Origin of the sequence: Bacillus infantis, from assembly GCF_050107595.1 — a bacterium.
Classification (GTDB): Bacteria; Bacillota; Bacilli; order Bacillales; family Cytobacillaceae; genus Bacillus_AB; species Bacillus_AB infantis_C.
The window spans coordinates 398,165-455,835 of the sequence record NZ_JBNILH010000004.1 but is presented as its reverse complement, the minus strand read 5'-3'; the positions used below and the strand labels follow the sequence as shown (position 1 = coordinate 455,835).

At 43.8% G+C, this 57,671-nt stretch carries 57 protein-coding genes and 1 pseudogene (2 of these 58 running past the window's edge); 46 read left to right on the top strand and 12 right to left on the bottom strand.

Annotated features, from left to right (window positions below; genetic code table 11):
* A protein-coding gene (locus ACQCVH_RS11435; RefSeq protein ID WP_426835784.1) for a glutaredoxin family protein crosses the window boundary here: on the top strand, positions 1 to 112 show its 3' portion. The gene continues 140 nt to the left of window position 1, outside the view; the window shows 112 of its 252 coding nt (coding positions 141-252); the start codon falls outside the window, past its left edge; its stop codon occupies positions 110 to 112.
* A gap of 34 nt (positions 113 to 146) precedes the next feature.
* Here ACQCVH_RS11435 and ACQCVH_RS11430 read toward each other — a convergent pair whose 3' ends face one another.
* The gene (locus tag ACQCVH_RS11430) at positions 147 to 395 is read right to left on the bottom strand and encodes a glutaredoxin family protein (protein WP_426835783.1); all 249 of its coding nucleotides are present in this window, start codon (positions 393 to 395) and stop codon (positions 147 to 149) included.
* A gap of 1 nt (position 396) precedes the next feature.
* On the bottom strand, positions 397 to 579 hold the full coding sequence (locus ACQCVH_RS11425) for a YvrJ family protein (protein WP_426835782.1): 183 nt from the start codon (positions 577 to 579) through the stop codon (positions 397 to 399).
* Positions 580 to 754: 175 nt separating this feature from the next.
* On the opposite strand from ACQCVH_RS11425, the gene ACQCVH_RS11420 reads away from it, so the two are divergent.
* Both ACQCVH_RS11420 and ACQCVH_RS11415 read left to right on the top strand, forming a co-directional pair.
* The gene (locus tag ACQCVH_RS11420) at positions 755 to 1,381 is read left to right on the top strand and encodes a sigma-70 family RNA polymerase sigma factor (protein ID WP_426835781.1); all 627 of its coding nucleotides are present in this window, start codon (positions 755 to 757) and stop codon (positions 1,379 to 1,381) included.
* Entirely contained in the window at positions 1,381 to 1,626 is a 246-nt protein-coding gene (locus ACQCVH_RS11415; protein WP_094769724.1) for a hypothetical protein, read from the top strand. The genes ACQCVH_RS11420 and ACQCVH_RS11415 overlap by 1 nt, the downstream gene beginning before the upstream one ends.
* A 187-nt stretch (positions 1,627 to 1,813) precedes the next feature.
* Here the strand turns inward: ACQCVH_RS11415 and ACQCVH_RS11410 are convergent, their stop codons facing one another.
* Positions 1,814 to 2,743, bottom strand: a complete 930-nt coding sequence (locus tag ACQCVH_RS11410) for a S8 family peptidase (protein WP_426835780.1) — start codon at positions 2,741 to 2,743, stop codon at positions 1,814 to 1,816.
* A gap of 379 nt (positions 2,744 to 3,122) precedes the next feature.
* Here ACQCVH_RS11410 and ACQCVH_RS11405 point away from each other — a divergent pair, with 379 nt between their 5' ends.
* The 11 genes and pseudogenes from ACQCVH_RS11405 to ACQCVH_RS11355 all read left to right on the top strand — a co-directional run bounded on the left by ACQCVH_RS11405 (position 3,123) and on the right by ACQCVH_RS11355 (position 15,613).
* Complete coding sequence (locus ACQCVH_RS11405) at positions 3,123 to 5,669, top strand: bifunctional 2',3'-cyclic-nucleotide 2'-phosphodiesterase/3'-nucleotidase (RefSeq protein WP_426835779.1); 2,547 nt, start codon at positions 3,123 to 3,125, stop codon at positions 5,667 to 5,669.
* 234 nt (positions 5,670 to 5,903) lie between these two features.
* A complete protein-coding gene (locus ACQCVH_RS11400; protein WP_426835778.1) occupies positions 5,904 to 7,952 on the top strand; it encodes a S8 family serine peptidase in 2,049 nt (682 codons plus the stop codon).
* A 152-nt stretch (positions 7,953 to 8,104) separates the two neighbouring features.
* On the top strand, positions 8,105 to 8,905 hold the full coding sequence (locus ACQCVH_RS11395) for a hypothetical protein (RefSeq protein WP_426835777.1): 801 nt from the start codon (positions 8,105 to 8,107) through the stop codon (positions 8,903 to 8,905).
* Between the two features lie 177 nt (positions 8,906 to 9,082).
* Positions 9,083 to 9,382 carry a hypothetical protein gene (locus ACQCVH_RS11390; RefSeq protein WP_426835776.1) on the top strand — a complete coding sequence of 100 codons (300 nt, stop codon included), beginning with the start codon at positions 9,083 to 9,085 and terminating at the stop codon, positions 9,380 to 9,382.
* A 199-nt stretch (positions 9,383 to 9,581) separates the two neighbouring features.
* Complete coding sequence (locus tag ACQCVH_RS11385) at positions 9,582 to 9,968, top strand: hypothetical protein (protein ID WP_426835775.1); 387 nt, start codon at positions 9,582 to 9,584, stop codon at positions 9,966 to 9,968.
* Positions 9,969 to 10,139: 171 nt separating this feature from the next.
* Positions 10,140 to 11,513: a VWA domain-containing protein gene (locus tag ACQCVH_RS11380; protein ID WP_426835774.1), complete on the top strand. Its 1,374-nt coding sequence runs from the start codon at positions 10,140 to 10,142 to the stop codon at positions 11,511 to 11,513.
* Between the two features lie 14 nt (positions 11,514 to 11,527).
* Positions 11,528 to 11,949, top strand: a pseudogene (locus ACQCVH_RS11375) (immunity 70 family protein).
* A 35-nt stretch (positions 11,950 to 11,984) separates the two neighbouring features.
* Entirely contained in the window at positions 11,985 to 12,167 is a 183-nt protein-coding gene (locus ACQCVH_RS11370; RefSeq protein ID WP_426835773.1) for an Imm70 family immunity protein, read from the top strand.
* A gap of 99 nt (positions 12,168 to 12,266) precedes the next feature.
* Positions 12,267 to 12,752, top strand: coding sequence for a YxiF family protein (locus ACQCVH_RS11365; protein WP_426835772.1), 486 nt, complete (start codon positions 12,267 to 12,269; stop codon positions 12,750 to 12,752).
* Positions 12,753 to 12,976: 224 nt separating this feature from the next.
* Complete coding sequence (locus ACQCVH_RS11360) at positions 12,977 to 13,819, top strand: hypothetical protein (RefSeq protein WP_426835771.1); 843 nt, start codon at positions 12,977 to 12,979, stop codon at positions 13,817 to 13,819.
* Between the two features lie 102 nt (positions 13,820 to 13,921).
* Positions 13,922 to 15,613 carry a hypothetical protein gene (locus ACQCVH_RS11355; protein ID WP_426835770.1) on the top strand — a complete coding sequence of 564 codons (1,692 nt, stop codon included), beginning with the start codon at positions 13,922 to 13,924 and terminating at the stop codon, positions 15,611 to 15,613.
* 252 nt (positions 15,614 to 15,865) lie between these two features.
* Here ACQCVH_RS11355 and ACQCVH_RS11350 read toward each other — a convergent pair whose 3' ends face one another.
* Positions 15,866 to 16,165, bottom strand: coding sequence for a hypothetical protein (locus tag ACQCVH_RS11350; protein WP_426835769.1), 300 nt, complete (start codon positions 16,163 to 16,165; stop codon positions 15,866 to 15,868).
* Between the two features lie 466 nt (positions 16,166 to 16,631).
* Between ACQCVH_RS11350 and ACQCVH_RS11345 the strand changes: the two genes are divergently transcribed.
* The 11 genes from ACQCVH_RS11345 to ACQCVH_RS11295 all read left to right on the top strand — a co-directional run bounded on the left by ACQCVH_RS11345 (position 16,632) and on the right by ACQCVH_RS11295 (position 32,786).
* The gene (locus ACQCVH_RS11345; RefSeq protein ID WP_426835768.1) at positions 16,632 to 20,279 is read left to right on the top strand and encodes a chitobiase/beta-hexosaminidase C-terminal domain-containing protein; all 3,648 of its coding nucleotides are present in this window, start codon (positions 16,632 to 16,634) and stop codon (positions 20,277 to 20,279) included.
* Positions 20,280 to 20,656: 377 nt separating this feature from the next.
* Positions 20,657 to 21,193 carry a transposase gene (locus ACQCVH_RS11340; protein WP_426835767.1) on the top strand — a complete coding sequence of 179 codons (537 nt, stop codon included), beginning with the start codon at positions 20,657 to 20,659 and terminating at the stop codon, positions 21,191 to 21,193.
* A 203-nt stretch (positions 21,194 to 21,396) separates the two neighbouring features.
* On the top strand, positions 21,397 to 21,939 hold the full coding sequence (locus ACQCVH_RS11335) for a sigma-70 family RNA polymerase sigma factor (protein ID WP_426835766.1): 543 nt from the start codon (positions 21,397 to 21,399) through the stop codon (positions 21,937 to 21,939).
* On the top strand, positions 21,899 to 23,164 hold the full coding sequence (locus ACQCVH_RS11330) for a hypothetical protein (RefSeq protein ID WP_426835765.1): 1,266 nt from the start codon (positions 21,899 to 21,901) through the stop codon (positions 23,162 to 23,164). Before ACQCVH_RS11335 ends, ACQCVH_RS11330 begins: the two co-directional genes overlap by 41 nt.
* Before the next feature lie 662 nt (positions 23,165 to 23,826).
* Positions 23,827 to 26,049: a 5'-nucleotidase C-terminal domain-containing protein gene (locus ACQCVH_RS11325; RefSeq protein WP_426835764.1), complete on the top strand. Its 2,223-nt coding sequence runs from the start codon at positions 23,827 to 23,829 to the stop codon at positions 26,047 to 26,049.
* Positions 26,050 to 26,397: 348 nt separating this feature from the next.
* Positions 26,398 to 27,819, top strand: a complete 1,422-nt coding sequence (locus tag ACQCVH_RS11320; RefSeq protein WP_426835763.1) for an S-layer homology domain-containing protein — start codon at positions 26,398 to 26,400, stop codon at positions 27,817 to 27,819.
* A gap of 130 nt (positions 27,820 to 27,949) precedes the next feature.
* Positions 27,950 to 29,371, top strand: a complete 1,422-nt coding sequence (locus ACQCVH_RS11315; protein ID WP_426835762.1) for an S-layer homology domain-containing protein — start codon at positions 27,950 to 27,952, stop codon at positions 29,369 to 29,371.
* Between the two features lie 271 nt (positions 29,372 to 29,642).
* A complete protein-coding gene (locus ACQCVH_RS11310; RefSeq protein WP_426835761.1) occupies positions 29,643 to 30,860 on the top strand; it encodes a multidrug effflux MFS transporter in 1,218 nt (405 codons plus the stop codon).
* A gap of 416 nt (positions 30,861 to 31,276) precedes the next feature.
* Entirely contained in the window at positions 31,277 to 31,426 is a 150-nt protein-coding gene (locus tag ACQCVH_RS11305) for a DUF3221 domain-containing protein (RefSeq protein WP_426835760.1), read from the top strand.
* 164 nt (positions 31,427 to 31,590) lie between these two features.
* Entirely contained in the window at positions 31,591 to 32,091 is a 501-nt protein-coding gene (locus tag ACQCVH_RS11300; protein WP_426835759.1) for a hypothetical protein, read from the top strand.
* A gap of 152 nt (positions 32,092 to 32,243) precedes the next feature.
* Positions 32,244 to 32,786 carry a hypothetical protein gene (locus ACQCVH_RS11295; protein ID WP_426835758.1) on the top strand — a complete coding sequence of 181 codons (543 nt, stop codon included), beginning with the start codon at positions 32,244 to 32,246 and terminating at the stop codon, positions 32,784 to 32,786.
* A gap of 121 nt (positions 32,787 to 32,907) precedes the next feature.
* On the opposite strand, the gene ACQCVH_RS11290 is transcribed toward ACQCVH_RS11295, so the two are convergent.
* Positions 32,908 to 33,294: a hypothetical protein gene (locus ACQCVH_RS11290; RefSeq protein WP_426835757.1), complete on the bottom strand. Its 387-nt coding sequence runs from the start codon at positions 33,292 to 33,294 to the stop codon at positions 32,908 to 32,910.
* 453 nt (positions 33,295 to 33,747) lie between these two features.
* Between ACQCVH_RS11290 and ACQCVH_RS11285 the strand changes: the two genes are divergently transcribed.
* Entirely contained in the window at positions 33,748 to 34,524 is a 777-nt protein-coding gene (locus ACQCVH_RS11285; RefSeq protein ID WP_426835756.1) for a hypothetical protein, read from the top strand.
* Between the two features lie 113 nt (positions 34,525 to 34,637).
* Here the strand turns inward: ACQCVH_RS11285 and ACQCVH_RS11280 are convergent, their stop codons facing one another.
* Entirely contained in the window at positions 34,638 to 35,672 is a 1,035-nt protein-coding gene (locus ACQCVH_RS11280) for a hypothetical protein (protein ID WP_426835755.1), read from the bottom strand.
* A gap of 459 nt (positions 35,673 to 36,131) precedes the next feature.
* Here ACQCVH_RS11280 and ACQCVH_RS11275 point away from each other — a divergent pair, with 459 nt between their 5' ends.
* Entirely contained in the window at positions 36,132 to 36,452 is a 321-nt protein-coding gene (locus ACQCVH_RS11275; protein ID WP_426835754.1) for a PadR family transcriptional regulator, read from the top strand.
* Positions 36,445 to 37,635, top strand: coding sequence for a DUF2812 domain-containing protein (locus ACQCVH_RS11270; RefSeq protein ID WP_426835753.1), 1,191 nt, complete (start codon positions 36,445 to 36,447; stop codon positions 37,633 to 37,635). The genes ACQCVH_RS11275 and ACQCVH_RS11270 overlap by 8 nt, the downstream gene beginning before the upstream one ends.
* Before the next feature lie 132 nt (positions 37,636 to 37,767).
* On the opposite strand, the gene ACQCVH_RS11265 is transcribed toward ACQCVH_RS11270, so the two are convergent.
* The 5 genes from ACQCVH_RS11265 to mntA all read right to left on the bottom strand — a co-directional run bounded on the left by ACQCVH_RS11265 (position 37,768) and on the right by mntA (position 40,511).
* Positions 37,768 to 38,664: a GAF domain-containing protein gene (locus ACQCVH_RS11265; protein ID WP_426835752.1), complete on the bottom strand. Its 897-nt coding sequence runs from the start codon at positions 38,662 to 38,664 to the stop codon at positions 37,768 to 37,770.
* Positions 38,665 to 38,840: 176 nt separating this feature from the next.
* The gene (locus ACQCVH_RS11260) at positions 38,841 to 39,032 is read right to left on the bottom strand and encodes an HRDC domain-containing protein (protein ID WP_426835838.1); all 192 of its coding nucleotides are present in this window, start codon (positions 39,030 to 39,032) and stop codon (positions 38,841 to 38,843) included.
* A gap of 53 nt (positions 39,033 to 39,085) precedes the next feature.
* On the bottom strand, positions 39,086 to 39,307 hold the full coding sequence (locus tag ACQCVH_RS11255) for a hypothetical protein (RefSeq protein ID WP_426835751.1): 222 nt from the start codon (positions 39,305 to 39,307) through the stop codon (positions 39,086 to 39,088).
* Between the two features lie 396 nt (positions 39,308 to 39,703).
* Positions 39,704 to 40,108, bottom strand: coding sequence for a type VII toxin-antitoxin system HepT family RNase toxin (gene hepT / locus ACQCVH_RS11250; protein WP_426835750.1), 405 nt, complete (start codon positions 40,106 to 40,108; stop codon positions 39,704 to 39,706).
* The gene (gene mntA, locus ACQCVH_RS11245) at positions 40,098 to 40,511 is read right to left on the bottom strand and encodes a type VII toxin-antitoxin system MntA family adenylyltransferase antitoxin (protein ID WP_426835749.1); all 414 of its coding nucleotides are present in this window, start codon (positions 40,509 to 40,511) and stop codon (positions 40,098 to 40,100) included. The genes hepT and mntA overlap by 11 nt, the downstream gene beginning before the upstream one ends.
* Before the next feature lie 439 nt (positions 40,512 to 40,950).
* Here mntA and ACQCVH_RS11240 point away from each other — a divergent pair, with 439 nt between their 5' ends.
* The 12 genes from ACQCVH_RS11240 to ACQCVH_RS11185 all read left to right on the top strand — a co-directional run bounded on the left by ACQCVH_RS11240 (position 40,951) and on the right by ACQCVH_RS11185 (position 51,310).
* Positions 40,951 to 41,751, top strand: coding sequence for an SDR family oxidoreductase (locus tag ACQCVH_RS11240; RefSeq protein ID WP_426835748.1), 801 nt, complete (start codon positions 40,951 to 40,953; stop codon positions 41,749 to 41,751).
* An 87-nt stretch (positions 41,752 to 41,838) separates the two neighbouring features.
* Positions 41,839 to 43,770: a BglG family transcription antiterminator gene (locus ACQCVH_RS11235; RefSeq protein ID WP_426835747.1), complete on the top strand. Its 1,932-nt coding sequence runs from the start codon at positions 41,839 to 41,841 to the stop codon at positions 43,768 to 43,770.
* A gap of 4 nt (positions 43,771 to 43,774) precedes the next feature.
* Complete coding sequence (locus ACQCVH_RS11230; RefSeq protein ID WP_426835746.1) at positions 43,775 to 44,215, top strand: transcriptional regulator GutM; 441 nt, start codon at positions 43,775 to 43,777, stop codon at positions 44,213 to 44,215.
* Positions 44,216 to 44,219: 4 nt separating this feature from the next.
* Complete coding sequence (gene srlA / locus ACQCVH_RS11225; RefSeq protein ID WP_426835745.1) at positions 44,220 to 44,765, top strand: PTS glucitol/sorbitol transporter subunit IIC; 546 nt, start codon at positions 44,220 to 44,222, stop codon at positions 44,763 to 44,765.
* A gap of 20 nt (positions 44,766 to 44,785) precedes the next feature.
* Positions 44,786 to 45,799: a PTS glucitol/sorbitol transporter subunit IIB gene (gene srlE, locus ACQCVH_RS11220; RefSeq protein WP_426835744.1), complete on the top strand. Its 1,014-nt coding sequence runs from the start codon at positions 44,786 to 44,788 to the stop codon at positions 45,797 to 45,799.
* A gap of 110 nt (positions 45,800 to 45,909) precedes the next feature.
* Positions 45,910 to 46,272, top strand: coding sequence for a PTS glucitol/sorbitol transporter subunit IIA (locus ACQCVH_RS11215; protein WP_426835743.1), 363 nt, complete (start codon positions 45,910 to 45,912; stop codon positions 46,270 to 46,272).
* Positions 46,273 to 46,344: 72 nt separating this feature from the next.
* Positions 46,345 to 47,028 carry a fructose-6-phosphate aldolase gene (locus ACQCVH_RS11210; RefSeq protein WP_426835742.1) on the top strand — a complete coding sequence of 228 codons (684 nt, stop codon included), beginning with the start codon at positions 46,345 to 46,347 and terminating at the stop codon, positions 47,026 to 47,028.
* A gap of 23 nt (positions 47,029 to 47,051) precedes the next feature.
* Positions 47,052 to 47,708, top strand: a complete 657-nt coding sequence (locus ACQCVH_RS11205; RefSeq protein WP_426835741.1) for an HAD family hydrolase — start codon at positions 47,052 to 47,054, stop codon at positions 47,706 to 47,708.
* Positions 47,709 to 47,868: 160 nt separating this feature from the next.
* Complete coding sequence (locus tag ACQCVH_RS11200; protein WP_426835740.1) at positions 47,869 to 49,359, top strand: FAD-binding oxidoreductase; 1,491 nt, start codon at positions 47,869 to 47,871, stop codon at positions 49,357 to 49,359.
* Positions 49,349 to 49,888 carry a hypothetical protein gene (locus ACQCVH_RS11195; protein WP_426835739.1) on the top strand — a complete coding sequence of 180 codons (540 nt, stop codon included), beginning with the start codon at positions 49,349 to 49,351 and terminating at the stop codon, positions 49,886 to 49,888. The genes ACQCVH_RS11200 and ACQCVH_RS11195 overlap by 11 nt, the downstream gene beginning before the upstream one ends.
* A 254-nt stretch (positions 49,889 to 50,142) precedes the next feature.
* Complete coding sequence (locus tag ACQCVH_RS11190; protein ID WP_426835738.1) at positions 50,143 to 50,481, top strand: immunoglobulin-like domain-containing protein; 339 nt, start codon at positions 50,143 to 50,145, stop codon at positions 50,479 to 50,481.
* A gap of 202 nt (positions 50,482 to 50,683) precedes the next feature.
* Positions 50,684 to 51,310 carry a hypothetical protein gene (locus tag ACQCVH_RS11185; protein WP_426835737.1) on the top strand — a complete coding sequence of 209 codons (627 nt, stop codon included), beginning with the start codon at positions 50,684 to 50,686 and terminating at the stop codon, positions 51,308 to 51,310.
* A 218-nt stretch (positions 51,311 to 51,528) separates the two neighbouring features.
* Here the strand turns inward: ACQCVH_RS11185 and ACQCVH_RS11180 are convergent, their stop codons facing one another.
* On the bottom strand, positions 51,529 to 51,813 hold the full coding sequence (locus tag ACQCVH_RS11180; RefSeq protein WP_426835736.1) for a hypothetical protein: 285 nt from the start codon (positions 51,811 to 51,813) through the stop codon (positions 51,529 to 51,531).
* Positions 51,814 to 52,027: 214 nt separating this feature from the next.
* Between ACQCVH_RS11180 and ACQCVH_RS11175 the strand changes: the two genes are divergently transcribed.
* The 6 genes from ACQCVH_RS11175 to ACQCVH_RS11150 form a co-directional block, all read left to right on the top strand.
* A complete protein-coding gene (locus tag ACQCVH_RS11175) occupies positions 52,028 to 52,879 on the top strand; it encodes a sugar phosphate isomerase/epimerase family protein (RefSeq protein ID WP_426835735.1) in 852 nt (283 codons plus the stop codon).
* Entirely contained in the window at positions 52,872 to 54,212 is a 1,341-nt protein-coding gene (locus tag ACQCVH_RS11170; RefSeq protein WP_426835734.1) for an amino acid permease, read from the top strand. Before ACQCVH_RS11175 ends, ACQCVH_RS11170 begins: the two co-directional genes overlap by 8 nt.
* Before the next feature lie 133 nt (positions 54,213 to 54,345).
* Positions 54,346 to 55,359 (top strand): SIS domain-containing protein, encoded by a 1,014-nt coding sequence (locus tag ACQCVH_RS11165; protein ID WP_426835733.1) that lies wholly within the window; start codon positions 54,346 to 54,348, stop codon positions 55,357 to 55,359.
* A gap of 62 nt (positions 55,360 to 55,421) precedes the next feature.
* A complete protein-coding gene (gene frlD, locus ACQCVH_RS11160) occupies positions 55,422 to 56,204 on the top strand; it encodes a fructoselysine 6-kinase (RefSeq protein WP_426835732.1) in 783 nt (260 codons plus the stop codon).
* A 62-nt stretch (positions 56,205 to 56,266) separates the two neighbouring features.
* Entirely contained in the window at positions 56,267 to 56,995 is a 729-nt protein-coding gene (locus ACQCVH_RS11155; RefSeq protein WP_426835731.1) for a GntR family transcriptional regulator, read from the top strand.
* A 302-nt stretch (positions 56,996 to 57,297) separates the two neighbouring features.
* Positions 57,298 to 57,671 carry the start of an S-layer homology domain-containing protein gene (locus tag ACQCVH_RS11150; RefSeq protein ID WP_426835730.1) on the top strand. 1,045 nt of this gene lie beyond the right edge of the window, so the window shows 374 of its 1,419 coding nt (coding positions 1-374); it begins with the start codon at positions 57,298 to 57,300; its stop codon lies beyond the right edge, outside the window.

The following is a 57,671-nucleotide window of genomic DNA, read 5'->3' as shown; positions in this document are numbered from 1 at the left end:
GCAAACAGGGGCCTGGGGAACGCCGCTGACCATCATTAAGAGGGGCCTGTCAGCGGATCAAATAGTAGGATTCAATCAATTCAAGCTTGCCCGGCTATTGGATATTAAATAAAGAAAGAAGCAACCGGCCGGGTTGCTTCTTTTATTTATGGCTGATTTTCTAAAAGCAAGGCTTCAAGCCGCCCTGTATTGAAGCCCAGTACACTTTTTGTTCCTTGTTTGCCATGTATCAGCGTATAGGGCGTACCAGGCAGCTGCTGTTCGAGGAATTCGGAATAGGCTTCCTGGTCGCGCATGATATTTTTCTCTTTATAGCCGACTGAGCGGCTGGAAAGCCAGTCTTTCAGCGCTCTGCAGTAGCCGCATTGGTCACTGGTGTATATAATGACTTCCAAATTAATTCCCTCCAGTCTCATCATTATATCTTTTTGCTTTTTCCTCCAAAAAAGTATGTTTCATATCCTGCACAGTCGAGATCAATAGATCCATTCTCTTTTCCAGCCTGATTAGTAAATAAACAGTGATGGCAATGGGAAATCCGACATTCCCGAAAAAGTTGAGCCACTCTATTCCATCCATAAAACAACCTCCTTTTTCTCTTTTTTTCTTTCTGAAAATATAAAGTGAAATTAAAACGCCAGATGTAAATCATTTATATAAATATCAAAAAAAACCATTTTTACGAACAAATGTTCTGTTTTGGTTGATAAAAATAGTATATTTTTCACTTTAATAAGAGAGGGAGGGTAAAAATATGGAAAATAATATACAAAACCTGCCAAATAAATTCGTAGACTTCTATACAAAGCACAGAAACTTCTTTGAACAGCCGGTTGTAAAAGCATTTCTTGAAATACCGGAACATTCTAACTTGCTGCTTGAGGCGTTTTTATTTCCAAGCAGCGAAAATGTAGCGCATTTAAACGCCAGGTTCCGAAGGTTTTATTTAAGAGCAAAAATATATAAATACTTATCATCTCTTATCCACTTTTTTTCAGTGGATTTTGATAAAAGAGAAAGGAATAGGAGGGAGAGATACCAATTGATTGTTGATAGGCCAATAAATGGGGAACAGGATAGTGAGCAGAATATGCTCGATCATCTCGATCACCATTGGCCGGATCTTGAGGATCAGCTTAGCTTGGGCCATCTGTCCAATTTGGTTTCAGACAGGAAACTATACAAAGCTATTAATCATGAAATCCATGAGAAACAGAGGAAAATCCTCTATCTTTTTTATGTAGAAGGCTATGCTAACAAGGAAATTGCGCAATTATTCAATGAAAGTCCGCAAAACATCTCAAGCCTTCGAAAAAAAAGCCTGGAAAAATTGCGTAAAGCTGCAATGAACAAACCTGTTGAGCGGAGGAACATTAGTTAATGGAAGAATATCTATCAGGACCCACAAGAGAAGAAGTGCTGGATATGCTGGAAAGCTTAACGCCAAAGATCAAAAAGTCACTGAAGAATACACATTATCAGGACCGCGAAGACCTGGAACAAGAAATAAAGCTGAAGGTCCTGGAAAGCTATGACAAAATAATGAGCCTGGAGGCACTGGACTTTGAAGAAATGTTCACTTTGTATCTCCAAAATCAAGACAGCAAAAAGGAACCGTCCCGGTGAGGGCGGTTCCTTTCTGTTTAAGGAAATGGTTCTCCGTCTAACAATGAAGTTTCTGGCTAACGTCCTGCAGCTTCATATAGATTTTTTAAACCATCAGCGAATTTTCTTCCGAAATTGATTTATGATTGAAGGGCTTGAGGATGCCGCTTCAGGTGACATTTTCTGCAGAAATCTGCTTGCTGCCTGGTTATGCTTTACCATTGTTGATTCGCACCAGGCCAAAGCCTTCACTATTGAATGGGTAGCCAAGTTTCTTGGAATTCCTGATTAAATAATTGTAAATCCTTGAGTTGATTAATTCAGGCTCGCTTCTGTTTATGCGATTCAATGCCAGGGCGATCAATCCGGCAACATGCGGGGCTGCCATTGAAGTCCCAGTCATCTCGCGATAGGAAGCATTAGGGTAGGTGGATAGGATTTTATAGCCGGGAGCAACAAAATCGACATTATAATTTGAATTAGAAAATGGCAGAAGACTTCCTTTAAAATCAACAGCCCCGATTTGAAGGACTTCTTTATAATTGGCCGGAAACATGACTTCATTTGTATCCGGATCGCCGTCCCCATAATTTCCGGATGAGCAGACCGTTATGATGCCCATCATATTGAGCTTTCTTAATTGATCATGCAAGTCATAGTTTTCCTTCATGCCGCCCAGTGAGAGATTGATGACAGAAACCCTTTCATTGGATGGGCCATTCCAGTCCCGCACATATTCCAACGCGCGGTTTAGATGTTCGTAGCTTCCCTGTCCATCTTTATTGATCACCTTTAGTATGAGCAATTTACTCTCTGGGGCAACTCCGGTAAATCCATCCGGAGTTTGTCTGGCAGCAATGATGCCTGAAACATGCGTCCCGTGACCGGCATAATCAGTCACATTCCCGGGATCTCCTCCATCATCGTCCGTAAAATTATAGACTCCAATAATATTCTCCTTTAAATCAGGGTGTGCGATATCGCAGCCGGAATCAATCACAGCCGTTACATTTCCAAGGCCCCGAAAAGTGTCCGGCCAAAGCAGATGAGCATTGATCATCGCAACCCCCATTGGAAGATGTTCCATTAATGGATTCGGCATTTCAACTTGTGCAGGAAACAAAAATAATTCTTCCATCTCTCTAACCTCCTTTATATAAAAAGTGAAAGACGAACAAAATAATCAACCTCCAATCTCCCGTTGCCTCTCCCGGTGCCAGGTACCAAGCGTATACTTCCTGTTATGGAGAAAATCCTGAAAGATTCATACTAGCGCTCTGACGGGCCGTTTCGGCTACCCTAAGCACACTGTCCTTCACAGAAGAACAAATTTGCTATACATGTCCATTGCCCCTGCCTGGTACCCAGTAAAAAGGATACCTGCAAATGTAAACATAAGGTAAATATTATTTCCATATGTTCTGAATTCAAATAATTTTCTTTAAAAGTAATAGATTTTGAATCTTTTACATGCTATTATTTTATTGTTTGTTAAGGGAAACTAAGGGGGAATCACGTTGAAAAAGAAGTTTGGCAAGAAAGCAGTAGCAAGTGCCGCATTAGCTTTAGGTTTGATTGTTCCGCAAGTCGCTCCAACGATTACTTATGCAGATGTTATGAATGAAGATATTGTTAACCTGCGTATAGTTGAAACAACAGATATTCACACGAATATTATGAACTACGACTACTATAAAGGTTCATCTACGAATGCATTCGGCTTGGCGAAGGCTGCTACTCTTATTAAGCAAGCCCGCTCAGAAGCTGACAACAGCCTGTTATTTGATAACGGAGATCTTCTCCAGGGAAGCCCGCTCGGGTCTTATGTCGCTGACAATAACCTGATGAAGGATGGCTATGTGCATCCTGCCTATAAAGCTATGAATCTATTAGGCTATGATGCTGCAACTGTCGGAAACCATGAATTCAACTATGGCCTGGACTTTCTTGACAGCGCTTTAAAAGGCGCAGAGTTCCCATATGTAAATGCCAATGTTTATGATACAGAAGGAAATAACTTTTTTACTCCTTATGAGATCCTTGAGCGTAAAGTGAAGGATACGGATGGAGAAGAACATACAATTAAAGTGGGCGTCACAGGGTTTGTTCCTGATGGGATCCTGAACTGGGATGCCAAGCACCTTACCGGCAAAGTGGTTGTAGAAGATATCGTCAAATCAGCTGAGAAGGTAGTACCGCAAATGAAAGAAGCGGGAGCTGACATCGTAGTTGTCCTCTCTCACTCCGGCATTGCAGAATACGATCAGGATAAGAAAATGAAAGAGTATACAGAAGGCATGGAGAATGCTGCTTACTACCTGAGTAAAGTCGAAGGCATTGACGCTATCCTGACAGGGCACCAGCACTTAATGTTCCCGAACGCTGCCAAGCCTTCATTTGCAGACGGCAACGGAATTGATAACACAAACGGCACCATCAACGGAGTTCCGACTCTAATGCCTGGTTCATGGGGCAATAATATCGGAACGATCGACCTGAAGATTGAAAAGGTTGAAGGCGAGTGGGATGTGACTGAAGGAAAAGCTGAATTAGAGCCTATCACAGTCGGTGACCAGTCGGTCAAGGAAGATGCTGAAATCATCGAAGCGGTTAAAGCTGAGCATGAAGCGACCATTAAATATATGGAAACACCGGTTGGGGAACTGAAAGGCGACCTTAACACATATTTCGGACTTGTACAGGACAATGCAGCAATGGAAATCCTGAACAGGGCCCAGAAGTGGTATGTGGAAAATGCACTGAAAGGCACTGAGCATGAAAAACTTCCTGTCCTTTCTGCAGCAGCTCCATTCAAAGCGGGCCGCGGCGGCGTTGATGATTACACTGACGTCAAGTCAGGCACAATTGTTCTGAAAAATATTGCCGATTTGTATCTTTTCGATAATAACGTAGTCAATGCAGTGAAAGTAGACGGAGCTAAGCTGAAAGCATGGCTCGAGTGGTCTGCAGGCCAATTCAACACAATCGACCCGTCCAAAACAGAGGAACAGTCACTGATTAACAGTGAGTTCCCTACCTATAACTTCGATGTAATCGATGGTGTGACTTATGAGGTCGATGTCACTTCAAAGCCTAAGTATGATAGAGGACAGAATCTGATCAACGCTGATGCCAACCGCATCAAGAACCTGAAGTTCGAAGGCAAGCCAGTCACTGACGATATGGAATTCATCATTGCCACGAACGACTACCGCGCGGCCGGAAGCAATCTGATGAACCCGGGCGGAGTGAACACAGTCCTGAAGGCGCCGGATTCAAACCGCCAGGCTATGATGGACTATGTAAAAGAAAACAAAACCATTGACGCATCCGTCAACAACAACTGGTCATTCACACCGGTAAAAGCAAATGTAACATTCCTGTCCAATCCAAAAGCGGCTGGGCTTGCAGAGAAGACAGAAGGCATCACCTATACTGGAAAAACAGATGAAAAAGGGTTCGGCGTCTTTAAAATCGAGCTTGGAAAAACCAGCGATAACGGCAATGGCGGAGACAACGGCGAAGGCGGAGAAGTCGAAGTACCGGCATTCAAAGATGTTCCTGCTGATTTCTGGGCAAGCGAATATATTTATGGACTTGCGAAGAAGGGCATTGTAAAAGGAAAAACGCCTACAACCTTTGCTCCTTCAGCAAACATTACACGCGGCCAATTCGCGAGCCTGCTTGTCCGTTCACTGGGCCTTACAGCAAAAGCTGACGCACCTTTCAAGGATGTATCCGGCGAACTTGCCAAAGAAGTGGCAGCAGCCTACGAAGCAGGAATCACAACAGGGGTAACTGCGAAAACGTTCGAACCGAACAAACCGATCACACGTGCACAAATGGCAGCAATGCTCGTCCGTGCATACGAAATCAATAATGAAGCAGCCAAATCAGGAGCAGCCAGCTTCACAGACATCGGCAAACTGGCTCCTGAAACAAAAGCAGCCATCGAAAAAGCAGCAGAACTGGGCTTCATCAAAGGCTACGGCAAACAATACAAACCAGGCAGCAAAGCAAGCCGCGCCCAAGCAGCTAAAGTTATTTATCTGCTGAATAAATAAGCCGGTACCAGGTACCATAAAAAGACACTCTCATATTTTTGTGTGTATGGAGAGGACACTATTATAAAGAAAAGGCAGGGCGCCAAGCTCTGCCTTTTTCTTTTTCGAAGTTGTTATGTAAATCATCAATGAAGTTTTTTTCTGACTCTAGTAAACTTTCTAAACCGCGCTCCGATAATATCAGTAACTCATGTCACTTGTATTAGGGAAAATAATATTGATGGAGGGTTTCCCATGTATTTCACCCCGTTTCGGCAGCAAGGGAATAGAGGCAATAAGTTTTACTTAAAGCTGGCTGCAGCAGGATTGGCAGCAGCTGTACTGATTCCCCACAATGCTTCAGCAGAAGAGAAAGATCAGGATGTTATCATTATCTACAAAAATAAAGATGGCAAAGATAAAATCAAAGAAGAAAGCAGCGAAATCGTGCACGAATTTAAATCGATTCCTGCAATCTCGGCAAGTCTTACAGATAAAGACATCCTTCAGCTGAAAAAGGATCCAGACGTTGTATCTATTGAAAAGGATGTAACCCTTAGGATAACAGGGGAAGTGACAAAGGAAATCCCCTTTGAAGAATCGCAATGGGGATTCCAGACGGTGAATCCGTATGCTGCTTCTTTTGCAGAGGGGATAGACGGAACCGGTGTTAAAATTGCAGTAGTTGACTCAGGTATAGCACCCCATGCAGAGCTTACTATTGCAGGCGGCATCTCAACCGTCGATTATACATCTTCCTATACAGATGATAATGGTCATGGAACCCATGTAGCAGGCATCATAGGGGCAAAGCGCAACGGGGCTGGAATGGTTGGTGTAGCGCCTGGGTCTCTTATTTATGCCGTGAAGACGATCAACGCATCCGGCGAAGGAAATCTTCAGGATCTGCTGGAAGGCCTCGATTGGGCAATCCAGAATCATATGGATATCGTGAATTTAAGCTTAGGATCACCTGCAGGTTCACCAGCCATGAAATCAATGATAGACAAGGCCTCTGATTCTGGAATACTGGTAGTGGCTTCAGCCGGCAATGACAGCGGTCCAGTTAATTATCCGGCAAAATACGAAAGCAGTATTGCTGTTTCATCCATTGACCAAAATAAAAACCTTGCTCCTTATTCTTCAAGGGGGCCTGAGGTAGATGTGACAGCACCCGGCACCGGGATTGCCAGCACTTACCTTAATAACAAGTACGCCCTAATGAGCGGCACTTCCCAGGCAGCCCCGCATGCTGCCGGGATTCTGGCACTCGTCAAACAGAAAAACCCAGCTATGACCCAGCCGCAGTTAAGGGAAGAGCTTAAAAAGTACACCGAAGACCTAGGTCCAGCAGGAGTGGATAGTCTGTACGGGTACGGGCTGGTAAACTATGCCGTCTATAAAGAGCCAGCTCCTCAGCCCCCTGCGCCACGTACCGATGAAGTGGTGCCTGGCACCGGGGATGGAACCGAAAATGGAACCGAAGCGGGCCCTGGCAGCGGGACCGAAGCCGGCCCCGGAAGTGGAACCGAAGCGGGCGCTGGCAGTGGAACCGAAAGCGGGACTGAAGCCGGCCCCGGAAGTGGAACTGAAAATGGAACCGAAGCGGGCAATGGCAGTGGGACCGAAAGCGGGACCGAAGCCGGCACTGGAAGTGGAACTGAAAATGGGACCGAAGCCGGCACCGGAAGTGGAACTGAAAATGGAACCGAAGCGGGCGCTGGCAGCGGGACCGAAAGCGGGACTGAAGCCGGCACCGGAAGTGAACCTAAAAACGGCAAAGAAAATGGAACCGGAGCAGAAAAGCCTAGAGGTGAAGCTATAGCCGACCCTTTTAAGAAAAAGGCAGAAGCAGCCCGGCTGGAAATGGACAAAAAGCTTTCCAATGGCAAGGATGCGCTGAAAGCCCTGCCTCTGGTCAATAAGGAAGTCCAGTCTGCCCGGCTGACCGGCGGTAAGATAGATGCCGGCCTGGCCGCAGAGGCACTGGGCAAGTACCAGGCAATAGCCGATGAATTTTACCGTGAAAAACAGTATGCTAATGCGGAAGCGGCAATCAGGGATGCAGCCAGGGAGCTGACAAAGAAGAAAGCGGACCTTGACAGGACCTCCGACTTTGTTAAAAGCAATATCAAAACCTCGAAAAGTATGGACATTATTCTAAAGGATTTAAAGAAACATAACCTTGTTGTCCCGCAATTGGCGGCATACCGGAACGAAGTGAAAAAAGCTGAGATCCGGAAAAGCAAGAGAGGGAGTGCATTCGTCAACATCCTGCATTCTATTAGAAATAGGACAAATTAATAGAGCCAGAGAGTTATCTTTTTATAAGATGCTCTCTTTTTTTATGTATAATAGGAATGTGTAAAAATATGGAACATGTAAATCGGCTGGGGAACCAGAGATTAAACAGAGAAAGAGAACACTGAAAAAATTTAGGAAGGAGGTCATCAGCTATGCTCGACTATAAAAAACTGCCAGACCATATCAAAAAAGTAGCCAAAGAATATGACCCTTCCAGCAACAGGATCGACTGCCTGCCTTCAAAGTTCCACTATAATGGCCAAAAATACTACGCAATAAGCTACTATCCAACCCTTCAGGACCTCTATATCAGGGAGGATGGCTCTGTCCCTCCTTACGAAGAAGTGAAAAGAGCAACTCTCATTGTTCATGTCTATAAGACCGCAGGCTCAACTATAGTCACAGCCGGAGCGGAGTGGGCGCTGTCTCCTTCAGCCAAACTATACCGAAGGTGGGAAAAAGTCCTCACATCGCTGAAAAGAAAGCTTCAATCTACTGCCCCTCCAGAGATCGTGGAAAGCATAAGCCGCTGCCTGGATTCTGCCAAAAGATTAAGGCAGGAACAGGATATCATTTTTAACAGCGTCGAAAAAGGGACAGATCTGATAGTAGAGGCCAATGATACAGAGATCGTAACAGAGGAAACCCAGCAGCAAGTAAGGGCCTGTGTGGTGGAAATGGTAAGGGCGGCCGTCCGCAAAAATGATGAGCAGCTAAAGACAGAAGGAGACCGGAAGGAGATTTTAGCCTACTTACATACCGTATTTTTCAAAAAGCCATCACTCCTTCTGGATTATATCTGGTTCATAAGAAATGAACCTCATATGCTGAGCAGCGATTCTGAAACAGGGAGGGAGATGCCTGAGCTCAGGGAAATGGTGAAGGAAGATAAGCCGGTGGATGAGCTGGATAATAAGGAAGAGCTTTATAGGCTGCTGATGAATCCCAAGTGACTGTAACGGCAGTGTGACGTTGCCCATTCAGCTATCCTTAAGGAGCTGGAATGTTTTCTTTAATGGAAGCATTCATAAACGGTGGATTCACAGCATTCGAAAAGAAAGATAAGATGAAACCTGCCAATGCAACTGGAAGTCTTAATAGGAAGGATGCAATAGGATGCCCAAAGGTGATTGGATACCTATAGAGAAGTTTCAGATGACACTAAAATTTGGAGTGGAAATATAGTAAGGGTTTATAGAGTGAATAATTGTAAAGAGAAATTCTATGATTATCTTGTATCTTCTATATATGATAATTCTGATTACTTACAACTCACCTGTCTTGCGCAAGGTGAAGGCGGGAACATAGTCTGTGTGTTAGAAACAAAAGCTAATACTAATTATTCGCTAGGAAAAGAGTTAAAAAGAATGATGGATGATGGGACAAATTCGGTATTCGTAAATTTTAATCCTGAGTGCATTGTAAGGTAATTTAACAATAATCAAGACAATTTTTTAAGACGGCGTGGATTGGGCTTTCTTTACTAAACGTCAGGAAAATGGTGAAGGAAGATACTCCAGTGGATGAGCTGGATAATAAGGAAGAGCTTTATAGGCTGCTGATGAATCCGAAGATTTGAAAATCGTATGATCTGTCTATTTTATATCAAGTTCAATCGAGGAGTATTCCATGAAAATTAAGATCATTAGTATAGAAGGACTAGGCAACAGCCACAGCACAATAAGTTTTTCCTCCGAATATGGCAATGGACAAGCCCGCTGGCCAGAAGGGTCACCAATTGAAGGCCGGGAGTACTTTGTTGAAATAGAAATATCGGATAAAGCAGTATGGGGAAAAAATGTTATTAAGAGCGAAAAGGAGCCATTCAGCCTTAAAACTGAGAATGGCCAAACTATCATGGTTTGTGAAGTTGAAGCAATATACGATTACGGAATCTGTAATTTTAGAATGGGGTCAAGTATTGTCGCTCTTGAGATAGAGGGAGCGCCCTGCCCGGTTGGTACAATTGTTGAGATAAAGACTGATAAGCTTGTTTTGTATGATATGAACTTGTAAAGCTTAAACATTACGCTGCCAGTGTTTTAGTATGATAATACAAAGTTAATCTTACTTGAGCAACTGAACCGACAGAAGGCAGTTCTCCGAGTAGGATTTACATAAGTATAGCCGAATTTATAGCAGCAGGATTAAAAGGTAAAAAACACAAAAAATTCTGGAGGATCTAGGATGGGTCAATTCACGAAAAAACTCATTATTCTGTTTATTTCTATATTCGTCATCACAGCATGTTCAGAAGAAAGTGGGAATAACATAGAACCAAAACAGCCAAAAAGCAACGATGCAGCGGCTACCGGGCAAGTCGGCGAATCTGAAGACGCTGAAGACGCTAAGGAACAAATAAATCTAGCGGAAAACAAAAAAATCCCAGCCAGTCTGGAGGAAATCATCAGCTCTCCAAAAGGTCCATTTACTGATGAAGATACAAAGATTGATGACCCAGAGGTGCAGCAAGCCTTGAGCGAGGTTCCTGAGCTTCCGGAAGAGGCTTCCGAAGAGGAGTTAAATGACCTGTTTGCTTACTTGTATTCTCTTTTTAGAAAAGAGTACCGTGATCCGAGGGAGGCTATTGCTTCTATAACAGTAAGCGGGCCGGAATCAGAAGGAAGTTCCGAAGAGAAGGGAAGCTTTAATGTTGAAATCATATTGGACTCCAGCGGGAGCATGGCAAATAAAATGGGATCTCAAACGCGTATGGAGCTGGCAAAAGCGTCGATAAAGAAATTTGCATCCGCACTCCCTGAAGAAGCAAATGTCGGATTAAGGGTGTATGGCCATAAAGGAACAGGTTCGGATGCTGATAAAAAAATGTCCTGTGCATCCAATGAGCTTGTATACGCCCCTCAGCCATATAATGAGGCGGAATTAAGTAAAGCTTTGAATAAATTTAAGCCCGCAGGATGGACTCCGCTGGCCCAATCACTGATGGAAGCCCAAAAGGACCTGGAAGCTTATAAAGGGGAAAAGAACAAGAATATTGTTTATGTGGTGAGCGATGGAATAGAAACCTGCGATGGCAATCCGGTCGAGGCGGCAGCAAGTTTAAAAGACTCAGGAGTGGCACCAGTTGTCAATATTATCGGATTCGACGTAAACGGTAAAGACCAGCAGCAGCTGGAAGAAGTCGCAAAGGCCGCTGGCGGTACATATCAAAATGTCAAAAGCCAGGAACAGCTGGATAATGAGCTGGAAAAGGCTATTGAGGAAGCAGGAAAGTGGATTAAATGGTATGTAGATGAAACAGGGAAAAATGTTCAAAATAATATCCGGCAAAAAGATGAGCTTCTTTCTATATCAAACGATTGGATTTTCAATCAAACGTTTGAAGAATATAGAATAATTTCAGCTCTGAACGCTTTGCAAATTGAAGGCAAAATCACCGGAAGCCAAAATACAAAAGTAGTTGATATTAGGAACAAATACTACAGAGGTCAAAAGGAAACTTTTAACGAAATTGAAAAGGTTCTAATGGATATGATTGAACAAGGCTACGATGAGAATGAAAAAAAGATCAATGAGCTGTATGATAAAAACATCCAATAGAGGCGGTATATATAATGACGGCAGGAATCTTAGCAGATTGTTTCTTCTATGAATTGGGTCATAGTGATTTTATACACTCATTTTTTTCGACAATATCATATCATTTAGAAGAAGAAGGGTGGGGGACAAAATACCCCTTTCTGATGAATGAGCTATATAATGGCAACTAAATTGGGAAGATGTCTCTGTTGTTAAGGCTGAATTATTTGAAATTGAAATAGAATTGTCAAAACAATCTCCAGCAGATGTGATATGGGAGAAGGATGATATATCAAAAATGCCTCCATGGGGAGATAAAATAAGTACTAAAGTAACTAATCTAGCCAATTATTTTACAACATCCGATGGTAAAACATTTTTCGAAGTGATACATGCAGCAATGGATGTGGCAGTAGAAGATAAGTGTGATTTGAAATTAATAAACTACAACACATAATTAAAAAGAATTTACAGAAGTATGGTCCATCACAAGTGATATGGGACATAGAAGATTTATCTAAAAGACCTCCTTGGGGAGTTAATATTAGCAATGATATCACAAGCTTATCTAATTATTTTATAACTAGTGAGGGTAAGGACCTAATAGAATTATTAATGAATGTACTAGAAAAGGCACAAAAAACTAATTCAGATATTTATGTAGAAAGTAGATAAATCATATGCTTTCATTGATAATCTTGAGAAAATATCAAGGTTATTTTTTTATAGTTAAAAGGGTGCCTGTCGATTATTTAAGGAGAAAGGTGATCAAATTTGAGTGACGAAAGAAACACGAAAGTGGAGATTTTAAAAAGGAAGAGCAGAAGGAATAATTTGATAAAAGAAATATACTTTATGGACCTTAAAGAGGAGCCATTTCTGGGTATTGAAAGTAACGATGTATTTTGTAAGAAAGCATTTTCGCTGCTTAGTACAAGGAAAAATAAAACTCAATTGCAAGGAGATAACTTTGAAGAACATATTCAAAAATCAATACAATGGTTAAAAAAGATTATTGATAGTATTGAAGTCATCCCAAAACAGGGAAGGCTATTGTTTTTTAGGGAAAATGAAATAGAAGCAGTTTTGATTAATGTTATATTTAGGCACATCAATAAAATTGTTGAATTAACAAGGTTTTCAGCTGGATATGGAGATTTTATCCTGCTTGCAGAAGACTTTAGTTTTGGTTTATGCATTGAAAGAGCCGAGTATTTTTATGAGTTGAGTGTTTGGGGACTGTCACAAATTGAGGGCTAGGAAAGCAGGGGGTTTGGGGGCTAACAGGAGAGAAGGCTCCCTTACTGTTCGTATTATTATGCTGTATTAAATGAAGCAGGCTTTGGTTCTCAGATGCGGATACATCTAGGTCATTGGTTGTAAAAAGAGATAGTTAGGAAACTCTGCGTGAATGATAACGTACTAACTATTAGAAGAATTATTATAGGTACAAGACGCGAGTCCCAGAAACCGGAGGTGCCCCAATGATCAACGTCAAACCAACAAAACAGCATATCCAAACCATCAAGAAGCACAAGAAGTTCCTCGAAAAATGGGATATGTGGGATTTTGCCTATTTTGACGGGAAAGAGTATTACTTTTTGACGGTGTATAATACTTTATTGGGTAAAATCACAGGGTATTTGCTTTTAGACGCTTCAGGCCAGGAACCAGAGGCTGAAAAGGTTGAGGAAGCTGCTTACTATTTAATTTCCTACAATACCATGGTGCATAACACTATTACAGGCATTGTTCCAAGGATGCATATGAATATGGAGCCTTATCAGCAAATGGTGAAATTGCTGGGCCAGCATAAAGGAGAGCTAGTGCGGGAAGACCCCGAATTGGAGGCTGCCATAGAGGAAATTCTTGTATTAACGAAGGTGATTATAGAAGAGTCTTCCCAAATCAGGGACATTGTGTATACGGTTGGAGGCTATCAAAGAGAGATTACGAGAGAAAGAGGCTATTTCGACCTGGCTTTTCTGCGAAAAATGGAGGAGGAGTTTGAAAGGTACAGTATTATTATGTATACTTTCGGGCTGAGAGAGCGGACAATGGCCCCGGCATATAAACGTATTTATGACTTGGTCTCCTCAGGCAAAGTTGAGGCTCCCAGGCTCAAAGGCCTCTTGAAAGCAGCAATGGAGACCAATGAGAAAGAATTAGAAAAGTCCATGTCCACCTTTGAAAGAGATCCTGATGGAAATCCACTGGAGATTGATAACGAAAATATCCAGGAATCGCTCCGGCTTAATAGGGAGGTTCAGGGGAAAAAGGACTTCAAGGAAAAAAGCCTGCCTCTAATGAGGAATTCACGCAAGTGACATGAGCTGCTGAGCCTTTTCCTAACAAAACGAAACCCTATCGCCCCTCATCCGTATACATACTATGCATCAAGAAATACTAACTCCTGAAAGGGGAAGCATATGGGAAGCATTTTTATATTTTCGATTATAATCGGCCTGATGGTTGCAGTTCTGCTTGTGCCGCTTCAAGGCGGGAGGAGCGGGAAAAAGGATAAGAAGGAGAAAAAAAGCAGCTTCAGCCCCGTTGGCATGACAGTGGCGGCGGTCATTTCAATTATTGCCGCATTCGGTTTTTACTATTTAACCAACCTGGACCGGAATTTTTCTTCCGTGTGGCTGGTACTGATCCTGGCTTCAGGTGTCGGCGCCTTTTTGGCGGCAGGGAAGGAGCGTCTTGTTAAGAGCATTGTGTTCCTGGTATCCCTGCTGGCCGGAATTTACCTTTTGACCGCGTTCGTTTTTAACGCAGATGAAAAGTATGAATCAGCGAAGATGGATGTAAAGACGGAAATCGAAGCTTTTGATGAAGAAAAAACACCGGCAAGTGTGCCGCCGAAATTTGCCCGCAATAAAATGAAAAAGGCATTTGGCCAGGTGCCGGATACGAGTTATTATGAGCTCGGCAGCCTGCAGATCCAGAAGGTGAACGGCGATTATGTCTATATTGCGCCAGTGGAATTCTCCGGTTTCTTCAAGTGGATGAAGGGCGACGAAACGCCGGGTTATTTTACAATCAGTGCTACGGATTCCAATGCCAATCCTAAGTTTATGAAGGAAAAGATGACCTATACGCCTTCGTCTTATTTTAACAAAAACATTGAGCGCCACATCCGGAACAATTATCCGAAGAGGATATTCAACGGTGACGTGCAGCTAGAAGTTGATGATAACGGAAAGCCGTATTATGTCCGCACCTATGGAGAGTTTATCTCTGCCAGAAACGGATTTAATGCAGAGGGCATCGTTGTGGTCGATCCGCAAAACGGTAAAATAAAGTCGTATAAGCTGGCAGATGCGCCTGAGTTCATCGATGGAGCGGTATCACCTGAAACCGTCAGCCTGCAGAACAGCTATTACGGAAATTATGTCCAGGGCTTCTGGAACAGTGTTTTCGGGAAATCTGAAGTGAAGCTGCCTTCAGATGAAGGGACAGAAGAGAACGTGAGCCCGATCTTCGACGAAAACGGGGAAATGTATTACTTCACAGATTTCACCTCGCCGAAAGAAGGGGTGGACAGCATGCTTGGCTATTCCCTGACAAACTCAAGAACAGGTGAAGCGACCTTCTACACAGGCAATCTGGAAGAATCTTATATGGATTCACAGGGTAATCTGCAGATTATAGAAAAGAAATTCATCGAGAAAAAGTGGAGCGGTGAAATGCCGATCCTGTACAACTTCTACGGAGAAGCCAGCTGGCTGACGCCGGTGCTTGATGCAAACGGATTCCTGCAGAATTACTTTATCGTGTCAGCGGCAAATCCGGAAATCTCCGCCTATGCCAGCACGCCAAACCAGGCGCTTAAGCTTTATAAAACAGCCCTGCAGCGCGGCGGCGGAAGCGTCAACGGCAGCTCCAAGGCCGAGGAAAAACAGATCAGCGGCACAGTCGTCCGGGTTTATAAAGAAAAAACCGGGGACTACACAACCGTCTACTTCCTGCTCAATGATGGAAAAGGCTATATCGTATCATCAGAAAACAGCCCGATGAGCATCTATCTTCAGGAAAACGACAAAGTAAACGTCACCTACCTCGACACAGGAGAAAGCTCCCTGCCGGTAAGAGGAATGGAGATAGAAGGACTGCAGTAGCGGTGTTTGCATAAAGGTACCGCATATTAGGTACCAGGTACCGTCCGTGGACAAAAAGCGGTAAAGTGTCTTTTTACGGTGCCAGGTAGCCTTCGTGGACAGAAAGCGGTAAAGTGTCTTTTTACGGTGCCAGGTACCATCCGTGGACAAAAGTAGCAAAATGTCTTTTGATGGTACCTGGCACCGCTTAGGTAAAAATAAGAAACCCTCACAAAAACCTTGCTCCAAAGGCTTTTGTGAGGGTTTCTTTGTTTATTCGTCAGGAAACAGATCCATATTGAATAAATTGTATTCTTCTTCCGCTGGATCTTCTTTTGGTTCTTCAACAGGATCCTGCCTGCGGACATCAGCTGGTCTGTGCCCATGCCGGCGCCTGTTTAGATCCTTGAATTCCAATTCTAGATACTCCGCCTGATCGTGTGAAATCTTGATAGTCACTTCATTGCCGGATTCATCGGAAGCCTTCAGCAGGACATAACTCTCAGCCGCATCCCTCAGAGTGACATTGCTCAATGTCAGATTCATATCATTCAATTCATAGCGTGCTCTCATCGCAAAGCCTCCATTGCCTTTCTCGCTTACCCCATAGATGACTCTATTCTACTGGTTATCAGGGGAATTATCAAAGCAGGGAGTCGCAAAAGCGCCAAAAAATCTGTACCTGGCACCCTCCGTGGACAAATAGGTAAAAGTGTCTTTTTATGATACCTGGCACCATAAAAGGACAAAAAGCAGGAAAGTGTCTTTTTATGGTACCAGGTACCCTCCGTGGACAAATGAGGGGAAAATGTCTTTTTAGGCTACCTGGCACCGGGCAGCACCCAACCTTCTACCCACCCCGCTCATAGTACCAAAATCTCATTTTTCGCTATTTACACAAAATTTACAAAATATTATTGAATCCCTAATTCCGGGGTGCTTTACTAGTAGATGGAATAGGATGTCTTCAGCCTTATGGGCTATCAGCCCGGGACTTAAGCATCTTACTAAAAAATTCATACTGGAGAGGATCAAAAAGATGGGAATACGACAGCGTAAATTGTTCAGCCTTGTACTCATTTTTGCACTAATCTTTAGCCTTGTTTTTCCATTCCAATCCTCCACTGCGAAAGCGGCCGATGCCATTTCGGTTGCGGAAGCCATTGCCAGCAATAGCGGCACGGCAACAGTGGAAGGGTATATCGTCGGGACGGCAATATCAGGGACAAACTATGACCAGGAAGCCCCATTCACTTCGGCCACCAACCTGGGCATCGCTGATTCTGCCTCTGAAACAAATCCGGCAAAAATTCTGCCGGTGCAGCTTCCATCAGGCACTATCCGCACAGCCCTCAACCTTGTGGACCACCCGGAAAACCTGGGCAAAAAAGTCCAGATTACAGGCGCACTCCAAGCCTACTTCTCGGTCCCAGGACTGAAAAGCCCAACCAGTTTTTCAATCATTGAAGAAGACACCACAACCGTCAAACCTGTCACTGCCTCACCAGAAGCCGGTGCTGTTCCTGCAGGCACCGAAGTAACACTCTCGACAGCTACACAAAATGCAGTGATCCACTATACCCTTGATGGCTCTGCACCGGACGCAAGCAGTCCTGTTTACAGCAGCCCTATCACGATTAATGAACCAGCAACCATTAAAGCTTTTGCTTCAGCCGATGGCCTGGACAATAGCGAAGTGTCACAATTCGACTATACGATTGCAGAACAGATGACGATTTCCGAAGTCAGAGCGCTTCCGCTTGAAAGCACTGTTTTTGCAGAAGGAACAGTAACTGCTGTTCTTGGCTCTGCCACTTATATTCAGGATGAGACCGGCGGCATCGTGCTGTACGGGAATGGCCTGAATGTTGAGCCGGGTGATACAGTTAAAGCTTCCGGCAAACTGACAGACTACAATTCCCTCCTTGAGATTGAAGTAGCAGCAAGCGATGTAAAGGTATTGGAAAAAGCAGAGGTACCAGCTGCAGAGGAAGTAACTGCTGCTGATCTGAAAGAAGAGAAAGAAGCCACTTTGCTGACTCTGAAAAATATTGAAGTCCAGTCATTCAGCGGCGGGAACTACACAGCAGTTGATGAAAACGGTGTGTCCTTCCAGATTCGCCCTGAGGATGCCGGACTGCTTACTATCAATACTTCCTATGATTCTATTACAGGAGTCCTTGGCTCTTACAGGGATGTATACCAGCTGATCCCGCGCAACGCAGGGGATATCATTGCTGACTCTACGACTGTCCAGCCGATCGTTGCCTCGCCGGCACCAGGACTGATCAAAGAAGGCGGCAAGGTCACACTCTCAACAGGCACTGAAGGAGCGGCCATCTACTATACAACTGACGGCACCGAACCTACTGAGGACAGCACGCTGTATGAAGCACCAATCGAGATTACAAAAGATACAACCATCAAAGCCATTGGTGTAAAAGAAGGCTTGAAAGACAGCAAGCCAGCAGTCCTAGATTATATCATTCAAAAAGAAAATGTCCGCATCCATGACATCCAGGGTGCAGGCCATTATTCTCCATATCAAGGCCAGAATGTAAATGATATTGAAGGAATTGTAGTGAAAGTACTGGATTCCAATAATTTTTACATGCAAGACCTCCAGCCTGATGAAGATGATAAAACGTCAGAAGGTATCCTTGTGTATAAAAAAGCCCATGGCGTAAAGCTTGGCGATGTTGTCAAAGCATCCGGCCAGGTGAAGGAATATGTCATGGAAGGCTACTCTGACAGACTGCAGAATGATCTGCCGGTAACGGAGATTGCAGCCACAACAGTCACTGCTCTAGGCAGCCAGGAGCTTCCGGAGCCGGTGAACATCGGCGTAGACCGCAAGATACCAACAGAAATCATTGATAATGACGGATTGACAGAATTCGATCCTGAAGAGGATGGGATCGACTTTTTCGAAAGCCTGGAGGGTATGCTGATCCAGGTGGACAACCCTAAAGTAGTCGCGCCGCAGAAATACGGCGAGCTGACAGTCGTTCCTGAATCTGTCCCAACAAACACAGACGAAGGCGGCCTTCGCATTACAAAGGATGATTTTAACCCGGAAAGAATCACGCTTGATATTGATGACGAAAACTTTGTTGCCAAAATGGGCGACCGCTTCAATGGCAGCATCACAGGTGTGGTGAGCTACGGCTTCAGCGGGTATAAAGTAATCGTTGAAAAAAATAGTCTCCCGGAATTTGTGGAAGGCAATAACAAGCGGGAAACAACAGACATAACGCCTGTCGATGACAAGCTCACAATCGCTTCCTACAATGTAGAGAACTTTTCAACCAAGACAGATGATGAAAAAGTAACAAGACTGGCAGAAGCCATCGTTCAAAACCTGAAGCAGCCGGATATCGTCGGCCTTACTGAGGTTCAGGACAATGACGGCCAGACAGACAGCGGAAATACAGATGCCAGCCAAAGCTATGAAACACTGATTGCCAAAATCAAAGAGCTCGGCGGACCTGAGTATTCTTATACAGATATTGCTCCAGTCAATAACCAGGACGGCGGAGCACCAGGCGGAAACATCCGCGTCGGCTTCCTATATAAAGCAGACCGCGTCTCCCTGGTGCCTGGCACAAAAGGAACAGCAACTGAATCTGTAGATTTCGAAAACGGCGAGCTTACATTAAACCCGGGCCGTATTCAACCGACTGATCCGGCATTTGACTCAAGCCGCAAGCCGCTTGCAGCCCAGTTCGAATTCAATGGCGAAAAAGTCATCGTTGTAGCGAACCACTTCAACTCCAAAGGCGGAGACCAGCCGCTGTTCGGCAAAAATCAGCCGCCTGTCCTTGGAAGCGAAGTACAGCGCATGAAGATTGCCGCTATTGTGAACGGTTTTGTAAAAGACGTACTTGCAGATGACCCTGAAGCCAACATCGTCCTGCTTGGCGACTTCAACGATTTTGAATTCTCGAACCCGCTGCAGACACTGAAAGGCCAGGAACTGACCAATATGATCGAAAAAGTCCCTGCCGAAGAACGCTATTCTTACTCTTACCAGGGCAATGCCCAGGTGCTGGACCATATCCTTGTATCCAATAACCTGGCAGACAGAACACAGGTAGACATCGTCCATATCAACTCTGCTTTCATGGAAGAACACGGCCGTGCCAGCGACCATGATCCAGTGCTGATCCAGACATCACTTAAGCCGGCAGAAGTGGAAGAACCAGAACAGCCGGAAGAACCGAAATATGATAAAGTCTACAACCTGGTTGGCTACAAAGCGAAAAAGCTTACTGTCAACGAGAAAAATGCATTGGTGATAATGGATGCTGCTTCTGAAATCAAAGAAGGCATCTGGGTCAAGAAAAACGTCACCCTTAAAGGGGAAGGCCTGAAGAAGACTAAGGTCATCATCAAATCGGCTGCCCATGACAGCATTGTTGACTTCACAGGAACCGAAGTCAAAGAAGTTCTCATCGACAGCGACAAAATAGCTGAAATCAGAGGCGCCGAAAACGTACAAAAATGGAGCGTCGGCAAGCATGTAGACACTTCAGATATCCTATTTACCAACTCGCAAGGGGAAGAAATTCCTTCTCCAATAAAAGATGAAAAAGAAGAGCGCATCAAAGAAAAACTCCGGGACCTGGCCAACTTCCTCCTGGAACTGCTCAAACAAAAATGGGGACACCTCTTCCCTCAGCCATAACAAAATTCGGTACCAAAATCCGGTACCAGGTACCATCCGTGGACATAACGGCCAAAAGTGTCTTTTCACGGTACCAGGTAACATAGGTGGACAAAACAGGCCAGAGTGTCTTTTCATGGTACCAGGTATCATCGGTGGACAAAACAGCCATAAGTGTCTTTTCATGGTACCAGGTACCCTCCATGGACAACACATGCCAAAATGTCCTTTCACTGTACCTGGTACTATCTAAAAGAAGGATACTGCCCAAACAGCAGTATCCTTCTTTCATTTTTTATAATTAAGAAGGAAAATTCCCCACCGAAGTAGAAATCCTCCCTAACCCCCTTCTCCGCGCACCATCTTCCTCTATTAAAAAATCAAAGGAGTGAACACATTTGCCCAGAAAACAACGCAACTGGTTCCCAGGCGCCAAATACCATATCACGAGCAGAGGAATCCGGAAATCCACACTGTTCTACGACCCAGGCGACTATCAGGTATATTTAAAGCTTTTAAGAGAAACCAAAAAGAAATACCCATTTACCCTCCACGCCTACTGCCTGATGACCAACCATCTCCACCTCCAAATCGAAACCATCGACTCCCCGACAGGCACCATCATTCAATTGATCCACTATAACTATGCCAGGTACTTCAATAAGAAATATGGCTACAATGGTCACGTCTTCGAAAACCGCTACGGTGCAGAATGGATCGACTCCCGCAAATACGAACTGGACGTCAGCAAATACATCCACCTCAACCCCGTAGCAGCGAAAATCGTCAAAAACCCGGAAGATTACCCCTGGAGCAGCTGCCGCACCTACACTCAAAAGCACAAAGACCCGCTCATCCACACAGACTACATCCTCTCCCACTTCAAAGAACCATCCTCTGCAAACTATGATAAATTTATAAAAACCGGGCAGTAATGACAGCACGCGTACCTGGTATCATAAAAAGACAAATGTATCCAAAGTGTCCATAGAGGCTACCTGGTACCACAAAAAGATAAAACTGCCGAAAGTGTCCACGAAGGCTACCTGGTACCATAAAAATACAAAAAAACATAACCTTCCACACCCGCAAATCGTCTAAACATAAGAACCAAGCACTGCAGGAAAGGGGGAACAGCATGGATCGGCATGATACGATATCAGAACTGATGGACCAGTATGGGACAGACGTACTCCATCTCGCGTATTCCTACGTAAGGAACCGCCAGACAGCAGAAGACCTGGCCCAGGAAATCTTTATAAAATGCTATGAAAATCTTAACTCATTCCAAGGAAAATCAGGTCTGCAGACCTGGCTTTATAGAATCGCCGTCAACCACTGCAAAGACTATTTGAAAAGCTGGCATCACCGAAAAATGGTCGTGGGAGATTTTGTGACCTCCGTATTTCAATCCAGCCCTGAAAAGGAGCTGATGGAAAAAGCTGAGCGCGATGAGGTACTCGAGGAAGTCTTCCAGCTTCCGGTAAAGATCAGGGAAATCATCTATTTATATTACTTTCAGGAATGCACCCAAAAGGAAATCAGCGACATCTGCAAAATCAACCTGAACACGGTGAAAGCAAGGGTGGCCAGAGGAAAAAAACTGCTGAAAGAAGCGATGTCAGAAAGGAGAGGATACGATGGAAAAGGAAATGCAAAAAGCGAAAAACCACATGTATGAGGACGAGCTGGCAGATTTCACATTCAGTGAAGAAATGAAGAAAAACGTGATGGACCACGTACAAAGCAGAAGCAGGAAGGCCAGAAAAGAACCAAAGCGCCGCTTCGCTCCCGTCCTCCTGACAGCCGCATTCATTTTTCTTTCCTCAGCGGGTGTTTACCAGCTGGCCACCGTGAACGAGCCAGATCAGAACGCTGGCCATGAAAAAGAAGAGCCGCCAGCTGCAGACAAGAAACCGGAATTGATTATACCTGGATTCATACCCGAAGGATACGTGTCCGTCCACGTAAAGACCAATGGGGAGATGTATCAGCAGCTATACGTCAAAGAAGGAAACGAGGAAGAATACTTCACATACACCATGCAAAAAGCCAAAGTCGATACCGGCGGGGCAGAGATAACCAGCATCCCGTTAGCATCGGACCTTCAGGGAAGCACCTATCACAAATCCGAACAGCACTCGTCCCTGTATTGGCAGGACGAAGGCTTCTATCAAATCGTTGAAAAAGAAGGATCTATGTCCGAGGGGGATTTTCTGAAGATCGTCGATTCGATCATAACAGAAAAAGGACATCTGTCTTATCTCGAGGGGGAAATCGCCAGGCTGGATGCCGAGGCCGGCAAAAATGAAACAAGCAAAGAGCCTATAGAACAAAAAGATAACCAGACTGAACAAGAAAGCAGCAAGGAAGAAACCAGCAACCAGGAAGAACAAACCGATAAAGAAGAACAGGCAGACACAGAAAAAGAAACTGCCGAGCAAAATACAGAAAAAGAAAACCAGCAGGATACAAAGGAAGATGAAAAAGAGAGCGAAATTCCAGCTCTATCTGAATCAGAAGCCAAAGCAATGCTGGTCCAATTCAAAGCAACTGTAAAGGGTAAAGGAGAAGATTTGGATATAGCAAACGACCATCTTTACACCTCATTACGTACAAAGGAAGACTATTATGCACAGTTTACCGGAATCATGGACAGGGGGATAATTGAGGATATATTCAGCCACCGCCTTAAAGAAAAAGCAGACGGCCTGCATGCCGTGCCAAAAGATTCACCCGTGTTTTTTGTAGAACAAACACCATTTTCCGTTCAAAAGATCAACAGCACCACCTATCAATTAAAACAGGATCAAACCACCGACTTATATGGAAGCCTCACCTTAGTAGTCACTTATAAGCTGATCAATGGAAAATGGCTGATAACAGACTACCAGCCGCATAATTAAAGAAGAGCCCAACCATAAAGTAAACCCATGAATAGCGGAATGCTTTGGCTCCTTAACTTGGCTATCCAATAAATAAAAGAGCAATAGGTAATTCCTTTTCGACATATGCTTATAATTATACGCAACTGCAATCAGGGGAGAAAATCGAAGAAAACATAGGATTTTCCCACCTAAATGCCCTTAGACTAAAAATGAAAAGAGTCAGACTATCTAGTAAGATTACTTCAGTATTGATGGATTGAAATCTTCACAAGCTGACAGATTTCAGCGCGTGTAACTTCGACGTCCAAAATATCTCCACTTTTCTAAGCACTTTAAAAATAAAGTGCTCTTTTTTTTGCCTTCCCGGTACCAGGTACCCTCCGTGGACAAAAACAGTAAAAGTGTCCTTTCATGCTACCAGGTACCCTCCGTGGACAAAACCACAAAAGTGTCCTTTTACCCTACCTGGTACCGCTGTCTCAACCCCCACAAAATACCATATTAAAAATAGATTACATACTTCTGTATCATTTGTTACAATAGTTTCGTAGGTTCTTTTTCTTAATAGTAGTAAGAGTGTAAATAGATGGACTATTAAGCAAAAGAAGCTTGGCGAGCTGGTTTTTGGGGTTTGAAAAATGCTATTCTAAAATTTAGAAGGATCTGGGAGGAAAGATTACATGTCGTACATACCTAATTCTTACCGCAAGTTTTTAGCAACTGCAGCCACTGCTGCTCTCGTAACATCCGCTGTAGCTCCGGCTGTGAACGCTGCCGAAGAAACAAAAGCATTCAAAGATGTAAATGAGGATTTCTGGGCTGCCGTTGAAATCTACAGCTTAGCTGAGGCCGGAATCATTAATGGCTATCAAGATGGCACATTCAAGCCGAGCCAGAAGATTGTCCGCGGCCAGGCAGCAAATCTTTTGGCCAACACCCTGGAACTTCCAACACCTGAAAACCTGAAGGCTTTCTCTGATGTCAGCGAAAAGTCCGTGTACGCCCTTGGAGCAGCCGCAACGAAAGAAGCAGGCATCTTCACAGGCTCTAACGGAAAATTCGGCGCAGGAGATGTCCTGACTCGTGAACAAATGGCTTCAGTATTGGTACGTGCATTCGGCCTTGAAGCAACTGACGAAGACATCACATTCACAGACTGGAATAAAGTAAGTGACTCACATAAAGAAAACGTAAAAATCCTAGCTCAAAATGGAATCACAACGGGTAAAGAGGACGGTTCATTTGATCCTAAATCCGCTGTAAACCGTGCAACTTTCGCAACATTCCTATACAGGGCAATCCTGAACAGCATTGAAGATGACAACTTTGTCCTTTCTCTGATGCATACAAATGACGTCCACTCACACCTGGCAACTGCACCGAAGCGTGTGACAGCCATTAACGAAGTAAGAGCTGAAAATCCGGACGCACTTCTATTGGATGCCGGCGATGAATTGACAGGAACGCTTTATTTCAATGAATTCAAAGGACAGCCAGAAATTGAAATGATGAACTACATGGGCTACGATGCCATGACTTTCGGGAATCATGAATTCGACCAGGGATCAAGCGCAGAAGGCCACAAAGCTTTGGCTGATTTCGTGAAAAATGCTAAGTTCCCATTTGTGAGCTCCAACGTTGATTTCTCTAAGGACGCTCTATTTAATGGTGTATTCCACGGCGACACAATCACTGAAGAGCCTAAGGATGGAAACATCTACAACGGAATCGTAAAAGAAATCAATGGAGAGAAAGTTGGAATCTTCGGCCTGACAACGGCAGAAACAGAATCCATCTCCAGCCCGGAAAAAATCACCTTTGAAAACTATAAAACAGAAGCGGAAAAAGCTGTTGAAGCATTCGAAGAGCAAGGCATCAACAAAATCATTGCCATCACACACATCGGCTATGACGATAACGCAGCCGTGGATAACGATCTCGAGCTTGCCAAGTACGTAGACGGCATCGACATCATTGTTGGCGGACACAGCCATACAAAGCTGTCAGAACCGACAGTAGTTGAGGCAGACGAAAATGGCAAAGAAAAAGAAGCAACTTTGATTGTCCAGGCGTCCCAATATGGCGATTATCTTGGAACGCTGGATGTAGAATTTGATGAAGAAGGCGCAGTCCTGGGCTATGCCGGTGAACTCATCGACATCTCAGAAAAAGCAGAAGATGCCAAAGCTGTCGAAATGCTTAAAAAGTATGCAGATAAAGTAAAAGAAATCGAGAAAGTCGAAACTGGCGGAACTGCAGTAAAAGCACTTCCGAACCCTCGCCAGGGAGAAGGCAGCACGGTAAGCGTTAGAAGTAATGAAACTGAGCTTGGCAACCTGATCACAGATGCAATGCTTGATAAAGCAAAAGAATTCAACCCTGAAACAGTAATCGCTGTCCAAAACGGCGGCGGAATCCGTGCAGCGATTGATGAAGGGCCGATCACAATGGGTGAAGTATTAACTACACTTTCATTCGGAAACACACTGGCAACAATGAAGCTGTCAGGAGCAGAAATCCTAAGCACATTGGAAAACAGCGTCAAGGATGCACCGAAAGAGTTCGGCGGATTCCTGCAAGTGTCCGGCATGAAATTCACTTACGACAGCAGCAAGCCTGCAGGTCAAAGGGTAGTTTCAGTTGAAGTTGAAGAAAAAGAAGGCGAGTTCACACCGCTTGACGTGAACAAAATGTACACAATTGCCACTAATGCCTATACAGCTAAAGGAAGCGAAGGGTACGAAGCATTTGGCAAAGCTTATCAAGAAGGCCGAGTAACAGATCTTGGCTTCGCTGACTGGGAAAATCTGCGCGACTATGTTGCAAAACTTAAAACAGTAGACCCGCAAATCGAAGGCCGCATCGTAGACGTGGCAGCACCAGCAACACCAGCAGCAAACTAATAAAGGTACCACAAAAGAGGGATGCATCCAGCATCCCTCTTTTCTATATCCCCAATCGGTACCTGGTATCACAAAAAGACAAAACCCAGCAAAGTGTCCACGAGCCCTACCTGGTACCCTAAAAAGACAAAACCCCATAAAGTGTCCATCAACCCTACCTGGCACCAACGCAATAAAATGGTTGAAATTTCCTGCGCCAATACATTTTCAATAATTTTACAGCAATGGTAGCATAAGAATAGAATTCCAAAATAACCACATACCAGTAATCACCAAAAGACTTCACCGAAAGGTACAATGAACACGCTTACCAACCCAGCAATTAATACTAAAAAAGGAGCAGATACCATGAAAAAATGGCTCACAGGAGCAGCAGCAGCCGTCATGCTTTCGGGACTAATTCCTATCAAAGACACAGAGGCAGCCCGCCTCCCGTTCAAAGACCTTCCCCAAGATCACGCATACTGGGCCGAGAGAGAGATTAATTATCTTATAGGTGAAGGAATCATCAGCGGCTATCAGGATGGCACATTCCGTCCGGAAGCAAAACTTACAAGGCAGCAGGCAGCTGGCCTGATGGTTCAGGCACTTGACCTTAAGCTCGAAGGGCGGCCGGATCCGAATTTCAAGGATATTAAAAAAGGCGCCTACTATTATGAGGCAATTGCTGCAGTGGCTGATGAAGGACTGATTCGGGGGTCAAACGGAAATTTCCGTCCGAACGAAACCATTACAAGAGCACAGATGGCTGCCATCCTGAGAAGGGCCTTTCAATATGAATTGGACGAGGTTCCGAGATTCCCGGATGTCGAAAGAACCTATTGGGCATTTGCGGACATCAATGCCATAGCCAAGAACGGCATCACTATAGGCCGGTCGAAACCTGCCAATGGCGATAATTTCTTACACTTCTCTCCTGGGGAAGCGACCACCCGGGTCCAATATTCCGTCTTTTTGGCACGGGCTCTGAATGGTGCCCTGCGCTTATATTCAAAAGGAGCTATTAATACTGAACCCTATGAAAATCAATATCCTAACCTGGGAGATTATAAGATTTCCGTGGATAAGGACAGCATCATAATCCAAAATAAAAAAACAGGCGAAAAGGAAACGATTGCTGATAAAGGCATCTTATATGAATGGTATAGAGGAGCACCGCCTGTTAAAAATAGCCAAAGCACAACGATTGAGCTGGACACGACGAGAGTCCACCTTAACGAGGATTGGTATTTAAACGTACCGGTAATCATTAAGGGAACTTCTCCTAAAAGTACATTCCGCACCGTCCTGGGTCTTTATGTTCTGCCAGAGGAGATGAGAAAGGATCGGGCGCCTATCGGAAGAATGTGGGAAGATCCCTTCGATGATTTTACCTATAGTAAATATAATGTCCATGAAATTCTGGGAAAACGCTTCATAGGTGATATCAGAAATGCAGGGAATGGCAACGTCACAGTAGGCATATATAAAAACGGCTTACCGGTATCGAAAATGATGGATGTTGTCATTAAGAATGAACGCACACCAACCGGCTACAAAGATCCGGAACTAAGGGACTTTAACTCCATTCGTGTTGACGGCGTGCGCTACTTCTACTACAACACTAGCGGCCTGTACAGCATGTACTATGACGGCACCCAAAAGAAGCAGCTGCTAAAAGGCAATATCAAAAGCTTCAAAAGAGAAGGAACCACCCTCTACGCCGAACTGGAAAACGGCACAAAATACAAAATGTACTACACAGGAACCAACCTGCAAAAAATCAATTAACCGGTACCTGGTACCACAAAAAGACAAAACCGGGTAAAGTGTCCATGGATGCTGCCTGGTACCATAAAAACACAAAACCAGGCAAAGTGTCCACGGACCATACCTGGTACCAAATAGGAAGGAGAAACCAATGAAAAAACCCCTTATTATACTTCTAACCTTCATCATGGCTATATCACTCACACCTGCCGTCAAACAGGCAGCAGGCCCAACCTTTAAAGATCTTGAAAGCATAACCGGTGGGTTTTGGGCAAGGGAAGAGATCAGCTACCTTGCAGAAAAGGGAATTATCAGCGGTTATCCGGATGGCACTTTCCGCCCGAATAATCCGATTACAAGGCAGCAGGTGGCTGCTATGCTTGTCCAGGCATTCGAGCTGGATTATATGAACAGGCCTGATCCGGGCTTTAAAGATGTGAAAAAAGGAGCTTATTACTACCAGGCCATTGCAACGGTTGCGGATGAAGGCCTGATCCGGGGATCTGATGGCCGTTTCCGACCTTCCGAACATGTAACTAGGGCCCAGATGGCAGCTATATTATCACGGGCGCTGGATTTCATGCCGGAGCTGGAGCAGCGCTTCCTGGATGTTGAAAAAGACTACTGGGCATATGGAGAGATAAACGCAATCTCCCAGAACGGGATCTCCTGGGGCAAACAGGGGAATGTATTTGTTCCTGGTGAACTGACAACCCGGGCCCAGTTTTCTGTATTCCTTGCCCGGACCTTGAACAGCGACCTAAGGCTGGCAGCATGGGATAAGCTTATTTCAGCAAAAGTATCCAGCCAGCATCAAGTGGGCGTGTGGAATCTGAAATATACTCCTGAAGCAGTCACAGCTGTACATTCTAAGACAGGAGAAACACGTTCAGTCATCAAACGATCTGTGGTTCAGGATTACTATATTTATTCATTGGAAAGTCAAAACTATCAGGACCTTGGCGGGAAGGGATCCATAGTGGAATTTGACACAGAGTCCGACATTATGAAAAGAGGGGATCAATTTTATTTTCCTGTAGTGCTGAAGAGAGGTCAATCACAGCCGCCTGTGAGGGCATACTTTAGAATTACTATCCGTGAAGATATCCGACTGGAAGGCAATCCCCATCCGGAAGGTTTCATCAGCGATTATTATGACACTGGATATTTCAATAAATTTAATATCCATACTTCGTTGAACGAGCGATATCTGACCAATGTAAGGCCGGCGGGTGACGGCAATGTTAAAGTATCCCTGATAGAACGGCCGCTCATTAATGATCCTCTGGAAAAGGTCACCGACCTGGTGATCAAGGATGACCGTGCAAAAACAGGTGCAAATGAACGTGCCCTAAGAGACTTTACATCCTTCAAAGCAGACGGAAGCCGCATATTCTACTATAACTCCCAGGGCCTTTACAGCAGATACTATGACGGCACCCAGCAAAAGCTGCTATTCTCCGGAAAGCTGAAAGACTTTGAAATCAGGGGAGCGGAAATCTATCTGACACTCCTGAACGGTGAAAAATATAAAATGTCCTACAAAGGAGAAAATGTTCAAAAAATAAACTAATGAAATGGCCCGGGCGGCAGCCGGGCCATTTCTAATAGGTAACTCACGGTACCAGGTACCCCAAAAAGACAAACTACCCCAAACTGTCCACGGACCCTGCCTGGCACCTAATATATGGCTCAATGGGAGCCCCAGTAAATATAAAAAATAGTTAACCAAAAAAAGTAAAATTATTATGTTGCATATTAAGTGAAAAACCCTGCTGGAAGTTATACAATTACAAAGGAATTATCGAATAATTAATCTACTTCATTAGAAAGGCGATAGAAAATTGAACTTATCAAAGACTAAAAGAGTACAGCTAGCTTTTCTGTTGGGGTCTCTAGCCATTTTAGGTCCATTTACGATTGACACGTATTTGCCTTCATTTCCTACTATTGTTAATGATTTTCACACAAATGCTTCGCTGGTCCAAATCAGTTTAACCACTTGTTTATTAGGACTGGGATTAGGTCAATTAGTTATAGGACCTATGAGTGATGTGCATGGCCGCCGTAAACCATTGCTCATCTTCCTTACTTTATATTTTTTATCCTCTGTAACTTGTGTCATCGCACCTAATATTTATACATTGATCGTTTCTCGTTTTATTCAAGGCTTTGCGGCTGCAGGAGGTTTGGTTATCTCAAGAGCCGTTGTACGGGATTTGTTTAGTGGGCGGGAACTTACAAAGTTTTTTGCTTCTTTAATGTTGGTTGGGAATCTTGGTCCCATTATCGCGCCAATAATAGGCGGGGCGATTCTGACGTTTACGAGCTGGAAAGGAGTTTTTATTGTCCTGGCTTGTATCGGCTTGATTTTCACATTCATTGTTTCCTTGAAACTGGAAGAAACGCTGCCAGCTGAAAAACGGGTACCGGGAAATTTCAAGCAAGTCATTAAGAACTTTGGAACATTATTAAAGGATCGTGAATTTGCGGGATATGCCTTTACTCAAGGATTTACAACAGCCGGGATCTTTGCTTATGTTTCAGGTATTTCTTTTGTCTACCAAAACATTTATGGAGTTTCCCCTCAAGTATTCAGCTTCTTATTTGGAGTAAATGGAGTGGGCTTAATCATAGGGACTCAACTGGTTGGCCGATTATCAGATTATATACGGGAAAAAACATTCTTGAAAATTGGACTGGGGCTTTCCAATACAGCAGCTGTATTATTGCTAATAGCCATTTTACTAAAGGCACCGCTTCTATTTGTAGCGCTTCCTATTTTCTTTTTAGTCATGTCCATCAGTATTATTGCCACATCGTCATTTTCCCTGGCGATGGAAACGAAAGGGCATATGGCGGGAAGTGCATCTGCTTTATTAGGGGTGCTGCCGTTCCTTCTTGGTTCCTTAACAGCCCCGCTTGTTGGAGTAGCGGGTGAGTACTCCGCTCTGCCAATGGGGATTATTATTATGGCTGCAAGCTTTTTGGCCTTTTTATCTTACTTCTTATTAGTTCGGAAGGGCTCTTTACATCACAAAGGACCAAACCCAACTATTTGAAATAGGTGACAGGCACCTCTCGAAAAATCTGGTTCCACACAATCATTTCACAAAAGTGATCCAACCTTTTAAAAAGCCAGGTATTCAATAGAATGAATACCTGGCTTTTCTGAGCCAAGGGGTCAGGTCCCTTGGCTCAGTTGAAAAATGTTCCATGGTACCGTCCTTTTAGCTATCGTTAATCAAACGTTTGATTAATTCTTATCGCTTTCATAAGATAGTGCGAAGTCTCCTTCTATAGCTATTCTGCCATCAATCTGCTTTAAAAATAGGATTGTTATTAATAATACAATCCAGTATGGCCCTTCTTTAATCAAGCCTGTTCAAATATAATTGTAAATAAAAGGAAAATCTTAACTGCTAATTATGAGGAAGGACTGAAAACCATTAGAACATTATTATTTTGCGGTCTTTTATTGTTATCGGCCTGTACTCCAGGTGCAGTTCAAGAAGAATTTAAGGAATTAGAAGTCGGACAAAAAGTATCAGTTACTCATCAGGGAATGGCTCAAGAGTCGCTTCCTCTTAAGACAGGGGCAGAGCGGATTGAGGTATTAGGGGAATGAATGATAAAAGGCTTTTCGGATATAAACTCCCTTCAAAGACTGATGCCAGGTAAGGTTGAGCTGGTGGAAGGTGGTGGGTGGGAGTAATGCTTTCCTGTATAAATAAGAATAAGAATAACTATACGGTTTTATGAACAAATAGCATCTGGTTTGGAGGAATATCTTTGTCGAATGGGATCATCCAAAAGGTTAAAAGAGGGCTTAAAGGCATAGAAATCGGATATTTTGATACAGGTCAAATTTTCGAGGAAGAAGCATACTACAATTATTTTGATGCTGCCGAAAAGGAAACCCGTCGATATAGCATAGCGGTTTTTACAGTATATTTGGGGAATTGGCATAGTCTTTGCCGTTTTCCTTTTTTAGGCCAGCCACAATTATTAGAGGAGTACATCAAAGCTTTTACGGAAAACCATCAGCACATACAAAAAGACTTTCCGGTCATGTACGAATATATCATCTCTTTTTTGATCAAAATTGAAGAGGTAAATAGTCAAAAGTATGCAGATTCCACTCTGGAGATTAGTAGGGTACTGTATGGGCGTTTGAAAAGGGATGTGTTGATTCCTAATAGAGATTATTTACACAAACATACTCCAATTAAGTACTTCCTTAGAGAAATTGGGGTTGATCCTTTTTTTGAAACGGATTTGGTTGATGAGTAGCGGGAGTTGGCTCTCTGTCATAGAGAGAAAGGGCTTTTAAGATAGAGCGGTTAAATTTGTTATGAGTGATATCGATTTTATAATGTTCACAAGTCAATCTCACTGTGGTATTCTGCAGGTGAAAGATTGCCATGCTGAAAGGTGGAAATCATATGGTTTTGTCTGTCAAAAATTTCAGAGACGATACGTACTTTTTGTACAGCCGGCTAACGAAGAAAGGAAATCTCTCTTACCATTTTTCAAAAAAGGCTGAAGGCGCAGCAGATATTGAGAATGTCCCTGAAGGATATGAAATCTATGAAGAACCAAACGGGAAATTGTATCTGAGAAAACAGGCAATCTCGCCTATTACAGCGGACGAGCTCCGGCTGATTGAAGAGGGGATGAAGAAATACTCCATCATTGAGGATTTTAAGCTTGATGTGAAAAAGAATGCTGTTTATATCTATCAGGCAGTCGACTCCTTCGATGCTGTCCCAGTACCAAATTCAGTGCTGGAGAAGTATAAACAATATGAAACATCGCTCCGCTTTACTCTTATTGACAGGGATGAGCGTACTTTCGAAGTTGAACGATTTTGTTATATTGGCGGTATTGACGACTGGATTTACCTTGATGGACCGGATCAGCTGGAACGTTTAGTCCGTGAGTACACACAGCATTTGGGGAAAGAGTCTTTTTATGAGTTGATGTAAGAGGGTTACGTATCCGCTGCATGTTGGAGCAGAGTAAGAGTAAGCGGCTTTTTTTCACTCAATATAATAAAAAACTCGCATTAGAAGTGTGCGAGTTTTCTGGCTATGCAGCGGAAATTATTTATTGAACTAAAGCTCCGTTTGCTTGCATCTTTTTTTGATACTCAAGAATTTCCTCATCTGTGAAAACATTGGCTGCCAAACGTTTAACTTTATCCCAGTATTCCTTGAATTCTTCATAATCATGTCCTTGATCTTTTATAAAATTCACCAGACTGCCGCCCGTAAAAATTGGGTGGGTTTTTGGATATTTTGCATCCCAGTAGATATTTGCCCGAAGGTTTAATTCGTTTAGATTTTCTTTAGCCCGAACAGTAATATCGACCGCACATCGAAGTCTCGGCTCCCCGCGATCATGCCCCTCACCTTTTCCGGTAATAAGCATCTCTGTACAATACCTCTCATTTTCAAAAATCATTTGCTCGCCGTTCATTTTGAATTCTATCATTTTGATTCCTCCCAATTTTTCAGCGTGAATGCTGACTCACTCTCCTTATATAAAAAGAATATCAGTTGGTGGATTGGAAATAAAACATTTAAATGAGTGCCTGACATCCGGTGAAGAGTGGGGCATGAGATTGGCTAACATTAAGTAAAACAATAAAATCCATTAAATAGGCTTCTGATGAATTTTTTATTTCACAATAATTCAGCATCAGTAGTTTCAAGGTAATTGCATCATCTGGAGTTGCTGCAGATACCTAACTTCATACTCGCTATAATTGGATCAATATCGAAATTAGAATTCTATAAGAAATGAAAGAACATCCGATATATTAATTGACGATATAACAATATGAAGCCAGTACACCGAGGCATTGCAAGGTTGGAGGTAGATGAAACTTTGGTTAAAAAATCCCTATTTGTTTTCTTGATCCTTTCTTTATTGGGAGCTAATGGAATGATTGGCTATAATATTTATTCTCACTTATCTAAAGACGGCCACTCAGAATCCAGTCTTGTACGGGAAAGTAAAGACATTATAAATATTATAGCGGAAACTACAGACAGCATTCGAAACGGCGCCCCAATCAGGAGCAAACGAGGGAACATGCAAACTAAGGACTATGAAATGATTCTAGACTATGTGAATCAATACGATGTACTCCTCGGGGAGGATATTAATCCTACAGAGCATGGATACTCGGAGTCTGAACAGGCATTGGTTAATTATGTAGTGAGACTTTTTGTCACATATGACCTTATGAATGAACAATTTATCCTTGGGGATACTCATTTTGCCTCTTCCATCATGGATGGATTGTATATGGATTTAGAGAAATCAGCCTCTATTTTTTGGCTGCTGTCAGAAAACTCTTTGACCATGGATTATTTAAATGACCCAGAGATGGATTTTGTGATAGATGAACAAGAAAATGAGGAAGAAATTGATACAGAAGAGTCAACGACTGAAGCTTTTACCGGTGATTTCGGCCATTCTGCTAATAAAAAGTTGGAAGAACAACAGGTATTCAATCAAGACAGCCCATACGCTTTGACTATTGAGCAGAGAAAGGAAATGGAAAATCAGATTAAAACCGAACTTGGGGCTGACTTTGTCTACGACCCGTATAAGGAATACGATACCACGGGCTGGCCCGACAGCAAGATAGATGCACTGATGGCCGCGGATACTTTATATTATGACGAATTAGGGGTTCCATCTCCATACAACTGATGGCGGCTATGAACAGTTAAAAGAGTTAAATTCATGAACAATAAAGCCATATTTACAAGCGAAGTATGGTAAGTAAAAAGAGACCATACTACCTATGGTCTCCACTAAATCAACTATTCAATAATATCCGCAACAATCCCAGGAAGAGAAATGCTATAACCAGCCTGTGATTCATAGCTGTATTTACCATAAACCTCTCCATAAATTGTAACAACATCTTCTTCGACAAAATCTGTGTAGCCTTCATATTCTATGAAGATGAGATCTCCTGGATTGTAGCCGTAAGAAGTTTTTGTAACGGCAAGGCGAATGTTGGTCATATCATTTCCTTCAAGGATCTGAATAACTTCACCCGTGTACTTTACATATTCACCAGTATAACGGTCTGGATTTTTATCAAGCTGCTTGAAATCTATTGTTTTGGCTTCTTGTTTTTTCTTTTCAAGCTTCATCTTATCAACTTGCTCTTGCGTATAGGCATCTGTAATTTCCATTTGTCCAAGTGAAATGTCCTCTACCATATAACCTTTTTCAGTTTCTTTCAGGTTGCCATTGAACTCATATTTTTTGTTGACTTCTTCATATTCTCCAAGTTCTTTAAATAAGTGCTTATTTGCTTCTAATTCTTCACTCGCAGAAAAGCTTGCTGATAATGGATATGTTCCATTGATGACATATTCAGATCCATCATATTCATCTTCGTAATCACCAATTATAACTTGAACCTTACCATCTTTTACTTTGCCGCTATCCGGAACCAATGGGAAGTCGGTTTCACCTTCGCCACGGAAGCTGGCATAGATCTCTGTGTTCTCGGGCAGGTTGGTTGTAAGATTGATTGTCACCGCATCTTTTACTTTGCTGTATGCAGAGGACTCGAGCTTTACAAAAAGCTCTTCTTTAGGTTCTGCTTTTTTCTCGGACTTTTTCTCTTTAGTTTTAGCAGCAGTTTCTTCAGCAGTGGCTTCTTCAGCAACATCAGCATCAGAGTCCGTCTCAGTGGGTGTAGAAATCACCACAATAAAAAGTACAAATGAAGCAAGCCCAATTAGAAAGTTTCTTTTGGCCTTCCCATTTTTCTTAACCAGTGAAACAATAAACAGCACTGAAAATACAATCCAGGCTAAAAATAATATAACGCCAAACATATAAAAATGATCCCCCTAAAATATTATCCATTTGCAATCATATTGTAACATTCGTAAAGAAGAGAGTGGCTAAACTCGTGTAAATTCCAGTATTAAAACAAACTGAATAATTATTTCCATATAATAAATAGGTTATCAATTAGTTAGTGTTATACGTGAACTGGTATGGAAGATCCGATGTGGCACGACCGATTATATGGTGGGAGTTGATTGCTGAATTTTGGGTTTCCGTTTGTTGGAGTTAGGAAAAGGTGAAACTTCTCCTCAGTGATTTCTTAAATATAACGCTGACATGATTAAAGGGAATCACCAATTCTTAAAGTGGCCATGGATTGCAAAAAAGCTCTTAAGTCTATTTACAACAAAATTCCAATATTGTAATGTTATGTTATACGATATATCGCATTGCATAATAATATCAACATAAAAATTCTCAACAATGAAAGAAGGGACCCACCAATGGCATACCACGGAGGCCCAATGACCGAGGCCATGTACTATGTACTCCTTGCACTCATGCGTCCCAACCATGGCTACCAGCTGATGCATGCCATCACTGAAGTTTCACACGGCCGAGTGAACATGGGACCGGGCACACTTTATGGAGTGCTTTCACGTATGCAAAAAGACGGACTCATTTCCCTGGCTGAAAATGATGGCAGAAGGAAGACCTACAACATTACAACTGATGGTGAACAGGCACTGCGTGCAGAGTACGGCCGGTTAAAAGCCCTGATTGAAGACAGCAGGATTTTAGAGGAGGGAGAGGGGAATGGGTAAAATTGTACGCAAACTCCGGCCCGAGGACTATTGGCGAATCGGGGAGCATGAAAGCTGGTTCGCAGACATGGCAGCAGAAGGGCTTTTCCTTAAAAAGATGGGGAGTCGGTTTGCTAAGTTTGTCAAAGGTGAGCCGAAGAAGATGAAGTACAGAATTGATGTATCATTCAGTAAGGAAATCTCCAATGAACAAGTCGAGATGTATGCTGAAAGCGGATGGAATTATGTCACAAGCTACAGTTATTTTCATGTCTTTTCCTCACCGGCTGAGCTTCATGCACCTGAGCTCCATACAGATCCAGCCGAGCAGTCATACACATTAAAGGCACTGGACGAAAAGTATGCTCAGACTGCCTGGACCGTCACGATTATGATACTGCTGACGTTTGGGATGCTGGCTTCTATATGGTTCCTCGACGGAACACCAACTTTGATGATGGTGGAGGGCAATGTGCTTACACAAACAATTCTAACTATCATCCTCGGATACTCGGCATACAATTCCCTCCAGGCGGCGATTTCTATTCGGTCGCTGCGGAAAAAACTGGCCGAAGGAAAACCGATCGACCACCATGCTCCGTGGAAGAAGCGCTTCCGCCGGAATACGGCGATTGCCTTGCTTTTTATAGTAACAGCCGGTTCCACTGCTGCTCTATCATTCGTACAGCTTTCTAGAATGGATACCAAAACCTTGCCTGAAGGAAACATAGACCTGCCGATTGTGAGATTAGCAGACATAGAACAGAATCCGGACTTGATTCGGCCAGAGCCCGTATATGTAGATGACAATGTGGATTGGAGCAACCGCCTTTCTTATGAATGGAGTCCATTGGCACCCGTACAATATGAAACAGATGAAAACGGAGAAGTCATTGGAGAGAAGTGGGATGATGGAAGCGGCAGATATTCACCTTCCATTCAAACACAGGTCTATCAGCTCAGCATAGCTGATCTCGCGGATAATCTTCTTTCTGATTTAGTAAAAAGATACAGGTATGAAGATAGTATGAAAGAGTTCGTGCAAAAAAAGCATCCTGCTTTGGATGAATTGATTGTTTATGAGGACGAGGGTATTAAAAAGGTATTTGCTTCTAAAGGGAAAACCGTTATGTATGTTTGGTACAACGGGAAGGCGAATATGGAAGCGGTAATTGAGGGCGTTGTGGAGAAGATATCGCTTTAGGTGGCAGGCACCACTTAAAAAATCTTGTTTCACAGCAATGTTTCATAAGTTTGCTGCTGGAGCAGGAGGGGACAGATTTACTGTCCCTCTCTAGCTTCCAGAGCATTTAATCAATCGTTTGATTAATAAATCTCACCTAAAAAGGGAGCGGGAATCAGAGCCTGTCCCTCCATCTTTTCCTCCGTCTCTGCTCAGTGTAAAACCAATCGTCTTCAAAGCACTTTCCAGGCTGGCCTCAGTTTTAACTGATTTTAAATCTGTATTTGTGCTGATTGCGTTTAACGCCAAGTCCGGCCTGATACCGGTAAGTATTGGGGTTACGCCTATCAGGCTCAGCATATTGGCAACTTTTAAAAGGGATGAGCTCACCATATCGTTGATTTGGAGAATCCCTGAGAGATCAATAATTAAATATTCCAGTGACAGGCTTTCGCTCTTGGTGAGGGCCAATTCTATGATGGTCTCCAGCCGGAATTCATTGATATTGCCAATGATCGGAAGGATGGCGACTCCTGTAGTAATCGGCACGAGCGGTGCTGACAATGTTTGAATCTGCCTGTTCGCATCATCAAGTTCCAGTACATAGGAGAGCAGCGAGCTCATGGTCTCGAAAAGATCCACATGTTCTTCAGTGAGTTCAAAGGTTTCCGTATCCAGTCCGCAAATGGTTCCGTAATTTCTCCCATCCTCATAAAAAATAGGAAGGCCTATAAAGCTGCCGCTTCCTAAATTCCTAGTGACATTCAGCGCGTTTGTGAGATCGCTTTTTGTAATATCAGGAATGAACAGGACCTTCTTGCCGTAATCCACACTCAGCTTGCAAAAGGTCTCCTCAAAAGGAAGCGTATCTCCTTCGCTTAGCAATACATCCTCATGGTTGACAACCTTGACGATCTCATTTGTCCTCTGATCATTTTTGGCAATGAAAAGAGTATTTATATTTAAAATCCTGCTCATCATTCTTAGTATGCTGTCTGCCGCTTCGTCGAAATTCATGAACTTGCTGTACGTAAAAGCATTTGAATTCATATTTATTTGTACCCCTCAATCCTAAAATAAGCCTCAACTCAGTTTTTACCACTGATGAAGGCAGGTAAACCTGTTATTTTTAATGGTTTTAGCCACCGCTGAAAAAATCTTGTTCTAAAAAGGGATGAAGGGCTATTAAAAATGCATCCCGCTTTTCAGAAAAGCTTCCCGACTATTTAGATCCTCTTTATTATATCTAAGAGTTCCTCTCCAAATTCCCCAGCTTTTTTAGGCCCAATGCCTTCTGTTTTTAAAAGTTCCCCAATAGTAGCAGGCTTCTTAATTAGAATGGATTCTAATGTATTGTTAGTAAAAATGTAGTAAGCTTTTACATTCAGTTTTTTGGAATGACTTGTTCTAACAGGCAGGCGAATTCTCGCTGGCAGTTTTTTTCGGACAGAAGGATATGTTCGCTGTCCCGTTAAATGATGGGAGGATCTTTAACCCAGTCTCTTTCCATTCTGTTCCAAACATAGATAGCAAGGGCTGCCCCCAATAACAAACAAACTGCCCATACCATCCATATCAGTGAATGCAATACTAATCGAAATGAATCAAGGAGGAATTTAATGATATAGTAATCAAGTACAAGTGGAATGGAGATGGCCAGACTGTACATCCGCACAAATATTTGTTTTCCCATTCTTCTTATTTGCCCCCATTTCATCTCCTATAAATCCCCCAGTTATCAATAGATCCTCACACTATACATATGGTTAACTAAACATTTCTTGTTAAATTTCTGCTTAATTCATTCTCCGGCCTGCTTTAAACAGAGTCCGGTTAGCCATAAAAAACTAATCAAACGTTTGATTAATTACCCCTTAAGCCCCAGAAGGCAAGCATAACACGCGTTTTATTCATGTCTGTCTCTCCCGTTCTATGGGACAGGAACCCTGTCCCTTCGTTCCACAGCAAAGCCTTTGCGGAAGTGAGCCAGGGGACCAGACCCCCTGGCTCTGATAGAAGTAAAAAAAAGCGCACGTCTCCTTGGAGCTGTGCGCTTTTTATTATTCAAATAGAAAACTGATATTCTTCTTCAATACCTTAAGATAGCTGAGGTATATTCTAGAAAATCATCTAAATGATTCTCAAGTATTTTTTGCAGGATCACTAAATTGATTTCCTGGTAATCATGTACCGCTATATTGCGAAAGCCAATCATTGCTTTCATTTTGACAGAAAGGGGAGCATTAATGATTCCGCTTTCTTCAATTAAAGAGAAGGCATCACGGCTGTTTTGAGGCAGTCCCAGTTTTTCTTCAGCTACTATATGCATCGCTAAATCAATGCTTGCTTCACAGGCTCTTTGAAGATTAAGGACGATAGAGTCCTGTTTCGTGAAATTCTGCAGATTGGCTGGTTTGCCTTCGTATTCTTCATTCACTCTCTGAAGGCAGCGTTCAATCATGCTGATTTTATTTAAAACAATATCATTTTTCATAGATTATCCCGCTTTCATGGATTTTCTTCAATATAGGCGAGCGCTCTTCATTCAGCTTTGCGTACTTTTTTAAAACAACCATTTCAAATCGTGCTTTTTTATCTTCAGCATTACAATAAATGATTTTTCCGGTATGGAGGATTTGAGCTTGAAATACCGTGCTTGCTTTATGGAGATCAACCAAATCAACTTCCTTGCCGATTTTAGCGGCAATCTCCTGCGAGAGAAGAAAGAGGTCATAGCTGTCCAGGTCTGAATGTAGACCATCTCTAAGAAAACCAATGTCAATGTCGCTTCCCTGATGGGCTGTTCCTTTAGCGAAAGATCCAAATAGAAAAATCAAGAATGGAGAGAGCCTCTCTACCAGCACATCAACAATGATTTGTTCTGTTTTAGCATCCAATTCAAACCCTCCGTCATTTTTGTTCATTATAACATGTATTATATAGGTTCAATGTTCCGTTTATCAAAGCGTACGGCAGCAGATGCCATGTCTCCGAATTTGATATTGCGGGCTGAAAGTCAAGAGTTCTGAAGGCAGTTTCTAAAACACAGAGACCCAATTCCGGAAAATGAGCCAGAGGGACTGACCCCATGGCCCACCCCGAAAACCGAGCCAGGGGGACTGACCCCATGGCCCACCGCGAAAAAACGAGCCAGGGGACCAGACCCCATGGCCCACCACACCAAAAATGAGCCAAGGAACCTGACCCCCTGGCCCAATTCATACACCCATTTTCACACTTGAGTGAAAAAGTCTGTATTAATCATTTTCTGTTCTATTACTATACTGAAGTTAGAAATTGTAAGTGTTTTCAACTTGGTTATAGGAGGAATGACAGATGAGCGGTTCTTGGCTTGGTTTGGAAGAGAAGGTAGCGATTGTTACGGGTGGTGCTTCGGGCATCGGTTTACATATTACGAATGAACTCCTGAAGAACGGCGTGAAGGTTGTGGTTGCCGATTTGAATGGGAGTGAAGGCGAGCAGGAAAACGGTTCTTATTTTATCCAGTGTGATGTGACGAAGAAGGAGAGCGTTGACCAGGCGGTTGCGAAGACGGTTGAGCTGTTCGGGTCTTTGGATATCCTAGTGAATAATGCAGGTGTGAATCTTCCTAGACTTTTGGTTGACGACAAGGGAGAAAAGCCGGAGTATGAGTTAAGTGAAAAAGACTTTGATTTCATGGTTGCTGTGAATCAGAAGGGTCCTTATCTGTTTGCCCAGGCTTCTGCAAAGAAGATGCTGGAGCAAAGCGGCGGCGTGATTATCAATGTATCTTCAGAGGCTGGCCAGGAAGGTTCTGCCGGACAGAGCTGCTATTCCGCAACAAAGGGAGCGGTGATTGCTTTTACTAGGGCATGGGCGAAGGAGCTTGGCAAACACAATATTCGTGTCGCTGCGATTGCCCCTGGTATCATTGAAACGACTGGCCTCAGGACAGATGCTTATAATGAAGCATTGGCATACACACGCGGTGTGACAGTTGATGGTCTGTCAACGGATTACAGCAAATCAATCCCGCTTGGGCGCGAAGGAAAGCTGACAGAAATCGCTGATTTGGTTTCTTATCTTGCTTCTGACCGTGCAGGCTATGTGACAGGGACAACCTTTAATATTTCAGGCGGTAAATCCCGCGGCTGACGCTTGTAAAGACGTGAATGCAGCGCCTTTATGGGAGCCGGCCAGCGGGCAGACCGTCCGGCTTCCATATAAATAGGGGTGATAAAAATGTCTGACAGAATGATAGATGAACGAGCAGCAAAGATACTGGCAATTGCCCGGACAAAAACCTATCACTCACTAGATGAGCTTGCAGAAGCAATGGGTGTGGGCACCAGGACGATCAGAAATTACATTAAACAGCTGAATGAAGACCTGGACGGAATTGCTTCTTTTTTCAATGAAAGAGGAAAAGGCTTCCGCTTCGATATCAATAATATGAAAGCGTTCCAATCTTATCTGGAAGAAAGAAGCCCGGAAGATAGCTCGCTGAATTCGCAAAGGGGCCGGATCGGCTTCATCATCGACAAGCTCATCAACAGCGAAGAAACGTATACACTGGATGATTTGGCTGAGGAAATGCACCTGGGCCGCACAACGCTCGTCAATGAGCTGAAAAAGGCAGCCGTTTCCCTTGAGACATACAAGCTCATCATCCACGGCAAGCCGAACAGGGGGATGGAGCTGAGCGGCAGGGAATTGGACCTGCGCTTCTACATCCTTGATCATCTGTATGATGTGCTGTATGGCGATTATCCGCTTGATGAAGATATTACGGAATCGATCGAGAGAATCTCGCATGAGTATAATCTCGAATCTCCTACCCAGGAGAGGCTGATGGAATTCATCATCATCATGCTGGACCGGCTTTTGAAAAACCATCATCTTGAAGCTATCGAGGAAAAGCATAAAAAGCTGATCGGCACACAGGAGCATGGGATCGCACTTGAAATCGTCGAAGCGATCCAAAAGCAGCTCCCGATTGAAATTCCTGAGGCGGAGGCTCTGTTCATCACGATCCCGATTGCAGGAAGGCGGACGCCGACAAACAACCGGACGCTGGCAGATATTGCGATTACCGATGATGTAAGGCGGCTGCTTGAACAGATCCTAGAACAGGTTGGTTTTAAAAAGGAAATCATTGAGCAGAATGAGTCCTTCTTTCAGGATCTTCTGTACCACTTGACCTTTATGCTGAACCGGCTGATCTTCGGGCTTCGCCTGAAGAACGCGCTGCTCGCCGATGTGAAGGAAAAATATCCGGTTGCCTACAAGATGGCGGAGATTGCCGGACAGGTGATTGAGAGCAGATATGGGCTCGAGGTGCCGGAGGATGAGCTTGGCTATCTGGCCTTTTATTTCGGAGTGTTCATCGGCCAAAGCGATATCAAGGTCAAACGCTTCCAAAAAGCCGCAGTCGTCTGCGGGACCGGCCGGGGGACGGCAAAGCTCGTCAGCATCCAGCTGGAGCGCATCCTGAATCAGGATACAGAAATAGACCTTTTTGCCGAAAAGGACGCAGTAAAGGAAGTCCTGGATTCATATGATCTTGTTTTTTCTACCGTAAAGCTGCCCTTTGAGACCAAAGCACCTTTTATTATGATCAACGAAATCTTCGATGAGAGCAGTGTGAAGAGGGAGATTGAGAAAGCGGCCTACAGACAGAGGCTCAACATTCAAAATGGCAGCGAGTATCAATCTGTGATGGCCCAGCTGCTTGCTAAAGAGTCATTTTTCCAGCTGGACAGCTCTAAGGGCTATCACGATAACGTCTTTCATATGGTAAATGAGCTGACTGAAATTGGCCGCCTTGACCCTGGATTTGAGGAGCGGCTGAAGGAAAGGGAAGAGAAGGGGTCGATGGTATTTGACCGCTATATTGCCTTTCCGCACACCTTTAATCAGCAGTCCAATGACATTGAGCTGGCGGTCGGGATATTCCCGGAAGGGGTCATGGAGAATGGCAGGGAAGTCAGGCTTGTGTTCCTGCTCGGGTTGCCGGAGGAACAGAATGAATGCAATGAAAGCCTGATTGTCAAAATCTATGATGAAATCATCGCGATTGCGGGCAATGAAGAGCTCATCGCACAGCTGGTGAAGGCGGGATCCTACGAGGATTTTGTCTCCGGCATTGAACGGTCAAACAGGGAAAGGGGCTAAGAACATGATTCTATTATTAATCATACTGATTGGGATCGCCTGGCTGGTCCAGAGCATCCTCGGGTTTTTCCAGATTAAGCATTTTAATAAAAAGTATGCCGAAATGAGATCGCTCGGCCGGGTGGCCATCGGCAAAAGAACAGGGAAACTGCGTGCAGGGACGGTCGTCATGTTCGCTATCGATAAAAGGAATAAAATTCTGAAGGCAGCAAAAATGCAGGGAGTGACTGTTTTTTCCAAGGTCAAGGACCTGAATGGCTTTGAGGGGAAATATCTGCTGAAGATTTCCGAAGAAGATTTCAAAGGACATGATAAATTGACCCGGCTTGCGATTGCCGATGCACTTAAGAGCTATGACATCATCTCCAAGGGCGGAGAGCTGCAGGTGAAAAAAGGCTGGATCGACTATATCATGCCAAAAAAGAAAGAAATGAGAAGAGGGTGAAGAGATGGATTTTATCATCAAATTAGCTGAGGGGTTCATGAACTTATTCCGCACAGGCGGCGAAACCTTTGTCAGCCTTGTCACAGATATTGTACCGCTATTGATCATGCTATTGGTTGCCATGAACGCGCTTGTCCGCCTCGTCGGGGAAGAGCGGGTCGAGAGGCTTGCAAGAAAGTCAGGGAAAAACGCATTTACAAGATATTTTGTTCTGCCGATCATCGGAACATTCGTCCTTGCCAATCCTATGACATTATCACTTGGAAGATTTCTTCCGGAAAAATATAAGCCAAGCTATTATGCGGCAGCATCGTATTCATGCCACACGCACAACGGATTATTCCCGCACGTTAATCCGGGCGAGCTGTTCGTATTCCTCGGGATTTCTGCAGGGATCACAACACTGGGCCATGATGTAACCGAGCTTGCACTCCGCTACTTCCTTGTCGGGATAGTCACCAACTTCCTAAGAGGCTGGGTAACTGACCTGACTACAGCTTATGTAGCCAAGCAGCAAAACGTAAAACTAAAAGATACAGTTCAACTATAGAATTCTAGGCGGTGGGAAACATGACAGCTTTTCAATCAATCAAAATTTCAAAGGGTGCCGGCGGTTTTGGCGGACCTTTAGTGATAACTCCGACAGACGAAAGGAATAAAGTCGTCTATATTACCGGCGGACAAAGACCGGAAATCGCAGATAAGATTGCTGAACTGACAGGCTGCGAGCTTGTTGACGGGTTTAAAACATCTGTGCCGGAAAAAGAGATGGCCTGCGTCATCATCGATTGCGGCGGCACCCTGCGCTGCGGATTATACCCGCAAAAGCGCATTCCGACGATCAACATCATGCCGACAGGCCAGAGCGGTCCATTGGCCAAGCATATTACAGAAGACATCTATGTTTCCGGCGTAAAGGCGGAAAACATCCAGCTGGCAGATGCAGAAGGTACAGCAGCCCCAGCACCGGCAATGTCAGTACAGGAAGAGGCAGCTGAAGGGATCAAAACACCTAAATACAGCTCAGACAAGAAAATCAGTGAACAGCAAAAGCCACAAGGATTGATGGCAAGAGTCGGCATGGCCATGGGCTCAATCACGAGCGTCTTCTACCAGGCAGGCCGTGATGCCATTGATACAGTTATCAAAACAATCCTTCCGTTCATGGCATTCGTTGCCATGCTCATCGGGGTCATCCTGGAATCAGGAATCGGCGACGTGTTCGCGAAATTCCTTTCACCGTTCGCGGGTTCTGTATGGGGACTGATTGTCATCGCACTTGTCTGCTCATTCCCGCTTCTATCCCCATTCTTAGGCCCTGGCGCTGTTATTGCCCAGGTAGTCGGAACACTGATCGGGGTTGAAATCGGAAAAGGTAACATCCCGGCCCACCTTGCATTGCCGGCCCTGTTCGCCATCAATGCTCAAGCTGCGGCTGACTTCGTACCAGTAGGACTTGGACTTGCAGAAGCAGAGGTTGAAACAGTCGAAGTAGGGGTTCCATCTGTCCTCTACTCCAGATTCCTCACGGGGGCGCCGACCGTCTTCATTGCCTGGCTCGCAAGCTTTGGCTTGTATGATTGAGATTAAATAATAGAAAATGAGCATGCGGATAAGGGGGCTTCGTTAGTGCATCTGCACCTGTTGCTCCCGTACCGCAATAGAGAAAATTGATTCAAAGGAGAGACACAACCATGACAACGAAATTCGAAACTAAAATCAACAGCATCGGCCCTTCGGTAACTGAATTTCTCGGTGAAAAAATGTTCATTCTTTTCGGGGATAACGCTCCAGCTGAGCTTGCTGAGTACTGCCTCCTTATCGACGTAAAAGAAGTTGAAGGCGAGATTGCAGCAGGCGATACGCTGCAGATCGGCAGCAATGAATATAAAGTTACTTCTGTCGGCGATGCTGTGAAACAAAATCTTTCCTCACTCGGCCATATTACCCTGAAGTTTGACGGCTCACAAACTCCGGAACTGCCAGGCACCCTGTACCTGGAAGACAGTGAAATCCAGGAAGTTAACGCTGGAGACACAATCCGGATCTACTCATAATGAATAAAAAACAATAGCTTAACTTTTGTCATCCAAGAGTTAGGCTATTATTTTTAAGAGGGGGCAAGGGATATGAAATTAGTCATTGATTCAGCAAATGTTGAAAGCATTAAGAAGCTCGTGGATTTTTTCCCGATTGACGGGGTCACCACCAATCCGAGCATTGTTGTAAAGGAGCAAAAGCCTTTCCTGCCTTTGCTTAAGGAAATCAGAGCTGTTATCGGAGAAGATAAAGAGCTGTTTGTCCAGACGATCGCCGGGGATGCAGAAGGAATGGCGGAAGAAGCCCGCTGGCTCTGTGAAGCTGTATCCGGGAACGTTGTCGTAAAAATCCCTGTCACCTTGGAGGGGATCAAAGCGATCAAAATGCTGAAGGCTGAGGGAATTCGGACTCTGGCAACAACGGTTTATACGCCGATGAACGCGTATCTTGCTGCCAAAGCCGGCGCCGATTATGTGGCTCCTTATGTTAACCGGATCGATAATCTTACTGGCAATGGTACGAAGGTAGTCGCAGAGATTACGGAGATTTTCTCAAAGCATAGTTTACCTTGTGAGGTTCTGGCAGCGAGCTTCAAAAACGTCCAGCAGATTCATAATGTCTGCCTTGCCGGCGCGCACGGAATTACTGCAGCACCAGAACTGATTGAAGCACTCGTCAAAATTCCATCTATAGAAGATAATGTAGAAGCTTTCAGTAAGGATTGGATGGGGCAGTATGGGGAAGGCAGTTTGATTTTAAGCGAGGATAAATAGAAAGAAAGAGGAAGGTGGAACCTATGATTAAAGCAATCGTCTGTGATTTTGACGGACTGATCATCGACACAGAATATGCCCTTTACGAAGCATTCTGCGACATGCTCGCAATTGACCCTAGTGAAATGCCGATTGCCGACTATGCTCACTTCATCGGTACAGATTCAAAAGGCCTGTATGAATACATCATGGAAAAATCAAACGGCACCATGGCAATTGAAGAAATCATCGAGAGATCGCATATCTTACATAAGGAAAAACTTCAATCTCCTATTGCCCGTGAAGGAGTTGAGGTTTATCTGAAGGAAGCCAAAAGCAGAGGACTGAAAATCGGACTCGCCTCCAGCTCCAACCGGGAATGGGTCACCTTCTTCCTGAAGGAGTTGAACTTCCTTCAGTATTTTGACTACATCCAGACCTCGGACGATGTAGAAAGGGTTAAGCCAGATCCGGCTCTCTACAGGAATGTTATCAGCCATTTCGGGATTGAACCGTCTGAAGCCATTGCTTTTGAAGATTCGATGAACGGATCAAAAGCTGCGATTGCGGCAGGGCTTAGATGTGTGATTGTGCCGAATAAGATTACTGAGAATCTTGCTTTTGAGGGGTATCATATGAGACTTGGGAGTATGGGAGAGAAGGAGTTTGGGAGAGTTGTAGAGGAGATTGAGGGAATGTAGGAGACAGCTGTCGGCTGTCTCTTTTTTTTTTGCTCTTATGAACTTTCCTCAGTCTAAAAAACACTTTCCTTAATATGGTTTTGTTGTTATAATAAGTGTAATTTTACACTTATTTTGTAAAAGAGACATTAAAACCATACTCATACAATAGGTGAGCAAAATGAAGTTGCTAAACAAATTTATCAATAAACCATGGTTTCTGGGATGTATCGTATGCATATTCCTTCTTTGGATTCTTTTCAACATCCCAATCGAAACACGCAAATATGGACTGTCCCAAAGTGCTCTCACTACAGATTATACCGGGCTTTTGCCGGAGCGGATTGAGCGGGTGGCCGAAGCAGGTGACCGATCTGAACTGCAGCGGATCGTAAAAGAAGCTAACAGGAACGGGCAGAATATTTCGGTTGCCGGACTGCAGCATTCGCAGGGAGGCCATACCTATTATAAGGATGGTGTGGTGTTAGATATGCGGTCATTCAATAAGATACTTGAAGTCAATAAGGAAGCTAAAACCGTGAAAGTGGAGAGCGGGGCTTCATGGGAGGATATCCAGGAAGCTGTGAAGGATGATGGATTAGCCTTGAAGGTTACGCAGTCACAATCGATTTTTACGATTGGAGGGTCACTGTCGGTGAACGCCCATGGCCGGGATATACGCTTTGGACCTATGGCCGGAACTGTAAAAGAAATGACTGTGCTGACGCCTGCGGGTGAAATTCAGACAGTAACGAGGAAAGATTCGGAGGAATGGATGAAGTATATGTTTGGCGGTTACGGATTATTTGGGGTGATCCTGGATGTTACACTGGAGCTTACGGAAGACGAGGTATACACCATCCATACAGAAGAGCTGAAAACGGATGAATATGAATCCTATTTTACCAATCTGCTGGACAGGGATGACACAGCTATGCATTATGCACGGGTAAGCGTTGCCCCGAGTACCTTCCTCGAAGAAATGTATGTGGTGGATTATAACCACACAGGAAGGCAGGACAAAGCTGCCCCCCTTAAGGAAGAGAAAGGGGCACGGCTGGGCAAGCTTGCGATGGATATCGGCCGGCAGGGCGGGATGTGGGAGGACCTGTTTTGGAGCAATCAAAAGCTTATGGCAAGGTCTCTGAATGGAAAGAACATCACCAGGAATAATGTGATGCGCGGGAACTCCGCATTCATGGAATACACAAAACCGGGGCGGGTAGAGGTTCTGCAGGAATTTTTTGTGCCTGTCCATCAGTACGGGGAGTATATGAAGGATTTGAAAAATCTGCTGCCAGTTTCTGATCAAGGCGCAGATTTTAAAATCCATAATATTACGGTTCGTTATGCAGCAAAGGATAGTATAACAAGCCTGAATTATGCCAAGGAAGACATGCTGAGCCTGGTCGTATTGATTCAGCATGGTCTCAAGGAAGGACAGATGGCAGATGCGGAAGCAATCATCCAAAAGTGGACCAGTCTGACACTCGAGCATGGCGGAACTTATTATCTTCCATACTATCATTATCAAACAAAGGAGCAGTTCAGAGAGGCGTACCCAGAGTGGGAGGAGTTCCGGGCGGAAAAGCTGAAACGTGACCCAAACGAAGTATTTCAGAATCTATTCTATGATTATTACCTGAAAGAAGGAGCAGCGCATGACAATTAAAAGTGACCAGGCCATCCCCCTGTTTGTATCGGTCGGGCAGGTTGTTATTTTCCCTTATTATATTGTATGGCTAAAGCAGGCGGCCCTGTCCTTTACTCTCTTTGGGTGGCTGTTCGCCATATTCTCCTTCTCTGCTGCCTTTGGCTATCGCCTTTACCAAACCAAAGGCAGCAAATATCGCTCCCATCACCCGTTCATCTACATAGGGATGGGAGCTGTCTATATCCTTGCAGGCACCATCAGCCAGCCTGCGGGCTCTCTGCCTTACACAGCACTCCTGCTTCAGGCCACACTTGGATTCCTTCAAGGCTGGCACCACGCCTGGCATATAGAGCAGAAAACCTACCGCCTGCATGCCATCCATCACTATTTGATTGCCGGTATCAGCATGATTGGGATTTCTTTTGTAAAAATCCTAGCTCCTGGGATTATAATTGCTGGATTTGGGGCCATGTTGCTTTGCTGTGCGGCTTGTTCTATATATAAGGGCAAAATCAAAGATGAAGTGTCTTCCGCTGAAAGAGACTGATGCTGTGTTATGTCTTTTAAGTCTCAGTTGGGATAAACACTTTTTTTTGGTGCAATATGGAAACCTTTACCTGTAAATAGCGTCTAACAACTTAAGGGGGTGACTTCCTGAAGCGATATATATGGTTGTTATTTTTTATCACAATAAGTTTGACGCTTTTATCTGGATGTAAAAGTGCGGATTCTGACCAGCCAGTTGAGACTGACTGGAAACATGAAATATATGATACTGTTGACAACTTTCATGGTGTAACTATGACAGCAAAGGAAGGAACAGTTTCCCGTACCGGCATGACTGTCATTCTTCAGAATCATTCTGATAAGCAATGTATCTACGGTGAAGATTACCGGTTAGAAAAGAATATTGGAGGTGACTGGTACCAAGTTCCATTTGCTGAAGATGGTGACCACGCGTTTACTGGTATTGGCTACGACCTGGGTCCTTCAGATGTTAAGGAATGGAATGTTAATTTGGAGCAGTTCTATGGGGACCTGGACACCGGCGAATACCGTATTGTGAAAGAAGTACTGGACTTTAGAGAATCAGGGGACTTTGATGTGTACAATTTAACAGCAGAGTTTATTTTTGAATAACGGGTGCCTATAGGCGCAGCTGAAAAAAGAGTTTTAGTAAAAAACGTTATGCTTCTGTGGGGTAGATACCTCTATACTCTCGTTTATATAGTTTCAGCAATTCAACAAGCTGCCACAAAGAGAAGTCTTTCGAAAAAGGGATAATACTAAATTGAATGCTATACTAGAAAACTTATCGTATAGGAGAAAGGCTGGAATAACCATGAAAATGAAGAGATTATTTTCTGTGCTATTGACAGCACTGCTGCTGATGACGATTGGTGCTTGTTCCAACCAGGCTGAAAAAGATACAGTAACCAACAGTACACAAAATCCGGAAGAGAGCAAAGAAACTTCATCCGGTAAGATTGATAAGGCCGGTGATGTTGGAAATGAGGACGAATTGGCCGAGACGAATCAGCAGCCGGATGATCAAGATTCTGGCCAGGATCAAGACACCGATTCGAAAACAGCATCAAACCCTGCTGAAAGTGAAGAAAATGAAACAGCAAACGAGAAAGATTTTAACATAGAGAGCTACCTAAATAAGAACTATCCTATTGAAAATACACATTACAAAGCTGATATTTGGAAAAATGAAGAAACAGGAAAGACTGAATATACGATTAAAATTATGCCTAATACTAAGGAATTTAGCGAGGAAATGAATAAACAGTTTCAGAATGCTGATGCGGAAATTTATGAGGAAACAGAATTGCTGTTCAACAAAGCAGAACAGATTATAAAAGATTTGCCTCAAATAAATGATCAGATCCATGTGGACTCTGTTAATTGGGTCTCATATGATGGCGATTTCAATGTCATGCTGATTCAAGACTTTAGAAATTAGCGAAAAGCTGTAAAGTAGACTCTTCAGGCCTTATCCTTTTATAAGGATAGGCCTGCTGCTATTTTTCTGTGGCGCATGGTCGCATGGAATATTTGAGATATTTAAAGTAAAGGACGCCTTATTATTCTTACATAATAATAAGGCGTTCTTTTTTATTTTTCTGCGTCTTTGACTAGTTTAATTAATGCATAGAAGGTAGCTGAAGACTTTTTCTATTTTCACCCCATCAGTATTTGACCCGAAGCCAGGCCGGTTATCAAGATGGCACAGGCCAATGCCGGTGTGCTTATCAGCATCTTATGAAAAAAAGAAATATCTGTAAAGCGCTTATATACCTTTTCGGCAAGGAGGGCAAGCGGAACGAATAATAGCAGCATTTCTCCAATGCCGAACAAATCACCAGAATCAAAAGGACTGCTTATAAATTGATCTACAAAGTAGTTGAAGGTCAGAAGAATAGTGAATAAGAACATTTGAAAGAGAAAGAATAACAGATTTTTCAACAGTATAACTCCTAGCTTTTAACTTAGATTTCCAGCCTTAATGTGTAAATTTTAATTCATTTTTTACTGGGGAACAAGGTGCCAGTTCCGGCGTTTTATGAGTCGGGAATTAAATATTAAATTTTCAAAAAAGTATTGCTTGTTTTGTATTACCTAACTATAATACAAATCATAACAAATAAATAAGCGCTTTCAAAAAAGAAGGAGGTATTATATGAAGATTGCCGGGATGAATATCACATTCAGGCATTATCCGTTTAAGGAGTTTTTGGAGTGCATGACAAGTCTTGATATCCAGCATATTGAGTTATGGGCTGGGGAGCCGCATTTCTTTGTATACCGGAATCTGCCTGGCCATTTAAGAAGTATGAAGCGGGAGCTGCGATCGAGAAATATGGAGCTGGTTTGCTTTACACCGGAGCAGTGTGTCTATCCGTATAACATTGCGGCGTCCGATTCTGATTGGAGAAGAAGCAGTGTTGAGTACTTTAAGGATAATTTGTATGCTGCGCTGGAGCTGGACTGCAATATGATGCTGATTACTTCAGGCATTGGGGATCATTCTGTCAGCAAGAGAGACTCGTGGAAATATGCCGCTGATTCAATTCATCAGCTGGCAAAGATAGCGGAAAAGGAAGGAATGAATCTGGTCTTGGAGCCGTTAACAAGGTTTGAGACCAATCTAGTAATGGATGTTGAGGGAGTTAAGAGGATGCTCGAGGAAATCCAATCACCTTCTCTAACAGGAATGATAGATACCGTAGCGATGCAGCTCGCGGGTGAAACGCCTGAAGATTATTTTTCCACTCTGCGGGATGTTAAGCATTTTCATTTGATTGATGGGGATGGTGTGTCAGATGCCCATCTGGCCCTGGATGATGGAGTGCTGGATTGGCGGGGGTATATAGAGTCTCTTGAACGCTGGAGGTATAAGGGGGCATGTACCCTGGAGATTATGGGTTCTGATTATTATAAGAACCCAAAGAAAATAGTTACAGAGTCTGTGAAAAAATTAAGAGAGATGGAAGCATTCCATTCTAAAACTGGAGGAACTCATAATGAGTAATGGGGCTCTTACACGCAAGCTTGGATTTTGGGCTGCGCTGGCGATTGCGGTTGGGACGACAATAGGATCCGGTATTTTTGTTTCGACAGGAGAAGTGGCAAAAGCGGCTGGCACCCCGACTATTTCAATTTTGGCATGGATTATCGGCGGGCTTATTGCTATTCCGCAAGTTATGGTGCTGGCAGAGCTGTCTACAGCCTACCCGCAAAATGGAAGCGGTTACGTATATCTCAATAAAGCAGGCTGGCGGCCATTGGCTTTCTTATATGGATGGTCTACCTTCTGGGCGCTTGATCCGCCAAGCATCTCGATTATGGCCCTTGCGATCGTCTCATATGTTGCTTCTTTCTTCCCATTCTTTGACGGGATGAATGGAAAGCTGCTCGGGATTGCCATTATTTTGGCCATCACAGCAATACATTACAGAAGCGTAAAAGAAGGCGGCCTCTTTCAAGTCATCATTACAGCAGTAAAAATCATTCCATTCCTTATTGTCATTGCACTTGGCTTTATCTATATGAATCCTGGTAACTTTTCTTATACTCCAGCATCCGGCAGTACGGAAACAAGCCTGATTGGAGGCGTTTCAGCTACAACCTGGGCATACACGGGCATGGCGGCAATCTGTTTTATGGCCGGGGAATTTAAGAATCCGGGCAAGGTGCTGCCGCGTGCGCTGATTACTTCTATCTTCATTATCCTTACGCTTTATACACTGCTTGCTGTCTGTGTAATCGGCCTTATGCCTTTTGAACAGCTTATTCAATCCAATGCCGCTGTTTCTGATGCGGTTAAATATATTCCGGGATTATCAGACATTGCTTCATCGTTTGTAGGAGTGACAGCGATTGTTGTCATACTCGGTTCTTTGAGCTCGTGCATCATGTTCCAGCCTCGCCTGGAATACGCGATGGCAAAGGATGGCCTGTTTTTTCAGCGCTTTGCGAAAGTCCATCCGAAATATGAAACTCCCAGCTTTTCTATATTGGTGCAGGTCATTTATGCGTGTTTCCTGGTTTTCTTCGGCAATTTAACGGCCCTGCTGGGATATTTTACGCTTATCCAGCTCCTGATCAATATTATGGACTTTGCAGCCGTCTATAAATGCCGGAAAAGAGACGATTATAAGCCGGTCTATCGGATGCCTTTATGGAGGATTACAACCATTTTGGCCATCGCCGGCGCTGCCTGGCTTGCCTGGGGAACCTTTACCTGGGCGCCGATCCAGGGTATGATTGCGGCGCTTATCGTCGTCGCCACCGGACTTCCTGTCTATTATTATTGGGAAAGAAAGTATGGTTCAAAGGCTGCTAAGGACAATATAGTTGCCTGATCCAAGGAGGGGGGTCAGCATTCACTGACTCCCTGATAAATTTTAAAGGAAAAAGATTGAATTATTTGTATTGTTTATTTATAATACAAGACATAACAAATAAAACAAGTAACTCATAAGGAGAGTGTTCCCCATGTTGAAGTTTGATGAAGATTTGTTTTTGAAACTAGTAGAAAAAGAGGGCCTTGGCTACAGAGGCAAAATCGAAGAAATCGTAGATAGCATCTGCAAAAAGGGATACAACAATATTTATATGATTGGCGCCGGAGGAACGATCGCCATGATGTATCCTTATGAATATATGTTCAAAACACACTCAAGCATTGATGTCCGCGCAGAAATTGCTTCAGAATTCATGGCCACGAATCCTAAGCATTTTACAAAGGATTCTGTCTGCATCTTTACTTCTGTATCAGGCACAACAGAGGAAACGGTTGCGGCTGCAAAATTCTGCAGGGAAAGAGGAGCAACAACGCTGGCCTTGGTCGCTGAAGCTGACACCCCGCTGACAAAAATCGTCGACTACTGCATCACAACTGGATCTGAAAAGCATTCTTTTGATACATTCTTTATGCTGTTATATATGGTATCCTTCCGATTCATGTACAACAATGAAGAGTTCCCGCAATATGATCAATTTGTGAAAGAAGTATCATTGCTTCCAAGAGCCATTCTCGATGCAGTACAGTCATTCGATAAAAAAGCGGAGGAATTTGCTGTTAAGCATAAAGACACGGACTACCATATGATGGTCGGTTCAGGAAACCTTTGGGGCAATACGTATTCTTATGCGATGTGTATTCTGGAAGAGATGCAGTGGATCCACGCAAAATCGATTCATGCTGCTGAGTTTTTCCATGGCACCCTTGAATTGGTTGTCGAAGATACAAGTGTCATCCTCCTAAAAGGGGAAGATGAAACCCGTCCGCTTGCCGAGCGTGTTGAGCGTTTCGCAGAGAAGATCACCAAAGAACTGACTGTAATTGATACGAAGGATTTTAAAATGGATGGAATCAGCGATGAATTCAGGAAGCATTTCGCTGTCAATATCAACTGGGCTGTCCTCAGCCGCATCAGCGTTTACCTTGAGCGGGAGAGAAATCATCCTTTGGAACTCAGACGCTATTATCGCAAAATGGAGTACTAAGAAATGATTGAGCACTGCTAGCTGCAGTGCTCCTTTCTTAAGCTGAAAGGAGTGAAAGCACCATGAAGGTCGTTACAGTCGGAGATAACTGCATGGATGTCTATAAGGACAGCGGGAAAGCTTACCCTGGGGGGAATCCGGTAAATGTGGCAGTTTATTTAAAAGCACTGGGAGCGGAACCCGCGTATGTTGGCTGGGTCGGCACAGACCAATATGGGGAGGAAATGATCAAAAGCATCCAGGATAAAGGGGTGGATACAACACATCTTTCCATAAAGGAAGGAAAAACAGCCGTTACAGATGTACATATGGAAGGCAATGACCGGCGGTTTGGTGACTATGATGAGGGTGTTATGAGTGAGTTTGCTTTGACAGGAGATGAACTTGAATTTATTTCTGCTCATCAGCTGGTGCATGCCGGGCTCTGGGGACATGCGGAAGATTATTTTTCTCTTTTTAAGAAAAAAGGGCTGATGACGTCCTTTGACTTTTCTGATCAGCTGGCCCATAAGCTGGTTCAAAGTTTGCTGCCTTATGTTGATTATCCTTTCTTCTCTTATAAGGAAAATGATGCGTTTATCCGCCAATTTTTAAAAAATGCGGTTGGCAAAGGGGCAAAGATTGCGGTTGCCACTTTGGGTGAAAAAGGTTCGCTTGCTTATGATGGAAAAGATTTTTACGAGTATGGTGTGGCGGCTACTGAGGTTGTGGATACGATGGGAGCGGGAGATTCTTTCATAGCCGGGTTTACTTATGGTATTTTGAAAGGCCTTTCAACACAAAGCTGTTTGGAATTGGGCGCGAAGACTGCCGCCAATACAATCAGATATTTTGGTGCCTGGTGACTGGGGAGTTAGATCAATGTATAATAGATCTTAACAATCTATCGAAGGTAAGGATGAGCCAGATGAATTTAAATCCTTCAACGCCTCAGCCGCTGTATATGCAAATCAGGCAAATGCTGAAGAATGACATCCAGAGCGGAAAATACAAGCCGGATGAACAAATTCCAACAGAAGCAGAGCTTTGCGATATTTATAATGTGAGCCGGATTACGATCCGCAAAGCCATTGAGGAATTAGTGAATGAAGGAACTCTTACACGCGTACCGCGCAGAGGAACGTTTGTGGCTTCAAATAAGTTCCATAACGAGCTATTGTCTGTAAGCGGCTTCTCGGAATTCAGCCACCAGCTTGGGATGATTCCCAACTCGCGGATATTAAGAAGCGAAGTCATATCTGCATCAGCGGAAGTCGCCGGGCACCTTCGCATTGAAGAAGGCAGCCCTGTTCTTGAATTGGAGCGGCTGATGTATGTAAACGACCGCCCTTTATTCTACGACATCGCACATTACTCTCTCAGTCGATTCCCTGATTTGGAAAAGAAAATTGCGAGGCTTGAATCCACCTATCAGATCCTCCTGGAGGATTACAGCACTGAAATAATCAGCAATGACAAAATCATCGATGTGATCGGAGCCACGAAAGACCATTCCAGACTATTGGAATGTGATATTGGCGCCAATCTATTCAGAATCGTAAAGATTGCTTTTGATTCAAAGGATGAACCAGTCCACCTTTCTACATTTGTATGTGAAACGAATAAAGTGAACTTGACCGTGCATCGGGCTAAATAAATGGACGGAGGGACAGCTTTCTTGTCACGACCCTCATGAACAGCGGCGGACTGTTTGAGGGTCTTTTTTTATTGGTGGAGATAAGCTAAGTGAAGCGTTATGCATATGCGTAGCGCTTTTTCACTGTATTTTTGCAGGTTCTGCAGAATATTGAATTTTTTGATTGATAAATGAAACAGCATCTATCCCAGCTTTGTTTTGGGAAAGGAGCCAGACACCGCCAAACCAAAAACTTCCAACATCCAATAATTGGAAACAAAAATACTAGTCTGTTATTATTTGGATGAAAGGAGAGGTATGAAATGAAAAAGATAACCAGTTTAGCTGCTGCTGCTGTTCTTACTCTTTCAATTTTTCCGGTTTCCGGTAAGGCAGCCGAGGCTGATTTCAAGGATACTAAGGGATTATGGGCAGAAAGGGAGATACAGTATCTTCTTGGTGAAGGCATCATAGGAGGTTATCCTGATGGCACCTTTAAGCCGAACCGGACGATTACCCGTTATCAGGCGGCTGCGATGCTGGTAAAGGCTCTCAAGCTGCCTGTTACAGGAAAGTCCTCCGCCAGCTTCAAGGATATTTCAAAGAATTCGCCGATGTATGCGATTGCCGCTGCAGCGAATGATGCAGGCATCATCAAGGGGGCGAACGGGATGTTCAGGCCGGGTGAAACTGTTTC

Excerpts from the sequence above, each read along its gene's own strand:
- ACQCVH_RS11425 (WP_426835782.1), bottom strand. The coding sequence starts at position 579 with ATGGATGGAATAGAGTGGCTCAACTTTTTCGGGAATGTCGGATTTCCC.
- ACQCVH_RS11420 (WP_426835781.1), top strand. The coding sequence starts at position 755 with ATGGAAAATAATATACAAAACCTGCCAAATAAATTCGTAGACTTCTAT.
- ACQCVH_RS11415 (WP_094769724.1), top strand. The coding sequence starts at position 1,381 with ATGGAAGAATATCTATCAGGACCCACAAGAGAAGAAGTGCTGGATATG.
- ACQCVH_RS11410 (WP_426835780.1), bottom strand. The coding sequence starts at position 2,743 with ATGGAAGAATTATTTTTGTTTCCTGCACAAGTTGAAATGCCGAATCCA.
- ACQCVH_RS11400 (WP_426835778.1), top strand. The coding sequence starts at position 5,904 with ATGTATTTCACCCCGTTTCGGCAGCAAGGGAATAGAGGCAATAAGTTT.
- ACQCVH_RS11395 (WP_426835777.1), top strand. The coding sequence starts at position 8,105 with ATGCTCGACTATAAAAAACTGCCAGACCATATCAAAAAAGTAGCCAAA.
- ACQCVH_RS11385 (WP_426835775.1), top strand. The coding sequence starts at position 9,582 with ATGAAAATTAAGATCATTAGTATAGAAGGACTAGGCAACAGCCACAGC.
- ACQCVH_RS11380 (WP_426835774.1), top strand. The coding sequence starts at position 10,140 with ATGGGTCAATTCACGAAAAAACTCATTATTCTGTTTATTTCTATATTC.
- ACQCVH_RS11360 (WP_426835771.1), top strand. The coding sequence starts at position 12,977 with ATGATCAACGTCAAACCAACAAAACAGCATATCCAAACCATCAAGAAG.
- ACQCVH_RS11355 (WP_426835770.1), top strand. The coding sequence starts at position 13,922 with ATGGGAAGCATTTTTATATTTTCGATTATAATCGGCCTGATGGTTGCA.
- ACQCVH_RS11350 (WP_426835769.1), bottom strand. The coding sequence starts at position 16,165 with ATGAGAGCACGCTATGAATTGAATGATATGAATCTGACATTGAGCAAT.
- ACQCVH_RS11345 (WP_426835768.1), top strand. The coding sequence starts at position 16,632 with ATGGGAATACGACAGCGTAAATTGTTCAGCCTTGTACTCATTTTTGCA.
- ACQCVH_RS11335 (WP_426835766.1), top strand. The coding sequence starts at position 21,397 with ATGGATCGGCATGATACGATATCAGAACTGATGGACCAGTATGGGACA.
- ACQCVH_RS11330 (WP_426835765.1), top strand. The coding sequence starts at position 21,899 with ATGGAAAAGGAAATGCAAAAAGCGAAAAACCACATGTATGAGGACGAG.
- ACQCVH_RS11325 (WP_426835764.1), top strand. The coding sequence starts at position 23,827 with ATGTCGTACATACCTAATTCTTACCGCAAGTTTTTAGCAACTGCAGCC.
- ACQCVH_RS11320 (WP_426835763.1), top strand. The coding sequence starts at position 26,398 with ATGAAAAAATGGCTCACAGGAGCAGCAGCAGCCGTCATGCTTTCGGGA.
- ACQCVH_RS11315 (WP_426835762.1), top strand. The coding sequence starts at position 27,950 with ATGAAAAAACCCCTTATTATACTTCTAACCTTCATCATGGCTATATCA.
- ACQCVH_RS11295 (WP_426835758.1), top strand. The coding sequence starts at position 32,244 with ATGGTTTTGTCTGTCAAAAATTTCAGAGACGATACGTACTTTTTGTAC.
- ACQCVH_RS11290 (WP_426835757.1), bottom strand. The coding sequence starts at position 33,294 with ATGATAGAATTCAAAATGAACGGCGAGCAAATGATTTTTGAAAATGAG.
- ACQCVH_RS11285 (WP_426835756.1), top strand. The coding sequence starts at position 33,748 with ATGATTGGCTATAATATTTATTCTCACTTATCTAAAGACGGCCACTCA.
- ACQCVH_RS11280 (WP_426835755.1), bottom strand. The coding sequence starts at position 35,672 with ATGTTTGGCGTTATATTATTTTTAGCCTGGATTGTATTTTCAGTGCTG.
- ACQCVH_RS11275 (WP_426835754.1), top strand. The coding sequence starts at position 36,132 with ATGGCATACCACGGAGGCCCAATGACCGAGGCCATGTACTATGTACTC.
- ACQCVH_RS11270 (WP_426835753.1), top strand. The coding sequence starts at position 36,445 with ATGGGTAAAATTGTACGCAAACTCCGGCCCGAGGACTATTGGCGAATC.
- ACQCVH_RS11265 (WP_426835752.1), bottom strand. The coding sequence starts at position 38,664 with ATGAATTCAAATGCTTTTACGTACAGCAAGTTCATGAATTTCGACGAA.
- ACQCVH_RS11255 (WP_426835751.1), bottom strand. The coding sequence starts at position 39,307 with ATGGGAAAACAAATATTTGTGCGGATGTACAGTCTGGCCATCTCCATT.
- hepT (WP_426835750.1), bottom strand. The coding sequence starts at position 40,108 with ATGAAAAATGATATTGTTTTAAATAAAATCAGCATGATTGAACGCTGC.
- ACQCVH_RS11240 (WP_426835748.1), top strand. The coding sequence starts at position 40,951 with ATGAGCGGTTCTTGGCTTGGTTTGGAAGAGAAGGTAGCGATTGTTACG.
- ACQCVH_RS11235 (WP_426835747.1), top strand. The coding sequence starts at position 41,839 with ATGTCTGACAGAATGATAGATGAACGAGCAGCAAAGATACTGGCAATT.
- ACQCVH_RS11230 (WP_426835746.1), top strand. The coding sequence starts at position 43,775 with ATGATTCTATTATTAATCATACTGATTGGGATCGCCTGGCTGGTCCAG.
- srlA (WP_426835745.1), top strand. The coding sequence starts at position 44,220 with ATGGATTTTATCATCAAATTAGCTGAGGGGTTCATGAACTTATTCCGC.
- srlE (WP_426835744.1), top strand. The coding sequence starts at position 44,786 with ATGACAGCTTTTCAATCAATCAAAATTTCAAAGGGTGCCGGCGGTTTT.
- ACQCVH_RS11215 (WP_426835743.1), top strand. The coding sequence starts at position 45,910 with ATGACAACGAAATTCGAAACTAAAATCAACAGCATCGGCCCTTCGGTA.
- ACQCVH_RS11210 (WP_426835742.1), top strand. The coding sequence starts at position 46,345 with ATGAAATTAGTCATTGATTCAGCAAATGTTGAAAGCATTAAGAAGCTC.
- ACQCVH_RS11205 (WP_426835741.1), top strand. The coding sequence starts at position 47,052 with ATGATTAAAGCAATCGTCTGTGATTTTGACGGACTGATCATCGACACA.
- ACQCVH_RS11200 (WP_426835740.1), top strand. The coding sequence starts at position 47,869 with ATGAAGTTGCTAAACAAATTTATCAATAAACCATGGTTTCTGGGATGT.
- ACQCVH_RS11195 (WP_426835739.1), top strand. The coding sequence starts at position 49,349 with ATGACAATTAAAAGTGACCAGGCCATCCCCCTGTTTGTATCGGTCGGG.
- ACQCVH_RS11190 (WP_426835738.1), top strand. The coding sequence starts at position 50,143 with ATGACAGCAAAGGAAGGAACAGTTTCCCGTACCGGCATGACTGTCATT.
- ACQCVH_RS11185 (WP_426835737.1), top strand. The coding sequence starts at position 50,684 with ATGAAAATGAAGAGATTATTTTCTGTGCTATTGACAGCACTGCTGCTG.
- ACQCVH_RS11175 (WP_426835735.1), top strand. The coding sequence starts at position 52,028 with ATGAAGATTGCCGGGATGAATATCACATTCAGGCATTATCCGTTTAAG.
- ACQCVH_RS11170 (WP_426835734.1), top strand. The coding sequence starts at position 52,872 with ATGAGTAATGGGGCTCTTACACGCAAGCTTGGATTTTGGGCTGCGCTG.
- ACQCVH_RS11165 (WP_426835733.1), top strand. The coding sequence starts at position 54,346 with ATGTTGAAGTTTGATGAAGATTTGTTTTTGAAACTAGTAGAAAAAGAG.
- frlD (WP_426835732.1), top strand. The coding sequence starts at position 55,422 with ATGAAGGTCGTTACAGTCGGAGATAACTGCATGGATGTCTATAAGGAC.
- ACQCVH_RS11155 (WP_426835731.1), top strand. The coding sequence starts at position 56,267 with ATGAATTTAAATCCTTCAACGCCTCAGCCGCTGTATATGCAAATCAGG.